A 53,934-nucleotide genomic window follows, 5' to 3' on the forward strand; every position below is an offset into this window, starting at 1 on the left:
CCGTGAGACCGCCCCCGCACGATCGAAGTCCCGCTACACTCCCGCCACCCGGCGAAAAGACCAGGTCAGACAGCGAAATCCTGCTGGAGTACTAGCAGCGGGCCCCGGGCACGCCGAAGCCCTCCACGGTGATCATCGTGGAGGGCTTCGGTCAGACCTGTTCTACGAAGTCAGGCTTCTTCCCGCATCAGGCTTCTTCCCGTATCCGCAGTAACGCCTCCTGCGCCACGGAGGCCACGAGCTGTCCGTCCCGGTTCCGGAACTCGCCGTACGCCAGGGTCACGTCCGTCCGCACCGGCCGACTCACCGACCACGATCTCGCTCACCTGCCCATCACTCCCAAAGCTCGCAGGGCTCGCACGTGGACGGGCCGGTCCACCGTCATCCCGTCCACGGTGACGGCTCCGGTCCCGGCCTCCTCGAAGGCCTCGCACACGCGTGCCGCCCAGGCCCGTTCCGCCTCCCCGGGTGCGAACACCCGGTGGGCCGCCTCCACCTGCCCGGGGTGGATGCAGAACTTCCCGCCGAAGCCGACGCCGCGCGCCAACTCCGCCTGCCGCTCGAAGAGTTCCACGTCGAGGAAGTCCGACTCGGGGCCGTCCAGGGCGCCGATGTCTGCCGCTGCCGCGGCGTTGGCGATGCGGGCCCGGGCGTAGGCCAGCTCGGTGCCCTCGCGGGTCCGGGCCACGCCCAGCGACGCGGTGTAGTCCTCGGATCCGAGCGAGACGGCGTCCAGGCGAGCCGAGGCCCGGCAGATGGCTTCCACCGCCGCGAGGCCCGCCGCCGACTCGATCCGCCCCATCAGGCGCACGGACCCGGGCCGCAGATCCCGTACGGCCTCCAGATAATCGAGATAGTGATCAACGTGTACGAGGGTGTCGACATCGTCCACCTTCGGCAGATGCAGTCCGTGCAGCCCCGGGACGACGACGGCGTCGAGGTCGGCCTCCAGGAGATCGGAGTCCAGGGCGTTGGGACACACCCACAACTCCCGCTCCTCCGCCGGGAAATCGGCAAGAGCTGCGGCTACGAGGCGACGGGCCGTGACCTTCTCCCTGGCCGCGACCGAGTCCTCCAGGTCAAAGGCGATGGCGTCCGCCCGCACGTCACGGGCCTTGCCTATGAAACGCTCGCTGCTCCCGGGGACGGAAAGCATCGAACGCAGTGCGAGTACGGGCGTCCGGGTCACGATCGTTCACTCTTCGCAGCGTCGAGACGGAAGACAGGGATACCGTCACGGGCGACCTCGACGACCGATACCGCTGCCCCGAACGGGGTGACGCCGCTGCCCGTGACTCCCTCCACGAGACAGCGCATACGCACGCCGTCCCGTAGCTCGACGACCGCGACCATCCGCGGGCGCTGGCCCTTGCGGCGCACCTCGACGGCGCTGCACACCTTGCCGCTGCCCGGGCTGCGCTCCCAGCGCAGTTCGGTGGAGGAGCAGGCAGGACAGAGCAGACAGGTGCGGAAGACCACCGTGGCGCACCAGGTGCAGCGCTGGAAGCGCAGTTCCTTGACGAGGGACGGAGGTCCGATCACCTGCTCCCGCTGGATGGTTCGCACATACATGAGTGGTGCTGTTCCTCTCTCAGTCCTGCTGCGGCGGGGCGGTGTGCCGCTGCCGCAGCTCGGTCTTGAGGATCTTTCCGGCCGCTGAGACCGGGAGGGCCTCAATGAAGTGGATCTCGCGGATCCGCTGGTAGGGAGCGACACGCGCGGCTACGAACTCCGTGAGCTCGCGGGCAAGTTCGGCTCCGGCCACCCATCCGGGGCGTGCGACGACGTATGCGACCGGAATCTCCCCGGCCTCCGCGTGCGGCGCGCCGATGACGCTGGCGCTCGCGACCGCGGGGTGGTGATGGAGCAGGTCCTCCAAGGGTCCCGGATAGACGTTGTAGCCCTTGTAGATGAGCATGTCCTTGGCCCGGCCGACCAGATACAGCCAGCCGTCCTCGTCGAACCGGCCGATGTCGCCGGTGCGCAGCCAGCCGTCCTGGAACTGCTCGGCGGTCAGATCCGGATGCCCCTGGTAGCCGTCGGTGATCTGCGGACCGCGGGCCCACACCTCGCCGGTCTCGCCGGTCGGTACGACCGGGCCGCAGCCCAGCTCCCTGATCTCCAGGTCGGTGTCGAAGAGCGGGGCGCCGACGCTGCCCAGAGGGACCGGATTGTCCCGCAGGAGCGGGTGGGTCGTGAGCGCCATGGTGGCCTCTGTCAGGCCGTAGCCCTCGACGATGCACGCGTTCGGGAACAGGCCGTGCAGTTGCTTCAAGGTGTTCGTGTCGATGGGCGCGGCACCGGAGTTGACGAGCTTCACCGACCTCAGGTCCGCGTGCTCGATGCCGGGCAGGGCGAGGAGGCTGTGGAACAGGGCGGGCGAGCCGGGCAAGGCGTTGACTCCGTGGTCCTCGATGAGCCGCACGAACTTCCGCGGGTCGAAGCGCCCGGCGATCACGACAGTGAGGCCGGTGGCCACGCTGACGGACTGGCTGACCAGACCCATCGCGTGGAACATCGGCGCCAGTGCGACGGACGTCGACTCCCCGATGGCAAGTGTGTGCGGCGTCTGCGCCTCGGAGACGTGCTCGAGGTGGATGTACCCCGGCTCGTCGCAGACGGGCCGGGCGGCGCCGCGCCAGGAGCCCATCTGCAGAGTGTTCGCGACGACGTTGCGGTGCAGGACGCGTACGGCCTTGGACCGTCCGGTGGTGCCTCCGGTGAACGACAGATGCGCGACGTCGCCGCCGGACACGCCCTCGGGCGTGCCCGGATCCGTCTTGAGGAGCTCCTCGAGCGGTGTCCCGCTCAGGTCGGCGTCCGCGGGCGCGGGGGCCGCGTCCGATGCCGGAACCAGCACGATCAGCCTCAGCCCCGCAACCTCGGCCTGGTCCAGGGTGGTCCGTGTGGACGGGTGGGTGAACACCGCTACGGCGGCTGCCTCTTCGAGCTGGTCGCGCAGGGCCAGGGGCGGAAGGGCCGGATTGACCGGGGTGACGACGGCGCCCGCGAGCAGGATGCCGAAGTACGTGACCGTGAACCAGGCAGAGTTGGGCTGGTGCAGGGCGACGGTCTCGCCACGGCGCACTCCGCGCTCCCGCAACGCCTGGGCGATACGCAGCGCGCTGTCGTACAACTCATCGTAGGTGAAGGTGAGTTCACCGTCGTGCAGGGCGATCCGGTCCGGGTATCGGCGGGCGGAGCCCGCGAGGACAGCGCCGAGCGGCCCCTCGGGATAGGTCAGGCTCTCGGGCATGCCCTCAGGCACATACCGCTTCATCCCACGATCCCCTTCTCACGCAGCGTGTCGATGTCCTCGAGGGTGAGCCCGGTCGCCGTGGCCAGGACCTCGGTGGTGTGCGCTCCGATGAGGGGCGCAGGCAGGGGCTCGCCGACCGGGGTCGCGCCGAACCGCGGGGCGGGTGCGGGCTCGTGGCCTCCGTGGGAGCCCCGGCGGAAGGTGCCGCGGGCGGTGTTGTGCGGGTGCTCCGCCGCTTCCCTGAGGGACAGGACGGGGGTGACGCAGGCGCCCTGCCCCGCGAACGCGGACGCCCACTCGTCGCGCGTGCGGGTGGCGAAGATCCGAGTGAGCCGGTCCTTCATGGCGGGCCAGTTCTTTCGGTCGCGCTGGCGCGCGAACTCCGGTTCCTCGGCGAGGCCGAGGACCCTCAGCAGGGCGGCGTAGAACTGCGGCTCGATCGCACCGAGGGCCACATGCTTGTCGTCGGCGCAGCGGTACACGGCGTAGAAGGGAGCACCACCGTCGAGGAGATTGACGCCGGGCCTGTCCTCCCAGCTCCCCCGCGAGAGGAAGCCGTACGTCATCGAGAGCAGCAGCGCGGTGCCGTCGGTCATGGCCGCGTCGACGACCTGCCCCTCGCCGGTGGTGCGCGCGTGGAGGAGCGCGCTGACCAGGCCGAGGGCGAGCAGCATGCCGCCGCCGCCGAAGTCACCGACGAGGTTGACCGGCGGTACGGGGTCGCCGCCCGCGGGGGCGATGGCGTGCAACGCGCCCGCAAGAGCGATGTAGTTGATGTCGTGCCCGGGGTCCTGCGCGAGCGGCCCGTCCTGCCCCCAGCCCGTCATCCGGCCGTATACGAGCTTCGGGTTCGCGGCGAGGCACACGTCGGGGCCGAGTCCGAGCCGTTCCACGGCTCCCGGCCGGAATCCCTCGATCACGGCGTCCGAGGCGGCGATCAACTGCCGTACGGCATCCGCGCCTTCGGGGTGCTTCAGGTCGACGGCGATGGAGGTCCGACCACGGTGGATCACCGGGTGCCTGGTCTCCTGCCCCGCCTCGACGGGCCGGTCCACACGGATCACTTCGGCGCCGAGGTCGGCGAGCATCATGCCGCAGAACGGGCCGGGGCCGAGACCTCCCAGCTCAACGACGCGTACGCCGGCGAGCGGGCCCTTGGCCCCGCTCACGGGACTCACTTTCCGGTCCAGCGCGGGGCGCGCTTCTCGGCGAAGGCCCGCGGGCCCTCTTTGGCGTCGTCGGAGGCGAAGACAGGGGCGACGATCTCTCGCATCCGCGGCCAGGCCTCGTCGGCGGACCAGGCCGGGGCCTCCGCGACGATCTGCTTGGTGGCGCGCACGGCGAGCGGCCCGTTGGCGGCGATGGAGCGCGCGAGCTCCAGGGCGCCCTCCAGAGCCCCGCCCTTCTCGGCGACGCGGTTCACGAGGCCGTAGGTGTGGGCACGCTCGGCGTCGAGGAAGTCGCCGGTCAGGGCGATCTCCATGGCCACGGCGTACGGGATGCGCTGCGGCAGGCGCAGCAGCCCGCCCGCGGCGGCGACGAGACCGCGCTTGACCTCGGGGATCCCGAACCGGGCGTCACGCGCGGCCACGACCATGTCGCAGGCGAGGACGATCTCGCAGCCGCCGGCCAGGGCATAGCCCTCCACGGCGGCGATCACGGGCTTGCGCGGCGGCGCCTCGGTGATCCCCGCGAGGCCACGTCCCTCGACCACGGGCCGCTCCCCCGCGAGGAACGCCTTGAGGTCCATGCCCGAGCAGAACGTGCCGCCCGCGCCGGTGATGACGCCCACGACCTGGTCGTCGCGGCGGTCCAGCTCATCGAGCGCGGCGGCCACACCCTCGGCCACCGCGCGGTTCACCGCGTTGCGGGCCTCGGGACGGTTGATCGTGATGACGGTGGTGCCGTCTTCGCGGAAATCGGCAATTACTGCGTCGGTCATGCAGGGCTCCCGGCTCTGGATCACGGACTGCGCTGTGCGGTGGACGAACGGCTCCCGACCGCAGCAACCAAGCACCAAATTTGTGTCGAACATTCGTTAAGTTACGAGGCCACGCGCACGCCTGTCCACCCTGTGTGATCCACCTGGCACCTCGAGCGCCACGCCGGCACAGAGCGACCACTGCGAGTACAGGGCTCTGCCTGCGCGAGTGGGCCTGTCTTCACCGGTCCGGTGAAGACGCCCACGTCTCCACCCTCAGTCACCACCCCGGAGACGACCGCGTGCCAGACCTTCCGCAGGTCACCCTCGCACAACACGGCCGCACACCACCCCGAAGCCGACCAGGGCTACGACCAGAGCCCCGAGCGCGATCAGCCACATCTCCCCGCGGACCAGGAAATCCGGATCATGTACACGGTATGAGCCGATGTCGAAGACCGAGCTGCCCACCCACGCACCGATCGGGACGGTGACCAGGATCGGTGGAAGGGGTGCCCGTACGGTCCGGCCGGCGCGGCACTCACCGGCCGCTTGGCCTGCACATGCGACGGATCCACCAGTCCAGTTTCACCAACAAAACTTGGTCCTATTACTGGGGGCGTCAAAATGCGCAGCCCTGCGATGAGCCGCACGAGGATTCGTCAGTTGCACCTACCGGTGTACGCGTTACTGTGGAGGTGTGGCCTCTGACGTAGCGCCGCAGACACCCGCAGGTGACGCGGCGATCGAGTCCGTCAGCGTCCTCGGCGAGGACTCCCGGCGGCAGATGTTCGCGTTCATCCGACGTCAGCGCCGCCCCGTGACCCGGGACGAGGCCGCCGCCAGCGTCGGCATCTCGCGCAAGCTCGCCGCCTTCCACCTCGACAAGCTCGTGGACGCCGGCCTGCTGCGCGCCAGGTACGGATCACCCGGCGGGATCCGGAAGGTCGGCCGCCAGCCCAAGGTCTACGAACCCACCGGCAGCCACATCCACGTCAGCATCCCCGACCGCCGTCACGAACTGCTGGCCGACCTCCTGCTGGAGGCCGTCCTGACCGAAGACGGCGAATCCGCGGCCCGCGCCGCCGTGCGCACAGCCGGCCGGCGCGGCCGGTCACTGGGCGAGAGGGAGCGCAAGCAGACGCGTCCCGGCCGGCTCGGCGCAGAACGTGGACTGAGCGCCTGCGAGCGGATGCTCGACCAGCACGGCTTCGAGCCGTTCCGCGAAACCCCCACCCAACTCCGACTGCAGAACTGCCCGTTCGACCCTCTGGCAGCCAAGGCTCCCGAGCTGGTGTGCGGCATGAACCACGCCTTCATCGCCGGTTACCTGCAGGGCCTGGAAGTAACCGGCGTAGAGGCGATCCTCGCCCCGCGTCCCGGGGAATGCTGCGTCCAGCTGGGCCCCACCAGGGGGTGATGCGCGGCTCTGTTCACCACAGCGACGTCGTCGGGCTGCCGACCGAGGGCGTCACCGACGCCACCTGGCGCTACCTGAGCGCGGCCGGCAGAACCAGGGCCGCGGCGCCGAGATGACGGTGGGCGACGACCACGGGGATCGGCCCGGCGTTCCTAGACCGGAGCATTCCCATGGTTACCAAACTCAATATGCACCGCTCTTCGGCGACGACGGAATCGGCAGGGCAAGGCACCATCACAGCGAAATCGTCCGCCTCAGACTGGGGACTTCTTCTGATCAGGCTGACCATCGGGCTACTGATGGCTGGGCACGGCGCTCAGAAATTGTTCGGCATCTTCGGGGGCAAGGGTCTGACGGAGACCGAGAAGGGATTCACGGCCCTCGGCTACCACCCCGGAAAACTCTTCGCCTTGATCGGCGGTCTGTCCGAATTCCTCGGCGGCCTCGGCCTGGCTCTCGGACTGCTCACACCGCTCGCGGCCGCCGCCATCATCGGCGTAATGATCAACGCCATGGCAACCGTCACCGGGCCCCACGGCCTGTGGGAGACAGACGGCGGAGTGGAGTACAACGTCTGCATCGCCGTAGTTGCCCTGGCTGTCGCCGCGATCGGTCCAGGGCGCCTGGCCGTAGACCGGTTCTTCCGTTGGGGAACGGGCGGCTGGCCCGAGGCTGCCTTCGCCCTCGGCCTGGGCGGAATCGCCGCCGCGATCACCCTGGGTATCTGAACCTTCGCCCCCACACCCGCCGCGGCACAGCCGACGCCCTTCGCAAGCAAGGCGGGCACCACCGGTCCAGCCTTCGGTGGGTGCAGCCGTGCCACCCGCGCCGCTCCGGCGATCCGCCGCACAAAGGCGCGCGGCTCCCCGGCCTGTGTGCGGCGGGTTGAAGGAAGCTGCCGCTAAAGAATGGCGAGCAGAATGACGGCGCCGAAGGTACGCTCCGTTCTCACTCTCCTTTCCGATGAAGACTACGGAACAGTTGCTGACACCTCGCTCGCTCCTCAAGTAGTTCTGCTGAGCCCAGGACTGGAGAGACATGGGAACTCAGCTCAGCCCCGAAAGCACTCGATCACCCCTACAAGTGGGCCACAGAGTTCAGGTCAACAGCTCGGCGATGGCGTCGGTGAACTGGATGAGCCATGCCGGGTCGCCATGCTCGCGGCCCCAGTGGGCGTCCATCACAGCGCGGGCTTGGGCCCAGAGGCGGACGCGTTCGCGGTCGAGCTCGGCGGCGTCGGCGAAGACGGCCAGCCGACGCAGAAGCGCGGCCTTCAGGTCTTCAGCGGCGAGCAGATCCTCGCAACAACTGCGGAGAAGCCTGATCGCGTCGTATGACGGGTCCCCGACATATCCCTTGGGGTCGATGGCCAGCCAGGGCTCTCGCTCGGCCCGCAGCACGTTCCCGAAGTGCAGGTCCCCGTGGACGAGGGTTTCCGGCTGGTCGTGGCCGAGGTCTCGGAAGGTTGTGACAGCGGCCTGCACAACACGCTGCGGCAAGGGACGTGGCAGCCGTTCTGCGTCCTTTCTCAGGTCTTCCTGCCAGCCCTCGACTTGATCCCGGAGGCGTGGCAGACCTGTTGGGGCTTCGACGGAGAGCCTCCGAAGGAGCTTCCCGGCGACAGCCATGGCCTCATCGACGTCATCGAGGTCGGCCAGAGTGCCGTCTCCGGCTCGCTCCAGCAACATGGCGAAGTGCGTGTCGTCTCGTTCTCGCAGCAGCACGGCACCCCGTCCGCCCCATGCCACGAAGGCATCTGGTTCGTGAACGTTGCCGGGATGCGGGAACGAGATCTTCAAGACCGCGGACGCACCGTCAGCCGACTGAACAGGCACGATGATCCCCACCCCACCATGCCCGACTTGCCCGACGACCCCGCAGTTCCAACGCTCCAGAAACTCATCGATCAGACGCGGCAGAGACGCGACCCACACCCGTCCGCGCTGCCCCTCTCGTCCGATGGTGCTCCGCGCGAACCCTTCTGGGATCTCGATCATCACAGCACACTAGCCCCGGCCGCCCGAGCGCAGCCGGGCTCCCGGGGAATTACGTGACGCAAGCCGCGGGGAATTGCGCAATCGTCCACAGACCGTGCCTGTGCGTGCCGAGTACTGCGCTTTGACCGCGAGTTCCACGAGTCCGGCAACCAACTCGCGGAGGTCATGCAGGATTCAGGAAGTCGCCGCCGTCCGGCGTTGCTCACCGGCCCGTGACGTCAGGTGCGTTCCGTTCCGACTCGTTTGTCTCCTCGGCTGCTACGGCCCTGTCGCGACGGCGGCCCAGCAAGGTGCATCCCGCGATCACCAAGCCGATGGTGATGACCCTCGCGGCCTGGTAGTAGCCCGACGCCAGTTCCTGCGGGGCGCCTGGCAGCCGGAAGAAGACCCACGCGGCCGCGAGAGCCCCGAAGGCGATCAGCGCGACAGCCCCCCACGTCCCGAGGCCGGCCCACCAGGGCCCCGGGTCGTACCCCCGCTCCTCGGTCTGCTGAACGTCCTTATCGGTCACGGTCTGTTCTCCTGAGCGCGCGGGCGTGGTCGCGCGGGAAGACGTGGGCCAGGCCCGGAAGGTTCACCGGAGCACCCGCATTCTTCGGTTTCACCCCCGACAGGCGCCACGGACACGCATCCACCGCTCCTCGCCATAAAGTCGCCCCCTACCACCAGCGGGTTGGCCACCCGCCACTCGGTGCCGGTACCGCTCATCGGACGAAGGGTGCGGGACGACGCGTGGTGGGAAGCGGTCCGCAAGGCCCATGGCGATGCTGAAGGCACCCGCGCGTTGATCGAAGTCTTGCTGGTGCACCGGCACATGAGTCACGAACACGTCGTGACCGGCACCGCCGCCGCTCTCAAGGCCGCTGCCCTGACCGCGGACGCGGTCGCGCTGGAGGCCAGAACCGTGCCAGGCCCGACGACCGGGTCACATTGAAGCAGATCGAGAACAGTTGACTGCTCATACCTCGTGCATCTCCGATCCACTGACGCTCGACACGGCGCCTCGCCGGCCCGCCCAGCCCAGGGGCGTTCGGTCGCCCCTTCTTTCCGGCCATGCGCCGAAGGAATCCGCAAAGCTTCCGGACTATGCTCACGCGGGTGCGGATTACCAAGTACACCCATTCCTGCGTCCGGTTGGAGCATGAGGGCGGTGGCACGCTGGTCATCGATCCCGGCGTCTGGAGCGAGCCCGAGGCACTCGCCGGCGCGGACGCGGTCCTGGTGACCCATGAGCACAACGATCACGTCGACCTGCTGCGGCTCAAGGGGTTGGGCGTACCCGTCTACGCCCCCAAGTCGGCGCGGCTCCCCGGCCTGGACTTCGCCGGCATGGTCCCCGGCGAGGAGGTCACCGTGGCCGGCTTCCGGGTGACTGCTCAGGGCGGGCGGCACGCGCGCATCTACGGAGACCTCCCGGACTGCGCCAACCTCGGCTACCTCCTCGAGAGCCGCGAAGGCCGCCTCTATCACCCCGGGGACTCCCTGTTCCGTCCCGATCGACCGGTGCAGACTCTGCTGGTCCCCTTGCAGGGGACATGGATGAAGACGGACGAGGCCATCGACTTCGTCCGCACCATCCAGCCGGAACGGGCCTACGGCATCCACGACGGGCAGGTCAACGAGCGAGGCCTGAGCAGCCTCAACGGCTGGCTCACCGCAGAGTGCGGCGGCTGCTACCGCTGGCTCCCGCCGGGCTCGACCGCCCAATAGGTCGAGCCGCCCGCCCCGTCCCGTTCACTGTCACCGCCATGCGCGGGCCGGGGTGCCCGAGCACCATGGCCCTGTCGGCGGCCACGGGCTCCTGGCCGCCGACAGGGCGGCACTACGCGATGTCGGCGACATCGTCGTCTCCGCCCTGCCCGACACCAAGCGTGCGAACTCGGGCTCACCGACGAACCCCTCCTCGCCCAGGTAGACGGGCTGCGGTTCATCGCCCTGCCCATCCCCGACTTCACAGTCCCGTCGATCCCCACCCTGCTGCCGGCACCTCGGGCACTCACCGAAGAGCTACGGGCTGGCGCCCGCATCGTGACGCACTGCCGCTGCGCCATCGGACGGTCCTGGCCACTCACGGTCTCCCTGATGATCCTGGAGGGCATCGCGCCGGAGGCCTCCTGGGCCTCCATGCGAGCAGGCCAGAAGTACGCGAGTGCCGGACACCGAGCAGCAGCACGCGTGGACGCTGGAGTTCTTCCACCACGTCTCCCCCGGCAGGCACCACACCGACCTGCACGGTGCAGCCGGCGTGCACAGTCGTGCGTCCCCGGCGGGCCCTCAGCCTCCACCGGCCCGGTGATCCCCCGCCGTCTCGTGACCTCCGCCGACCGGGGCACGGCCCACCCGGGAGCCCACGGAGATCTCGTTGCTGGTGCGGTCGGTGGAATCCGGCGCGGTGGGCGTGGGAGCGGACGGAGGACCGCACGTGGACCTGGATTGGGGCCTGTGTGATCCCACCGAGTTATCGCCCTTGCCCCCGAGAGCCGCGGAACGAGAAGCGCCCCTTGAGGTTCACGTTCTCGCTCGAATCAATCGCGGTCAGCCAGTCGCGCAGTTCCGCGGCGAAGTCCGGATCGCTCGTGATGTACCGCGCCAGCGCCGTGGCAAGAGCGGTGGGATCCGCGGCGGCGTGGTCGATGGTCGCCATGGCTTCGGAGTCGCGCCGGAAGCGGTGCCGGATCATCTCCAGTGCGTCGTCCACGGCGCGAGTGCCGACGCTGTTCAGCGCGCCCTGTCCGACAGCCGTGGCGACCGCCACCGCAAGTGCTGATGCATCCATGTACCCCTCCGACAACTGGCCTGCGCGCAAGAGCTGGCAGCCGGGCGCACTCACTCGCCCCCCGCGCCGGCGCGGAGCTAGATGATGCCAGAGGGGCCTGTGGGTAGCGAATCAACTCCCCTCTTGCACAGAGTTGTTGAGGTGTTGGGGAGGTTGTGTGCATATACCGTCGAGTCCTCAGCGCGCCAGCCCTCGCGGGCCCGCCGACTCGGCCACAGGGTGTCGATCGGTGCCGCCCTGGGAACCGTGAAGTGTCGGCGGCGATTGTCCTCGTGGCCACGACCGGGTGCACGTGGTCGCAGGTCCCGCCTGCGTTCGGGCCATCCGGGGCCGCGGCTCACCGCCGGTTCATGCAGTGGAGCCGACAACCGATCAGATCCTGGCTCGGTCCACGCCGCCAGCACCCCGTCAAGTTTCATGCCCACCAGACCTACGACAATCATCACCTTCGGCAATGGCTCCGCCTACGCCACATCACACCGCGCCTCGCTCGCGAGGGAGTTGAGACGTCACAGAAGCTGGGGCGCCACCGGTGGACCATCGAAAGCACCGTGGTCTGGCTCGCCGACTGTCGACGTCTCCACCGTCCACCGTCGCTACGCGCGGCAGGCATCCACTTCCTGGCCTTCAGCAGCATCACCTGCTCCCTCATCCGCCACCGCAGAATCACCAATTGAGATGATCTCCGAGGGCTTGCCTTCAAATGATCTCGACTGGTGGATCAATGGATCAATCGGTGGATCACGTCCTGGCATCACACGGTCGAGCGGTGCGGCATGTATCGATCGGCCGCCAAGTGCCGCGTCCACTACTCGTTCTTCTGCGGATGCGCGGCACGCCACGCTGCCATCGACGCGTCCCACTCATCGCCGGTCAGCGCGGTCAGTGACGCCGGGAAGAGGCCGTCCTCCTCCTTGGCGATGTGGCGGTGCAGCTCCTCGACCGCCGCCTTGAACCGGCCTGCGTCGGCCGAATCCGCTAGATCGAGGGTGGGCATCAGGGCTGCGAGCTCACGGTGCTCGGCCACCAGGGCGTCAATGTAGTCCGTGTACTCCGGGTCGTGCCGCATCACCGCGAACAGGCCGTTCTCCTCACCCTGCCAGTGCGTGACCAGCTCCTGTGACATCACCTCGGTGAGCCCTCGCGCAGCCGCCGTGTCACCACGTTCCAGTGCCCGCACCGCATCCCCCGCGGCGTCGGTGACCTTCGCGTGCTCGGCAATGAACTCCTTGATCAGCGGGATCTCACGGCAACCGCAGTAATGGCACATGGGCCCATCACAGACGCTCCCGCCCGGCTCCGGGGCCCGTCAGCGCGGACGCCGCTCCCGTGCTCACCCGAGTGCGCCAGCCAACGGCGACGGCGGTCGCTCGGGGCGAACAGACCAGTCGCCTCGGAGGTCACCCCCGTAGCGGAGCCGGCACGTTGCGATAGCGGCCACTCCATTGACACGCAGTCAGTCCTGGAGGGGAGTCGCGCCGACCCAGCGGTGGTAGGCGTCTACGTCGACGTTGCTGCCGCAGACGATGGTGACGACGTGTCGGCCGGCGAAGCGGTCACGGTCTTCGAGGATCGCCGCGATGCCGAGTGCTGCCGACGGTTCGACGACGAGGCCGGCGTGGTCAAGGAGCATCCGCATACCGGCGGTGATCGACGCCTCCCGGACCAGGACACCGTCGTCAGCGACTAGGAGCAGGTCGTCCAGGACAGCCGGGATGGGACGCCGTCCGGCGACGCCGTCAGCGATGGTGTTGGTCGACTCGGTGGTGACGACACGTCGTTGACGCCACGAGCGTGTCAGGGCCGGTGCGCCCAGCGGCTGGACGCAGATCACCTCGACTTCGGGCGCCCATGCCTTCACCACATGACCCACGCCCGTGGCCAGCGCCCCACCGCCGAGCGCAATCAGGACGGCGTCGAACGACGGCATGGTGTCCACCAGTTCCAGGCCGATGGTCGCCGCACCCTCGCAGGTCTCGATGTCCAGGCTGTCTTCGACCAGCCGGATGCCGTCGTACCGCGCGATGACAGCCGCCCGCTCGCGAGCCATCTCGTGGTCGCCGTCCACCAGCTCCAACCCGGCGCCCAATGCGCGGATACGATCAAGCTTGGCCCGAGTCGCAGAGCGGGATGCCACAACTGTCACGTCGAGCCCCCGGCCGCGACCGGACCAGGCGAGGGCTTGGCCAAGGTTGCCCGCGCTCGCGCACACCACGGCTCGCGGTCCATGGCCGGCCAGCAGACTCGCGACCACCTCGGTGCCGCGGGCCTTGAAGCTTCGGACCGGATTCGCCGTTTCGAGCTTGATGCTCACGGAGCACCCGAGGGCAGGTTCCAGCGCCTCGCAGCGGTACAGCGGAGTGTCGAGAAAGACCGGGTCGATCACCCGGCGGGCCGCCCGGATCCGAGCAGTGTCGAGACGCGTCTCCAGCACGACACAGCAGCGTAGCGCCACCGGCGCTGGTTCCATAAGCAACTTTTGGTCGATCCTGGTGCACGTCGACGGCAGCCACGACGAGTTCGATGTCGCCGGCCTGCGTATGCAGGGTAGGCAGATCGCTTCCGGCGACGATACTCCCGGTGTGGACGACGGCGGCGCGGATGCGAGGTGGGGCGCTCCGAGATGGGACTGCTGACTGCTCCTCGGCCCTTCGTTCAAGAGCTGATTGCCGAAATCGAAGAAAGCGCTTTCGCACACTCTCCCTCGCGACCCCAGAATGTTGTACCTTGCCGAAATGACCCCAGGTCGAAGGGAAGTTGACCTTGCCCACACCCCATCTCACGACGCGAGACAGGGTGTTCGGGCGGTCGGTCAACAGCGAGGCGAAGCGCCAAGACCCACGGGACCGGTTCCGGCCAGGTGCGCCTGCCGGTCACGTATGGAAGGCGCTGCGGCCGCAGGCCCTTCCCAGCCGTAGACCCCCGTTCCACACCAGCCCACCGTGCAGGCCGGCCTGCTGAACGGCCCACTAGGAGACACATGAACTCGTTGGCGTCGCACTGCGACAGCGATCGAAGCCCGCGCACCCGGACGGCGTTCGTCCGCCGCACCGCACGGTGACGGCGCAGCCCGTCGCCGTCGTCCTCGTCGGCGGTCGCGGCTTCGGCCGTGTCCACCGTGCGAACCTGCGACGGCTCACCGGACAAGGGCAGGTTCAGGTCGTCGGGGTCTGCGACCAAAGCCCTCTCGACGCGGAGGAGTTGGATGGGCTCGGGCCCTTCGCGTCCATCTCGCAGTCCACGGACCTCGGGGTGCTTCTGGAGCGCACCCGCCCCTCGGTGACCATCATCAGCACACCCCTCCATACGCACGTCCCGCTCGCGCTGACTGCTGTACGGGCGGGATCGCACGTAATGCTCGAGAAGCCGCCCGCGTCCTCGCTGGCCGGTTTTCAGCAGCTCGCCGACGAACTGCACCGGTCGGGTCGCGTGTGTCAGGTCGGATTCCAGTCCTTCGGCTCCGCGGCGGTGGCATCCGTACGGCAATTGGTGGCGGACGGGGCAATCGGGCGGCCCATGGGTATCGGTGCCGCCGGAGCGTGGGTGCGTGAAGCCCGGTACTACGCCCGCTCCCCGTGGGCCGGCCGCCGCCGCGTCGCCGCCGGGCCCGGGGCCAAGGACACCGTGGACGTCGTGGACGGCGTACTGACCAATCCTCTCGCCCACGCTCTGGCCACCGCGCTGCGTGTGGACGGCAGCGATCGCCAGGACGACGTGGCCGCCGTGGAGTTGGAGCTCTTCCGGGCCCATGACATCGAGGCCGACGACACCTCATGTGTCCGTGTGACGAGTACGCACGGCACGACCATCACGCTCGCCGCGACCCTGTGCGCCGAGCAGAACGCCGCACCCTACATCGTCGTGCACGGCGAACAGGGCCGCATCACTCTGCACTACACCGAGGACCGTGTACTTCTGGAACGGCGGGGTCAGGAGCCCCAGGAGTACGAGCACCCACGTACCGACCTTCTGGAGAACCTGATCGCCCATCTCCGGGAGAACGACGAGCTGTTGAGCCCTCTGGAGCGCAGCGGCGCCTTCAGCCGGGTGGTGGAGGCCGTGCGCACCGCGCCCGAGCCCGTGCGCCTGCCCCCGGGCGTCTGGCACCCGCTCGGCGAGGGTGCCGAGCAGCGTCGGTTGATCCCTGGTATCGACGCCCTGACCGCAGCGAGTGCCGGTCGCCTCGCGCTGTTCTCCGAACTCGACGCGCCCTGGGCGAAGGCGACGAAGGGCTGACCTCCGGCCGCCTCCGCCCCGCGGCTGCAGCTTGCCGTCAGCGTTTCGTCGCGTGGTGCTCCCCGAACAGGTCTGTCGTGTCCACGGGACGCCCCGTCACGAGGGACTCGTTGCCGGCGATGCCCACCGCCAGTGCGAACGCGCCGTCGCGGGCCGTGGCACCCTTGCCCGCTGCCGGGGCCGCCCCCTCGTCGGAGCCGTCGCCGAGCGGGCCGAAGAGTTCCTTGAGCATCCGCAGGTCTCCGCCGCCGTGCGAGCCCGCCGCCACCTCGAAGGTCACCTCGCGCGGCTCCTCCCACAGGGGGCGCAGCAGGATTCGGGTGCGGCCCGGGTTGGCCATCGGCACTCCTCCATGCGCGGCCTCTCCCCCGGGGGCCGCGGTACGCGGGGGCTGCCACGTGTTCTCCTCCACCTCGAGTTCCAGGCGGCCCGCGGTGCCGTTGAACATGACGCGGTAACCCTCCCAGGGAGAGTAGGCCGTCAGGTGGTACGTCATGGTGGCGCCGGTGTCGTAGCGGACAAGGACCGCCAGGTCGTCCTCGATGTCGATGCCGTCACCGAAGACATTGCGGTCGCGCACGTAGGTGTCGCCTGCGGCCTCTGCGTCGAGGTACAGAGCGGTGAGACCGGGGTCGTCCGCCAGGTGGATCGCGTACGGGTCGTCGGCCGCCGCCGCGTCGCCGTGGGCGCGCTCGTAGTCGCGGCGCAGTCCGGTCGCCTCGCCGTTGCCATGGCCGTAGAAGACGAGCCCGCCCTCGGCGTGGACGCGTGAAGGGGTCGCGTTCAACCACCAGTTGACGAGGTCGAAGTGGTGGCCCGACTTGTGCACGAGGAGGCCGCCGCTGTGCCGCTTCTCGCGGTGCCAGCGGCGGAAGTAGTCGGCGCCGTGACGTACGTCGAGGAGCCACTCGAAGTGCACCGACCGCACCTCGCCTATCGCGCCGTCGGCAAGCAGCTTCCAGACCTTTTCGTGGGCCGGGTTGTAGCGGTAGTTGAAGCCGACCGTCAGGTCGCCTCCGGTGCGCTCCAACGCGTCGAGGATCGCGCGGCACTTGGCGGCGTCGGTCGTCAGGGGCTTCTCCGTGACGACGCGGCAGCCCGCCTCCAGGGCGGTGATGATGTAGTGATCGTGGGTGGCGTCGATGGTGGTGACGACGACCTCGTCGATCCGTTCGCGCCGCAGCAGGTCCGCGAAGTCGTCGGGCGCGGTGGCGGTCGCCTCCGGGCGGCCGAGGCCGGTGAGCAGCCGGTTGTGGTGGGCGATTCGGGTGGGGCTGGGGTCGGCGAGCGCCACGACGTCGTAGTGGGCGCGGGCGCCGAGGGCCCTGGTGTACATCTGGGCACGGTGTCCGGTGCCGACGATGGCGGCGCGCCGGGTGGGGAGGGCGGTCATGGTCAGGGTTCCTTCCGTGAGGCGGGGCCGGTGGAGCGGCGGACGATCAACTCGCTGTCGAGGACAAGCTGCTGGGGATCGGTCTGCTGCGGTTCGCCGCCCTCGATGCGGCGCAGTAGCAGATTCACGGACTGCTCACCCAGCGCGTCGAGCGGCAGACGCACCGAGGTGAGCGCCGGGGTGGAGGTCGCGGCGAGGAGTATGTCGTCCACGCCGACGAGGCTGATGTCCTCGGGCACACGCACACCGCGCTCGCTCAGCCGGGACAGGATCCCCACAGCCAGCAGATCGTTGTGCGCCACTACGGCAGTGGCACCGGAGGCGAGGGCGAGGTCGGCGACCTGCGCCCCGGTATGGAACTTCGGTTCGTGCGGGCCGAACTCGCTGATCTTCAGGCCCAGTTCCTCGCACGCCGCGCGCACGGCGTGGCCGCGCTGCTCGCTCGACCAGGAGTCGCGGGCGCCCAGGACGAGGGCGAGGTGACGGTGTCCGAGGGCATGCAGATGGGCCACTGCCTGACGCATCCCGTCGGCTGTGGGCATGACGACCGTCGGGACTCCCGGCACGGGCCGGTTGGCAATGACGCTGGGCACCTGCTGGATGATCTCGTAGAGGCGCTCGGTGTCCATGCGCGGCGCGACGAGGAGCAGCCCGTCGACCTGGCGGGCGAGGGTGAGGGCCAACTCGTATTCGTCGTCGGGGTCTTCGTCTGTGTCGGCCAGGAACACCGCATAGTCCTTGCGGCGGGCGCGGGCCTGTACCGCCTTGGCGACCACCGCGAAGAAGGGGTTGGCGATGTCGGGCACGATCAGGCCGAGGGTCCGGGTACGGCCGAGGGCGAGCGAGCGGGCGACGCGGCTGGGCGTGTAGCCGAGCCGGGCCGCCACTGCGAGCACCCGCTCACGGGTCTCGGGTCTCACCTGCTCGGGCGAGGCGAAACAGCGGGAGACGGTGGAGGGAGACACCCCCGCCTCCGCTGCCACGTCCTCGGCACTTGCGGTCATGAACCCGCCCCGTCGCAGGAGCACGACTGTCCTGTGCGCTCGACCGTCCCACAGTGACGGCTGTGCTCTGTTCGCACGGACCTCTCACCACGGCCGCGTCGCTCCACCGCCACCGTCGCGAGAGCGAGGACTCCCGACACCAGCGGGAGGAGGAGCAGCAACTGCCAGGCGCACACTGCCGTCGCGCACACCGCGGCGGCGAGTATCACCGAGCCCACCAGATCGTCGCGGGAGCGCGCCAGGGCTACGCGACGCCACCCGACGAAGCCGATGTCGGCGCCCGCAGGGCCGTCGTCGCCCGGCTCGCTCCAGGCGGCGGCCGCGCGCAGCTGCACGACGACGACAGCGACGGCGGCCGCAGCACACACCACGACGAGCAGGTCGTGGCCGGGCAGGTCTCCGGCCACGGCGGCGATCCGCAGGTCGGCCGCGAGGAAGGCGAGGGCCGCGAGCCCCGCCGCACCGCGCAGGGTTCCACCGCGCAGGGCACGGCGCCAGTCAGCGGCGAAGCGGCGCGCCGTACCCACGCTCGGCCCGTCGGGTACGCAACGGCGCACCGCCGCGCAGCCCGCTGCCATCGCTGCGGGCCAGGTCACCAGGGGCAGAGAGGCCAGCGTCACGAGCACGCCGATCCACAGGACTTCGGCGAAGAGGGTGAAGCGTTCACCGTAGGGGGTTTCGCGCACTCGGTTGTCTCGGTGCAGGGAATCGCGCCGGGTCGCCATCGCGTACGTCATGATCGTGACCGCCCTTCAGCCCTTGAGTCCGGAGGTGGCTGCGCCCTCGATGAGCAGGCGCTGGAACGCGGTGAAGAAGGCGATCACCGGAAGCAGGGAGAGGACCGACATGCCCAGCATCGCGCCGTAGTCGGTGGCGCTGGAGGAGTCGACGAACAGGCGCAGGGCCAGCGGCAGCGGGTAGTTCTCCGGCGACTGGAGGTAGATCAGCGGGGCGAAGAAGTCGTTCCACGACCAGATGAACGTGAAGATCGCCGTGGTGATCAGTGCGGGCCGGAGCAGCGGCAGCACGATGTGCCAGAAGATCCGGAAGTGGCCGCAGCCGTCGATCAGGGCGGCCTCGTCGAGGCTCTGCGGAAGATTGCGGATGAACTGCACCATCAGGAACACGAAGAACGCGTCGGTGGCGAGGAACTTGCCGAGCAGCAGAGGCACGAAGGTGTCGACCAGGCCGGCCTGCTGGAACATCGTGTACTGCGGGATGAGCAGCAGATGGTGCGGCAGCAGAATGGTGCCGATCATCGCGGTGAACATGGCGCCGCGGCCACGGAAGCGCAGCCGTGCGAACGCATACGCCGCGATCGAGCACGACAGCACGTTGCCGATCACCGAACCCACCGCGAGAATCAGCGAGTTGGAGAAGAAGCGCCAGGTCGGCACCTCCGCGATACCTTCGAGAGCGGTACGGAACCCCTCCCACGTGGGCCGAGAGGGAAGCAGGTTGAAACTGGAGAGGATCTCCTGGGGCGGCTTGACCGATGAGGTGAACACCCACACCACGGGGTAGAGAAGCGCGAGCAGCAGCACGGCGGCGCCACCGTGCCAGAGCAGGGCGCCCCGGTCGAAGGGCCTGCGGCGGAGCCCTCGGGCTCGGGGGATGATCGGGGTCGTCATGGTCACTTCTCCTCGCCCGCGTAGTGGACCCAGCGGCCCGACGTCTTGAACAGGACCGCGGTCACGGCGCCGATGACGATCAGCAGCACCCAGGTCAGGGCGGCCGCGTAGCCCATCCGGAAGTCGTTGAAGCCGAGCTCGTACAGGTACATCGAGTAGACATACGTGGAGCCCGCCGGGCCGCCGGTGCCGTTGGAGAGCACGAAGGCCGAATTGAACATCTGGAAGGCGTGCACCATCTCCAGGACCAGATTGAAGAAGATCACCGGAGAGAGCATCGGCACGGTCACGGAGACGAAGCGGCGGATCGGTCCGGCCCCGTCCACCTCGGCCGCCTCGTACAGGTCCCGCGGGATCTGTTGCAGGGCGGCCAGGAAGATGACCATGGGCGCGCCGAACTGCCAGACGGACAGGGCGACCAGGGACATCATCGACCAGTCGGGGTTGGACACCCAGCCGCCGGTGTCCAGGCCGAAGATGCCGACGGCTCGGTCGACGACGCTGCCGGTGGAGAAGAGCAACCGCCAGACGATGGCCGCGCCGACACTCGCGCCGATGAGCGAGGGCAGGTAGAAGGCGGCCCGGTAGAAGTTCCGGCCTCTGCGTTTGGTGTGCAGGAGCAGCGCCACGCCGAGGGCCACGGCGAGCTTGAGCGGGGTGGCGATCAGTACGTACTGGATCGTGACGAGGACCGAGTCGCGCATCTGCGGATCGTCGAAGAGGATGCGCCGGTAGTTGTCGAGGCCGATCCAGTTCGGGGTGTCGAAGAGGTTGTAGTCCGTGAAGGACATGAACAGCGAGTAGAACATCGGAGCGAGGGTCAGCAGACCCGCGCCGATCATCCAGGGGGTCAGGAAGACATACGCCGCACGGTCGTTGCCGCGGCGGCGCTCGCCCGGGGCGACGCCGCGGGTGTGGGGGTCTCGGCGGGCCGCCGGTATGGCGGCCTCGGTCGTCGTCGTACCGGCCATGGGTTCTCCATAGGTCGTGGGGGTTCGCGGGCCGGCAGTCGTCAGGAGAGGACGACCTTCGCCTGGTCGAAGTAGAGGTCGACGGCCTCGTCCACGGAGATGACGCCGTAGCCGAGCTTCTCGGCGATGCGCTCCAGGCGGACGTTCAGGGTGGAGCCGCCGACTCCGGGGGCGGGCGGTGTTGCCGCTGCCACGCCGGCGATCCGCTTCTCGTAGCCCTGGGTCAGGCGCACGAACGGGTCGTCGGTACTGGCCGCGCCCTCCTGGCGGGTGGTGGGCGCCATGCCGATGTTGGTGCCGAGGATCTTCGCTACGCGCCGGTCGTTGATCATGAAGTTGATGAACTGCGCGGCCTCGCTGCGGTACGGCGTCGCGCCCGAAGCGCTCAGCAGCATGCCCGGCTTGGCGTAAAGGCCGCTCGTGCCCGTGTCGGTGGGCGGTGTCGTCAGCTTCAGGCGGGTCCCGCGCGCCTCGCTGCGGCTGCCGACCTGGTTGTCCCACTCGAACATCGAGGCCGCACGGCGTGCGGTGACCGGAGCGCCCGGCTTCGCCTCCAGAATGACCCGGGCACCCGTGATGCCGCCGGCGTCCCGCCAGCGCTCGATGAACGACAGGTAGCCGTGCAAGTCGTCGGGTGTGAAGCCCAGTTGACCGGCCTCGGTCCACGCCGTCTTGCCATGCTGCATCATCCACATCTCGACGCCCATGTAGTTCTGACCGGGATTGTCGACACCGACCTGTGCGCCCTTGGTGAACTTGGAGATCCTGGCGGTCTGTTCGACGAACGTCTCCCAACCCGTCTTCAGATCCGGCGGAGTGGCCCCCGCCTCGGCATAGAGTCCGGCGTCGTACATGAGCGCGATGCTGTTGCGTGACAGCGGAAGGCCGACGCGGCGCCCCTCGATCAGTCCGGCGGTCCGCAGCGCGGGCACGACCGTGCTCGCGTCGATCTCTTTGCCGGTGCCGGTGTGTTCGGCGAGATCGGCGAGGAGGTCGTGACTGGCGAAGGTGCGCAGCCAGGCATAGTCGACGTGCAACAGGTCGGGCGGATTGCCGCCGGCGAGGGCGGTGGTCACCTTCTGCCAGTACGCGTCGAAGCCTACGAAGCTGGTCTTGATCCGGATACGGCGGTGATCGCGTTCGAATACCGCGATGCACTGATTGATGAGTTCGGCCCGGCCGGCATCTCCCCAGAAGAAATAGCGCAGCGTGGCCGTGCCGCCAGAGGCGACCGAACGCGCGCCACTGCTGCAGCCCGTAGCGAGTCCCGCGGACAGCAGGGCTGCCAGGGCGGTACGGCGGGAGAGGGCGTCATTGCCCATGCGGCTCCTCCGCGAGGTAGGTCAACTGTGTTGCGTCAACTTCTTGTTGAGGCGCGACTCTTGCAGGCGCTCGCAGAGCCGTCAATGCTTTCAGCAAGCGCTTTCTCAATAAGAGATGCAACGGGATGGGCAGCGGGCACGCAGCCGCATCCGCTCCACGGATCGGCACTCTTGGCAATTCCTGCGAGCGCTCGCAGAGCAGGGTCGCCGCAAGGGCGCAGGCATGACGTCGCGGCTACCCCGGCGCCCGCCCCGACGCCCGCCTCGGGGACAAGAACGGGGTCAAGGTGCCAGGTCGCCCCGGCAGGGAAGCGCTCTCCAGAACATGCAGCGTGCCGGAGCGGGTGGTCTCAAACGCGGACGCAGGGCTGCCGGGCCGGTCACACAAGGGCATACCGCCCACACATGTGCAGAGCGGCCAGCTCCCTCCTCTGCCCGTCGCCCTAGCGATGGAACGGAGCTCCAGGGCTTCTCACAGCTGTGCCTCACGCTGCGGCCCATGCATTTCCTGGTGACTACCCGTGCACCCAGCGGCACGCCACGGCCGGCGGAACGGGCGAAGGTCGAGGAACGTCCCGTAACCGAATCCGGAGCGGGCGCCGGACCGCCAGGAGAGTACTGATGGACCATCGCTACGAACACCTCTACATCGGCGGGGAGTGGGTACGGCCCTCCAGCAGCCGTTTCATCACCCCCGTCAACCCGAGCACGGAGGACGCGCTCGGCAGTGTGCCCGAGGCGTTGGAGGCGGACGTCGACACCGCGGTCGACGCCGCCCGCCGGGCCTTCGACGAGCCGGGCGGCTGGGCGAGTTGGGAACCGGAGCGCCGCGCCGACGTCATGGAGCGCTTCGCCACGGAGCTCGAAGCGCGAGCGGACTCCATCGCGAAGCTGGTCAGCAGCCAGAACGGCCTTCCGATCAGCATGGCCCGGCAATTGGAGGCCGGCTATCCGATCGCCGTGCTGCGCTATTACGCCGGGCTGGCCCGTACCACCGCCTTCTCCGAAATACGTGCCGGGCTGCTCGGTGGCTCGGTGGAGGTGCGCAGGGTTCCGGTCGGGGTCGTCGCGGCGATCGTGCCCTGGAACTACCCACAGGTTCTGTCCATGTTCAAGATCGCACCAGCGATGGCCACCGGATGCACGGTGGTTCTCAAGCCCTCCCCCGAGGCCGTGCTCGATTCGTTCCTCGTGGCCGAGGCGGCCGAGGCGGCCGGTGTACCGGCCGGAGTGCTGAATGTCGTGCCGGGCGGCCGAGAGGCGGGCTCCCGTCTCGTGTCCCACCCCGGGGTGGACAAGGTGGCGTTCACCGGTTCCACGGCGGCCGGCCGGGCCATCGCCGAGACCTGCGGCCGGCTGCTGCGCCCGGTGACGCTGGAGCTCGGAGGCAAGTCGGCCGGCATCGTCCTGGACGACGCCGTACTGGACCCGGCACAGATCGCGCAGGATCTCGTCGCCGCGACGCTGACGAACAACGGCCAGACCTGCTTCCTCAGCACCCGTATCCTGGCCCCGCGCAGCCATTACACCGAGGCCGTCGACCTGCTCACCGACGTGGTCCGCACCTTGCCCGTGGGAGACGCGCTGGACGAGGGCACTCTCATCGGTCCGATGGCTACCCCGCAGCAACGCGAGCGCGTCGAGGGGTACATCGCGAAGGGGCGCAGCGAAGGCGCCCGCCTCACCACCGGCGGTGGACGCCCGGCCGGCCTGGACAAGGGCTGGTTCGTGGAACCCACGGTCTTCGCCGACGTCGACAACAGCTTCGTCGTCGCGCAGGAGGAGATCTTCGGACCCGTGCTCTGTGTGATCCCGTACGAAGACGTCGACGACGCCGTCCGGATCGCCAACGACTCCGACTACGGTCTCGGCGGCACCGTATGGACCTCGGATCCCGAGCGGGGAGTGGCCGTCGCCCGGCGCGTGCGGACCGGCACGATCGGTGTGAACCGCTATCTCCCCGACCCTGTCGCTCCCTTCGGCGGCGTCAAGGCAAGCGGGCTGGGCAGTGAACTCGGTCCCGAGGGCCTGGAGTCGTACCTGCAGTTCCAGTCGGTCTACTGCTGAGACGGCGAAGACGGCTGAATCGGCTGAATCGACTGAATACGGCGAGCAGGCAGGGCCCCGACCGCGATGGCGGTCGGGGCCCCTGCCCGTGTGGCGTCTGTCCTGTGGGGTCTGCCTTGTGGGTTCTGTCTCGTGGGTTCTGTCTCGTGGAGTGGCTGCTCAGTGGATGGCCGACGGATGCCGCGCAAGCGGCGTGACCGTGATGGCCATGTAGGGGAAGAGCGGGAGCCCCCACAGGACGTCGTTCAGACGGTCGTTGTCGGCGACGTCGAAGACACTGAGGTTGGAGTACTGCCCCGCGCAGCGCCACAGGTGCAGCATCTCACCGGAATGCTGCAGCTTCTGCGCGTACTCCTTCTCGGCGGCGACCGTCGACGACCTGGTCTCGGGATCCAGGTCCGGCGGCAGGTTCACGGTCATCTGTACGGCGACGAGCATGACGGGTCCCGTCAGAGAGCCGGGTCGAGGACGAAGTCGTACGTGACCTCGTTGACGCCTTCGGCGGTCGGCCGGGGGTCGAGGACGAGTTCGGGCTTCACGGCGGAGGCCACGTCGTCCTGGATGTGCTCGCCGCCCTTGAAGTACAGCTGGGTCGTGAGGTCCTCGTGTCCCTTGGCGGACACCTTCAGGTGGAGGTGGGCGGGGCGCCACGCGTGCCAGCCCGCCGCCTCGATGAGACGGCCGCAGGACCCGTCGGTGGGAATCTGGTACGGCGCGGGCTGGATGGTGGTCACCGCGAACCGGCCCTCGGCGTCGGCCACGACGCTGCCGCGCAGGTTCCACTGCGGGATGCCGGGGGCGAACTGTGCGTAGAGGCCGTCGTCGTCGGCCTGCCACATCTCCAGCAGGGCGCCCGCGAGCGGCTGTCCGGAGACGTCGGTGACCTGCCCCTGGAACAGGAGCGCAGTGCCGGCCTCGTTCTCGCGCATCGGCAGGGTGGCGACACCGGGCAGTTCGGGGGCGCCGGGGACGTAGTACGGGCCCTCGATGGTGCCCTTGGTGCCCTTGCGGGCGACGCCGGCGACCTCCTCGACGACGTGTTCGACCCACACGTCCAGGAACAACGGCCACTCGCCGTCCTGCCCTACGGAGATCAGCCAGGACTTCAAGGCGTTGTACTCCTCGTACGTGACCTGGTGACGGCGAATCACATCGTGGACGGCGGTGATGACCTCCGTGGCGAGGGTACCGACGCGGGCCGTGTCGGCGCCGGGGCCGGACGTGCCGGTTTTGTCGGTGAGGAAGCGATCCGTGGCGGAGGCGCCGGAGGCGGCGGCCGTGGCCTTCAGGGTGGTCTCGGACATGAGGTGCGGCTCCTTCGAGAACGGGTCTTTCAACGGTCCTGGCGGTAGTGGCTGAGCTTGTCCTCGTCGATGGCGACCCCCACTCCGGGCCGGTCACGGACGGCGAGAGTGCCGCCCTTGATCACGAGTGGCTCGGTGAGCAGGTCGTCGCTCATGTCGAGGAAGTTGAAGAGTTCGCCGGCGCGGCGGGAAGGTGCGGCGTAGGCGGCGCCGAAGGCCACCGTTTACACCGTGCCCAGGTGGGAGTCGATCTGATCGCCCATCACCACTTCGGGGGCCCAGGCCCTCGCACTGGAAGAGCACGCGCTGGGAGTGGGTGAATCCGGTGCGGGCGGTCTTGATGCTGATGGCGGTGGCGGCGCCGTCCAGGAGGGAGCGCGTGACCTCGGCGGGCGTGGTGGCGGACTCGTCCGCGACGAGGGGGATGCGGCACTGCCGGACGAGTCATCGCCGGCCCAGAACGTCGCCGGCCGGGCACAGCTCCTCGGCGAGCGTCATGCCGAGTTCATCGAACTCACGCAGGGCGGCAGCGGCCTCCGAGGCGGTCCAGCCGCGGTTGCCGTCGACGTACAGCTCGGTCTCGTCACCGAGTGTTTCGTTCAGGGCTCGGCACACGTCGATGTCCAGACGGGCGGGCCGACGGCCGACCTTCTTGCGTCTCGCCATAGGCGCAGGGGCGGGGCGGCGCGTCGGCGATCCCGACCAGCCCCTCGTCGGTGTGCACACGGACCAGGACGTGTTCGGCGGTGTGCACCTCGCCGCTCGCGAACTTCAGCGCTTTTGTGTAAGGGATCGCGTAGGGAACCGCCTCGATGGCGGTGATCTTCATCTGGCGTCCTCGGCGCTCTCCCGGACGAGGGTCTCCGTGCGTTGGGCGATGCCGAGCAGACGGCCCACGCGGTCGGGGTGACCGATGAGTTGGATGCCCAGTGGCATGCCGTGCGGGTCGCGGTGACCGGGGACAGTGACCACGGGCAGGCCGAGCAGTTGCCAGGGGCGGCTGAGGATGGGTGTGCCGGTGGCGTCGAGTCCGTGCGGGGCGGGGCCGGGGGCGGCGGGCGCGAGGATCACGTCGGCGTCGTCAAGGAGTTCGAGGATCGCGGTGCGGGCCGTGTGCCGGGTGCGCAGCGCTGCCTCGTACTCGCCGGTCGGGGTGGTGTGTCCCCGCTCCAAGAGTTCGTTGAGGTGTTTGCTCAGGGACTCGGGGTGCCGCGCCTCGGCTTGCAGCGAACGCGCGGCCTCGTACGCCATCACGATGGCGTGTGTCTCGGCGAGTTCAGTCATGGGGACCACTTCGCCGGGTACGCCGAGTGCACCGAGTGCGTCGGCGCCGTCCGCCGCGAGGGTCGAGAGAGTGCGCTCCAGCGCGGCGCGCATCGTCGGTTCGATGTCTGCCAGTTCGGCGCCGTCCCACACCAACGCCCTTATGTTCTCCGGGTCTTCGGTCCGTGTCCCGTCGACGGCCTCGACCGCCTCGGCCAGATCGCCCACCTGTGCGGCGAGAAGGCCTGGTGCGTCCAGAGTCGGGCTGAGTCCCGTGATGCCCTTCGTCGGCCAGGCGCCGACGGGTGCGACGTATCCGGCGACACCGCAGAAGGAGGCCGGCCGGGTCAGTGAGCCCGCTGTCTGGGAGCCCAGGGCGAGGGGTACCACGCCGGCGGCGACCGCGGCCGCCGAGCCGCTGGAGGAGCCGCCGGGTGTGTGGGCGAGGCCATGGGGGTTACGGGTGGGGCCGGGCTGGAAGTACGCGAACTCCGTGGTCACGGTCTTGCCGAGCGGGACGGCGCCCGCGCCTTTGAGGCGCTCGACCAGCCAGGCGTCGGCGTCGGCGATCCGGCCCGCACGAAGCGGGGACCCGCATTCCGTAGGCAGGCCGGCGACGTCGATGATGTCCTTCACGCCGAACGGCACGCCCTGCAGTGGGCCGTTCGGCGCCCGCTCGGCCGCCGCGCGGGCGCCGTCGGCGTCCACGCGCACCCAGGCGCGGATGTCGGGCTCGGTCTTCTCCAGACGGCGCAGCGCGTCCTCGACCGTGGCGGTGTGTCGGAGGATCATGATCAGGTTCCCTTCGCGCAGTCAGCGCATGAACAGGCCGCCGTTGGCGTCCCAGCAGGCTCCGGTGACCGTGTCCGCGTGTTCGGCGGCGAGAAGGGCGGCCATGTCGGCGATGAACTCGGGGCGGCCCAGTCGGCCGACGGGGATCATCGCCTCGGTCTGGGCGAGCTTCTCGGGGTCGACCGTTTCGCGGACGACGGGAAGGTCCTGCGGTCCCGGTGCGATGGAGTTGACCGTCACTCCGTGCGGGCCGAGTTCGCGGGCGAACACCTTGGTGAGCGTGGCCACCGCCCCCTTGGCCGCCGCATAGTGCGCGCCGGTCGCCGTGCCGCCGTTCTGGCCGGCGAGCGAGCCGATGTTGATGATGCGCCCGTAGCCGCGTTCGGTGAAGTAGGCCCCGAAGACCTGGCAGCCGAAGAACGTGCCGTTGAGGTTGGTGGCCACGACCGACTCGAAGCTCTCCGGGGTGATCGCCATCAGCGACTCGACCTTGGAGTGGCCGGCGTTGTTGACCAGGACGTGCACAGCGCCCCAGCGCGCGACCAGTTGGTCGCGCACGCGCTCGAAGGCGTCCTTGTCCCGTACGTCCAGGGCGAGGCCGACCGCGTTCTGTCCCGTCGGGTCGAGTTCCGCGGCCTTCTTCGCGGCGGCGTCCGCGTCCAGGTCGGTCAGCGCGACCCGGTAGCCCCGGTCGTACAGCCGCCCGGCGATGCAGGCGCCGAGGCCGCGGGCCGCGCCCGTCACCAGGGCGACGCGGTGAGCGTCGTCCTCCCAGGCCGCACCGGTTCCCTGGGGGCTCATCGGGCCGGCTCCGGGTCCGGCAGCGGGCGGCCGATACGTGCCTCGATCTTCATGTAGCGCCACAGGCCGTGCTCGCCGACCTGCACGGTGCGGAAGAGGTTGCAGGCGGCGGCCACCGTGGGCTCGTCGACGACGTCGGCGAGGACGTAGCTGGTCCAGGGCCAGGAGCCGGAGGGGCCGACCATGTGCCGGTCGTCGTCGATGGTGCCGAGGACGGTGACACCGGGCAGGTCGTGGAGCTGGGAGAGCATGCTCGTGAAGCCGTCCCAGACGGACTTGCCCTGGCCGGTGGGCAGGTCGAAGAAGTTCTGGTTGACGCCGATGCAGAAGAGCACCCGCAGAGGGGAATCGGACATGGCTGATCTACCTTTCGGGGGTGACACGGGGTGAGCGGGATGGAGGGCGAAGGTCCGTCTACGGGTAGCCGGGGAAGGGCTGTACGCCGGTGAGGACCGCGCCGGCGCCGTCGTAGACGGCCTCCTGGAGGAAGGCGTGCTGGGGGACGACCGAGGCGTCCCGCAGGTAGCGCTGCAGCGGGCTGCTGTTCGCGATGGCGGGGATCCCGGCGAGTTGGTACGCGGCCCGTACGACCTCGAAGGAGGTCTTGGCGAGGTGTGCGGAGGCGAGCCGCAGCAGGCTGGCCTGGTGCGCCGAGGCGGGATCCCCCCGTTCCACCGTCGCCCACACCTCCTCCGTGGTCTCGTAGAAGAGGGCGCGTGCGGACCGGAGCTGAGCCTCGGCCTGGCCGACGCCGATACGGAACGTGGCACGGTCGGCCGCCTTCGGACCGCCGGTGAAGCTGGCCCGGCCGCCCTGGGTGACGACGTGGTCCAGTGCGGCTCGGGCCACGCCGAGGCCGACGACCGCCAGCACCTGCGCGGCGTACGCGACGGCGGGATAGCGGTAGAGAGGTTCGTCGACCGTGGGCTCGCCACCGCGTACGAAGGTCCACTCCTGCGGTACGACGACGCCGTCGACGACCAGGTCGTGGCTGCCGGTGCCGCGCAGGCCGACGACGTCCCAGTTCTCGACGATCTCCACGTGCTCGGGCCGCAGTACGGCGGTCAGCGGCCGCCCGCCCCGGTCCTCGCCGGCCTTGATGCCGACGCCGAGGATGTCGGCGCCCTTGCAGCCGCTGGCGAACTTCCAGCGGCCGGAGATCCGGTAGCCGTCTGCGACCCGTTCGGCCGCCTGGACGGGGAACAGGCCCCCGGCGAAGGTGACATCGGGGCCCTCCGCGTACAGCTCGGCCTGCGTTTCGAGGGGCAGCGCGGCGAGGTAGACGAGCGACGAGCCGAAGCTGGCGACCCAGCCGGCCGATCCGTCGACCTCGGATATCCGCTCGATGCGCCGGAGGAAGTCCGCCGGCGCCAGTGGCTCCCCGCCGAAACACCGCGGCGTACTCGCCCTGTAGAGGCCCGCCTTCTTGAATTCGGCGATCACGTCCCGCGGCACGTGTCGCTTTTCCTCGAATTCATCCTGCCGGTCGGCGACAAGGGCCAGTACCCGCTCAAGAGATGAATCCAGCGTCTGCGTCATGAGATTGTCCTCTGGCATGCGCCGGCCGATTGGTTTCTTATGTCTCGCTCATACGCTAGGCGGGCCGGCCAGGCGCGGACAATTGGGAATCGGAGGGGCCGCGTAGGGGATTTCCCTTAGGCAGGAGCGGCAGCCGGATCCGGAACACCGTCCCGCGAGGGGTGTTCGCCTCGGCCTGGATGTCACCGCCGTGACGCGTGATGATGCGGTGGCTGAGGGCGAGGCCGATGCCGTGGCCGTTCCCCTTGGTGCTGAAGGCTCCGTCGAATATCTGGTCGGACGGGAGATCCGGCAGCCCTTGTCCCGTGTCCCGTACCTCCAGCTCGGCATACGCGCCGTGCCGGCGGGTGGCCACGGTCACTGTGCGCTGTTCCAGGGGCCAACGGGACATTTCTTCGACGGCGTTGAAGGCGAGATTCAGCACGACCTGCCCGACGAGGACCTTCTCGCAGTGCACGGGTAGCTCCTCGTCCGCGTATTCCCAACGCAGGGTGACCGAATGCTGTTTGGCGCGTACATCGACGAAGTAGGCGCAGTCGGCCACGATGTCATTCAGGTCGGCGAGTTGCTTGGACTGTTCGAGGCGTACGACGTACTGCCGCAGACTGGAAAGGATCAGTGCCGCCCGGTCCAGTTGTTTCGCCGCGTTCTCAAGCCCCCAACCGAGATCCCCGCCACTGCCGTCCATGCGGCCCCGTACCCCCGCCACGAAGTTGTGCGCCGCCGAGATCGGCTGGCTCACCTCGTGAGCGATGGCCATGGCCATGTCGCCCATGGCGTTGTAACGGGCCAGGTAGTTGAGGTATTGCGCGTCGTGGCGGTGCTCTTCCTCCGCGCGGACCGTGTCGGTGATGTCATGGAAGAGGAGGAGCAGGCCGTTCAGGTCGTTCTCGATGTCGATGTACTGGCAGCGGGCCGCGAACCAGCGGGGCTGCCCGTGTGCTCCTCCCGGGGTCGCAAGGCGGTAGCGGGCGTTCCTGGGTGTTCCGCCGCGGGAGGTGGTGGCGAGTGCCTCGTGCAGGAGTGCGGCGGATTCCGGAGCCAGGAAGGCGGTGAAATCGGCGCCGACGAGATCGTCCGGATCGGTGTCGAGCAACGCCCCCGCCGACTCGCTCGCGAACAGCATGCGGGCGTCGCCGTCGAGGACCGCGATCCCCTCGTCGAGGTTGCGCAGGAACGTGTGGAGCCGGCCCTCGGTGCGGAACAGGTCGCGCCGGGTGGCCTTCTCCTGCGCGATGTCGCGGAACTGCACCATCACCACGGGCCCGGTGGCGAGGTCCACTCGCACGGCGACGGCCTCGGTCATGATGTCCACGCCTGTTCTCGACCGGTAGCACCATTCGATGGTGCTGGTGCCCTCGTCGACGGCCCGCTGCAGCCACGAGACTCCTATGTCCCGGGCGTACTGGCGGGCGTTGGAGCTCATGTCGGGAGCCTTGAGCGGTTTCAGCTCGTCGACGGTGAAGCCCAGGACGGCGCAGGCGGCGGGATTGGCCCACAGGATGTCCTTCGTCGCGGCGTCGTGCACGAGGACGCAGTGCTGCAGCGCGGCGAAGAGGAGCCCGATGTCGGACGACGTGATCTCAGCTGCCTTGCGCACGGGCGCCTGGGACGTGGACGACTCGGCCATACGGGCTCACACCTCCGACTGGCCGAGACCGCAGCGCAGCATGTCGCCGATCAGGGCGCCCAGGCTCTCGGCCTCCGTCTTCTCCCGGATCCTCGCCCGGTGGGCGTCGACCGTCTTCAGGCTGATGTCCAGCACCCTGGCGATCGTCTTGCTCGGCCGCCCCGCGATCACGAGCCGCAGGATCTCCCGTTCGCGCGGGCTCAGCCCAGCGAGCCGGGCCCTCACCGCTCGCCGCTCGGCCTGCTCGGCGTACCGCTCCCGGGCCTGGGCCAGCGCCTTCTGGACGACCTCCAGCATGTGCTGGGGGTCGTACGGCTTCTCCAGGAAGTCCACCGCGCCTTGCTGCAGGGCACGTACCGACATCCGGATGTCCCCGTGGGCCGAGACGAACACGACCGGGAGCACGGAGCCTGCGCTGTTGAGGAGTTCCTGGACCTGGAACCCGCCCTTGTGCGGCATCCGCACGTCCAGGACCAGGCAGGCGGGGCGGCCGTGATCGAAGGCTGCCAGGAAGGTGTCCGCGTCGGTGAAGCACTCCGTCCGGATGTGGACAGAGTCCAGCAGCCAGGCCAGGGACTGACACAACTGCTCGTCGTCGTCCAGGACATAGACGAGGTCGGGCGGCGGATCAGCGGGTGCGGTGGGCGCGGAGGGCGCGGAATGGAGAGAGTTGACAGTCATCGCTCTTCCCTTTCGAAAGACGTCATGACGGCAAGGACGGGCGAGGGCGGGCGCACCCACGGCTCAGGAATAGGACACCAAGAGCCCTTCGAGCACCGCGAGTTGACGCTCGGGGGTGGTGATTGCCGGCATGAGTACGGCGTTGGCCTGGAAGCCCACGACGACGGCGGTCAGCGTCTCGACGATGGCCTCGTCACTGGTGCGAGTCGTGAGGTCACCGGCCGTCCTGGCCTGGGCGAGGCAGCGGTGCATGAGCGTCCGCCACCGGTCCGTCGTGGCTTCGTAAGCGGCCGACATGCGCGGGTCGTACAGCGCTCGGTCCCAGAACGCGACGACGACCCGCGCCTCCAGCAGCCGGGTGCTGTCCAGCGGCATCAGCTCGTGGCAGAGGCCGCGCAGCGCCGCGAGTCCGGCTGTCTCCGCGACGGCCGGCTCCAGACGGGCCTCGGTCGCGTCGCACGCGTACTGGAAGGCACCGAGCAGGATCTCGTCCTTGTCACGGAAGTACGGGGCGAGCCCTCCGTTGGCGAATCCCGCCTCGGCCGCCAGTTCCCTCATGGTCACGGCGGCGAGGCCGCGGCGGCCGATGAGCGACCAGACCGACCGGATGATCAGACGCCTCCGGGCATCGTGATCGACGATCTTCGGCATGGGGTCGTTCTCCGTTCCGTATCGACTGTCCCGGCTGCATCAGCTGTTACAGCTGTATCACTGCCTCAGACGAGCATGGCTGCCATGCTGATGATCATCAGTGCCGCACCGGACTCCCGGTACGCCCATGCCTTACGGACGTACGGCCCGGTGGACCTGGCCGACAGCCTCGCGAACATGACCCCGGCTGCCCGGGCTGTCACCCAGACGACGACCGTCAGGACGGCCGGCCCGGCCGCCATGTCCTTATGGTGGCCGCCCGAGTGACGTGTCATCAGCGCCATCAACCCCATGAGCAGCGCCATCGTGGCCAGGTCGGTCACCGGGCCCCAGCCCCGCCGCTCGACGCACGCGCGCCCGCCGCTCCACACACAGGCGGCCCCGACGACGCACGCTCCCGGAGACACCCGGTCGCCGGCCATGAGCGCCATGCCACCCAGCGCGAGGGCCTGCGGCCCCCAGCGGTGCACCGGCCCGGGAAGGTGGCCGGCCAGGCAGAGCAGGGCTCCCACCAGACCTGCCGCGAGCAGCACGTCACTCATGGCCGTCGGCGGCGCAACAGCCGTGCGCACCGGACGTGTTCGGGGGCACGTCGAGCGTGGGGTTGCGGTCGAAGAAGCCGACCGGCTTGAGCTTGAAGCCGGTGTAGTCGACCGGCATGATCGGCCAGTCCTCCGGGCGGGGCGCGTGGGTGAGGCCGAAGGTGTGCCAGACGACCAGCGACTGCCCGTCGATGTCCCGGTCCGCCGCGGCATAGGCGGGCAGTCCGGCGCCACCGGGGTGCTGGTTGACGAAGTCTCCGGCCGGGTAGCGCTCGGCGGGGTCGTAGGCGGTGACCCACAGGTGCTTGGTGGCGAAGGCGGCCCGGGCGGCGATGGAGGAGTGCGGGTCGGCGAGCAGGGTCGGCTTGCCCTCGGGGTGGAGCGCGTAACCGACCGGCCTGCCGAGAGAGTTGAGGGATTCGGGGTTGTTGATGTGCCAGACCCGGTCGACGCTCATGTCGGCGTCGCGCCCGGCCTCGCTCTCCCGTGTCAGCGGCGTGCTGCGGTAGGTGAAGGCGTTGCCGCGCGGATTGTCGGGCAGGCCCATGGGGACCCGTACGACGTCGACCTCTTCGACCCGGTTCGCTGTTCCGTCGAGTGCCATGTCCAGACGGGCGCAGAACAGGTGCTGGTGGTAGGGGGCGCCGAGACCGGGGGCGATCTCGGCGGCATACGGGTAGTCGCCGCCCGGATAGGCGGAGGTGAAGACGACTCCGGTGGCCTTGGCCTCGAACTCGATGGTGCCGTCGAGGTAGAGGTACCAGTAGAAGCCGTAGTCGTAGTTGCCGATCGTGGTGAAGAAGGAGAGAACCATACGGCGCTGGCGGCGTGTTTCGTTCGAGTTGGCCCACAGGTCGGTGTGCTTCCAGAGGATTCCGTAGTCCTCCTCGTGGAGACAGACCGCGTTGGGCAGGGTGCGCGGGTGGCCCGACTCGTCGGCGATGACGGCGTCGAGGTAGGTGATGTCGCCCAGGCAGTCGCAGCCGAGCTGGAGGGCGTTGGCGGCCCGGCCGATCAGGTACTCGCCGGTGTCGAAGTAGTTCTGCCAGGAGCGGACCGGCGAGGGGTCGGCGTAGGGCACGACCATCTCGGCGATGGAGGCCCGGTGGATGATCGGGCGTTCGCGACCCTTGTCCCGGTCCTGGAAGGCCAGCTGGTGCAGGATCAGGCCCTCGCGGGCGTCGAACCCGACGCGCAGCGACCAGTTCTCCCAGGTCAGGAGATTGCCGTCGAGGGTGAAACTCGACCCTTCGGGCTGAGTGATCTCGATGGGTTTCTGCGTGGTGCGGGCCGGACCGGTGACCGCCGGGTCGTCGAAGTTCCCGGATCCGGCGGGGATCGGAACGGGGCCGAGGTCGACGACGCGGTGGACCGTGCGGCTGAGCACGTCCACGTAGCCGACCAGGCCGTCGACGGGGTGGGCCCAGGCGTGGTCCTTCTCGTGTTCCTGGACGAACGCCAGGCCGCGCAGGATCCGGCGGCCGGACTCGTCCGGATACTCGTCGGCGTAGACACCGGCGGAGAGCGGGGCGACGCGCACCCGGGCCACGTCCAGGCCGCGGTCCTTGAGCGCGGCGAGCCACCGCTCGTCCTGGGCGAGCACCTCTTCGACGATGCCGAATTCCTCTTCCAGTACGGGAAGTTGGCCGTCGGCTACGGTGTCCAGCGTCCGGTCGGCTATCACTGCGCCCCCGCTCAGAGACACGATGATGTCTCGCCCGGGAGCGCCGGCGATGTCGTGGAGCAGTACGCGCGCCCGGCGGTCGGCCGGGGCCCCCTCGGGGTGGGCGAACAGGCCGCTCTTGGTGGGCTCTTCGAGACCCACGTAGACGAAGCGCGTCGTGTCCTGAAGGAAGTCGGCTCGGGCCAGCACCGAGCGGATCTCCTCGATCTCGTCGGCGGTCAGCTGGTCGAGCGGGTGGGCTTGGGCGGTCATGGTGCTCCTCCAGGGGGTGCACTCGGTGAGGCTTTTTTCTACGTCAGTAGAGGAAAAAGGACGGGAGTGTTCCGGGTCCAGACGTCGGCGGGAACTTCGTGCCGGACGGCCGCATCCCGTGCACGCAGGGGCAATAGCGCGTGCACGGGATGGCGGACGGTCCTGCCGGGAAGAAGGCCGTCAGGCGGAGACGGGCACGTCGTCGGTGGCGCCGCCCGGGACCCGCCGCCCGGGACCCGTCCCGTCCGCGCCACGCCTCACGTAACCGAGTACGACGCCCGCGGCGAACACGGCCACCACGGCCAGTTCGAGGGCCAGGGCGGTGGCGCCGGAGGCGGAGATCAGCGTGGTGAAGTTGTCCAGCGCGAGCTCGGTCGCGCCCAGCAGCAGGACGACGGATGCCAGCGGCGCGACGAGCGTGTTCCACCGCCGTCGGTCCAGACCGGTCCTGCGGAAGAACACGATGACGGACGCCGCCGTGAGCAGGCAAAGGAGCATCAGCGCGAGGACACCGACACCCCCGCCCCAGGTCAGCAGGGTGAGCACCGGGTCCGCTCCCGCCAGGGCGAAGGGGATCACCAGCGCGATCGCGACGACGGTCTGCAGGAGGCTCGCGGCGTACGGGGCGCCCTGCCGGTTCGTGCGCGACAGCCGACGCGGCAGGACACCGGCCGAACCGAGGGAGTGGAAGTAGCGGTTGATGCCGTTGTGGAAAGCCAGCACTCCCGCGAGCAGAGAGGTGGCCAGCAACACCTGCATGGCGTCGGCGGCCCAGGCCCCCAGCGTGTGCGCGACCGGGCCGAGGACCACCGTTGTGGCGTCGCCGTTCTGCAGCGCCTTCATGGCCACGCCCTGCACGTGGTCCGGACCGTAGTAGCTCACGAACATCCAGGACACGAACGCGAAGAAGACCGAGATCAGCGTGACGGAGAGATAGGTGGCGCGCGGCACGGTGCGGGCCGGGTCCTTGGCCTCCGCGGCGTAGATGGCCGTGGACTCGAAGCCGAAGAGGCAGGCGATCGCGAAGGTCACGGCCACTCCCGGTGCTCCGGTGAAGAAGGCCGAGGGCGCGAAGGATCCGCTGATGTCGAGCCCCTGCGGCCCGCCGCCCGTCACGAGTTCGTGGACGGCGAACGCCACGAGCAGGGAGGTCTCGGCGATCACCAGGACGGCGAGGAGCTTCGCCCCGAGTTCGATGTTCAGCGATCCGAGGAGGTGGACGACGAGGATGGTCGCCACCGTCCACACCCACCAGGGCAGGTCGACCGAGGCATACCGCTGGAACAGGCCCTGGACGACGGTCCCGTACAGGCCGTACATCCCTGCCTGTACGGCGCTGTAACACAGCAGCGCGACCTGGGAGGCACCGACGCCGAGCGGTGTGCCGAGGCCGCGGGAGACGTACGTGTAGAAGGCTCCCGCGTCGGTGACATGGCGGCTCATGGCGATGAAACCGACCGAGAACAGACCGATCATGGCCCCGACCAACAGGTAAGTGGCGGGCACACCACCACCGTTGCCGAGACCGAGGGGAACGGGGAGGGTTCCCGCGACACCGGTCAGCGGCGCCTGTGCCGAGAGGACGAAGAACAGGATGCCGGCCACGCCCACGGCGCCTTGCCGGAGATGGGTGCGGTGATCCGGGCCTGATGACTGCTGGGTCACGGAAACTCCCTGGGAGGTACGGCAGAAGCCGGGGCACGACGCTGCGGGCGGAGAAGGCCGGAGGGCAGCCGAACCCGGGGTGCGGGCGCGGGGAACGGGCCCAACCTGGTGTGGAGTACTGTGCGCCTGCACCACGCCACCGAAGTGCGGTGGCGTGCACTCGTTCCCGCCATTGCATGCACCGGGGTCCCGCGTCGAGCGGACCACCGGCTGCCTCTTCGCGGGCGAACACCTTCCCATCAGGTGTTACGTAGTGAAACATTCAGGTATCCCGCGATGAATCCGCGCAAGCTGACGTGACTGAAAGCCTCTACCAGGTGGAGCACACCATGCGAACGATCGTGACCACCGACACCGTCGCCCGGGCAGACCGCTTCGATCACTGGGCCCATGAGATGTCCAGGATGTTCACCGGTCTCGACACCCGGCCGGTCGCCCAGGCCCCCTTCCACGGACAGGCGGCCAGCGACGAACTCGGGCTGCTGCACCTGAGTTCCATCAGCGCGGGACCACTGCAGGTCCGTCGCACCGCACGCCAGGTCGCCCAGCACGAGGAGGACTTCTACAAGGTCGCCCTCCAGGTCTCGGGGACCTGCCAGATCGAACAGGACGACGTGCGCGGCACGCTGCGTCCCGGAGACATCGCGATATGCGACACCTCACGGCCCTACTCCTTCACGTACGAGGCCGACTTCCGCACCGTGCTGATGCTGTTCCCGCGACCGATGCTGCCCGTGCGCCCCGATGCCCTCCGGGGTCTCACCGCCCGCCGGATGACCACCGACAGCGGCGTCGGAGCGATCGTGGGGCCGTTCCTGCGCTCGCTCGGCGAGCAGGGCCGGGAGTGCAAGGGCCCGGCCGCGGGAAGCCTCATGGACGGGGCGGTGTCGCTGGTCACGGCCCTGGTCACGGAGAAGCTGGCCCGGTCGGCGCCGACCGCTCCGCAGGACGCGATGATGCTCCGTCTCCGCACCCACATCGAGAACCGGCTGTCCGATCCCGGTCTCACGCCGGACTCGATCGCCGAGGCACACGGCATCTCGCGCCGCTATTTGTTCAAGCTGTTCGCCGCCCAGGACCTGACCGTGGCCGGCTGGATCCGCACCCGGCGCCTGGAGCGCTGCGCCCGCGACCTGGCCAACCGGTCCTCGGCGGAACAGTCGATCAGCATGATCGCGGCCCGCTGGGGCCTGCTCGACTGCCGTCACTTCAGCCGGGTGTTCAAGGCGGAGTACGGCGAGACGCCCCGCGACTTCCGGCGCCGGGCGCTGGACGACGGGGGGCGTTCCTGACGTGCGCGAACCTGGCTCTCGTACGAACGGGACGTTGACCCGGTGGTACGGCAGCCGGATTGGGATCGGGGCGGCACCGCCGCGTTCGGCGGACGTCACCTCGAGGCCCTGGAACTCCTGACCGACCGGGTTGCTCGTGTCCGGGCCCCGGTCACAGGACGACGCGGTGGACCAGAACGTCCCGCACCAGCATTCCCAGGCTCTCGGATCCGGTCTTGGCCCGGATCCGGGCCCGGTGCACGTCGACGGTCTTGACGCTCGCGCCCAGGCGACGCGCGATCACCTGGCTCGGCAGGCCGTCGATCACCAGCCGAAGCACCTCCCGCTCGCGTGGCGTGAGCGTCCGCACGCGTTCCTGGACGCGTCTGCGGCTGCCGTGCGCGATGAAGGCACGTTCGGCCTCGCCCAGTTGCGCCTGCACGACCTCCAGGATGCGCTGCGGCTCGTAGGGCTTCTCCAGGAAGTCCACGGCGCCACCGCGCAGGGCACGTACCGACATGGGGATGTCGCCGTGAGCCGAGCAGAAGACGACAGGGGCCGGGTACTCACGCCGCGCCAGCTCCTCCTGGAGCTCAAAACCGCTGAGCCCCGGCATACGGACGTCCACGATGACGACGGCGGGTTCGTCCGGGTCGAACTCCGCCAGGAAGTCCGTGGCCGTGGAGTGGGTGAGCGCCGTGATCTCGACACTCCGCAGGAGGAAGGCCAGGGAGTGCCGCACGTCCTCGTCGTCATCGACGATGTGGACCACGGGCGGGGTACCGGGTCCCATCGCTACGGCCGCATCAGGACCGACGCCGACGGGTAACTCTCGGCGAAGTCGTTCCTCAGCGGAGTGATGAAGACGTTCTCCGTGCGGGTCCGGGTGATCCTCCATACGTCGCCGGTCCGGCGGAAGGCATTGTTGAGGCGGCTCGACCGCAGCAGTGACCTGCCGTCCGAGAAGAGCCACGGCTGCATGTGGATCCATTGGCCGGTGGCTTCGTCACCGTCCACGTGGATCTGCTCCGAGGTGAGGTAGTGCGCGTTGAGGAGCAGCGCGGGATCCTGCTTCTGCCCCCAGAACCCTTCGAAGTGGCGCCGGATCGCGTCGGCGCCCTCGGCACGGCCGAACTGGTTGTCGTAGTACTCTCCGACGCCCTCCCATATCGCGTCGTCGCTGTACAGATCCATGATCAGGTCGATGCGGTGCGCGTCGTCCCGGACGCCGAACTCCGGGCAAGGGGTGTCGCACAGGAACATGTAGCGCGCCTGAAGCCGTCGGATGTCGGCCTCGGCTTCCAGGACCTCGATGCGCTTGATGAGTGTGGCGATGGCGGACTCGTCGGTCATCGGATTCCCTGCTTCTCTCGTAAGGGCTTACCTTGTCGGCGCTTCTCCTGTCGGGGCGGCACTACTGCGCCGCCGCACGGGCCCGGTCGGGCAGCGCGACCGGCACGTGCGTCACGACGTCGTCGTGGACGTGAGCGGCGGGCACCCTCTTCGCCGCGGGGCGCTTTCGAAGGGGTTTCAGCCTGAACCCGGCACAGGGCCGGGGGTCTTGGGCCCGAGCCCGGTCACGGTTCGTCCCAGGCCGCGTCGGCCTCCCAGTAGTCCATTCCTGCGGCGCTGACGCGGTGCCGCCACTCGGAGGTGCGCCGGAGCAGGGGCTCGATCTTCTGGGTGACGTGATCGGCCACGTCCGGGCCGTCGGCGGGGACCTGCCAGTGGACCCAGTTCAGCTCGCGCCCGTCGGCGTCACGCGTGAACAGGTCGACGTGGCGCCAGCCGTAGCCGAAGGTGTCCTCGTAGCAGGTCAGGGTCATCCTGGAGCCGTCGTCCGGCATACGCTGCTGGGACATCACGCGCTCAGCGGCCTGTTGATCGGGTGGAACCCGCGCTGGAAGTAGACCAGGCCGCCGCTGTCCTCGCCCACGATCACGCGGTCCGCCTCGACGAACAGCACCGAGTGGGAGCCCCGCGTGGCGCTGCCGGTGATCCGGCCGACGACCGACGCGGCCGAGCCCTTGAGCACCGGCACGCCGGCCACGGAGTGGTCCCACACGTCACTGTGGACGGAGAACCGCTCCTCGGCCGGCACTCCCCCGGCAAACGCCAAGGCCACATCCTGGTGTTCGGGGCCGAGCACGTTGATGCACACCCGCTCGTTGCCCAGCAGGATGTCGTGGCTGCGGCTGGACCGGTTGACGCAGACCAGCATGGTCGGCGGTGCGTCGGTGACGGAGCACACCGCGCTCACCGTGATGCCCGCGCGGCCACGGGGACCGTCCGTCGTGACGATGTTGACGCCCGCGGAGAGGTTCGCCATCGCCGCGCGGAACTCTCTCTGTGACGGGATCAGTTGCGTGATGTTCGTGGCCACTGTTCCTCCTGCCAGGACCTCGGGCTCTGGAGTGAACCCCGGACCCGACCGACGGTAGGGCCGCAGCCACCGGCAGGGGTATCGAGACTTCCTCCGGCGCCCCTGAGGATTTCCCCTACGCCGGCGGGTGGACCGGGCACGCAGCCGCGGGCCGGGCCGACAACTCAAGAAATCCCCTATGCCGGCCGAGGTCATTCCCCATTGGCCCGCCGCCGTCGGCTGCCTAGCGTCGAAGGCACCCACCGACATCACCCCGGGCTTCCGCCGGGCCGACCTCCCAACCGACCCTGGAGGCACCTTCCATGACCGCTGAGTTCACCGCGGAGAACATCTACGACGTCGCACCACCCGATCTCGTGCTCCCCGACCGCGTGGCCGGTCGTATGTACACCGATCCGAACATCTTCGACGTCGAGATGACGAAGATCTTCGAGCGCACCTGGGTGTGGGTCGCGCACGAGAGCGAGCTGCCGAAGGCCGGCAGCTTCAAGTCGACGTACGTCGGCCGCCAGCCGGTCATCGTCACCAAGGACCGCAAAGGCAACATCAACACCCTGATCAACCGCTGCCGCCACCGCGGCGCAAGCCTCTGCGAGCAGAAGAAGGGCCAGGCCAACGGCTTCACCTGCCCCTACCACGCCTGGTCCTACGGCCTCGACGGCACGCTGCGCGGCATCCCCTACCCGGACGGCTACGAGGGCGTCATGGAGAAGGGGGACATGGGGCTGAAGAAGCTCCGCACCGAGTCCTACGGCGGGATGGTCTTCGCGACCCTGGATCACGACTGCGAACCTCTCGAGGACTTCCTCGGAGACGTGAAGCTGTGGATCGACCGCTTCATGAAGCAGGGCGGCGGCTACCCGGTCAAGGTCCTCGGCACGCACCAGTTCAAGTTCAAGGGCAACTGGAAGATCCAGCTGGAGAACACCACCGACGGCTACCACTTCCCGATCGTGCACCGCTCCTGGATGGCCTCGGTCGACGCCGAGACCGCCGACATGATGTCCTTCATGACCGACCCGACTGCGGTCACCCATGACCTCGGCAACGGCCACAGCGTCATGCAGATGGTCCCCGAGCACTCGGACCTCGACGCCGACGACGGCACCGAGCCGCTGCAGCCCCGATTCGACTCCCTGGTAGCGGAGTTGAGGTCCACCGGTCTCGGTGACGCGGAGATCCGCAAGCTGGTCCGCGCCATGCACGGCACCGGCTTCAACCTGAACCTGTTCCCGAACGTGTCGATGTCGATCTCGTTCCTCCGGGTGCTGCGCCCGGTCTCGGTCGACGAGACCCTGATCGAGCACGTGGCCCTCGGCCCGGACGGACCGGCCGACATCGTGGACCCGGTCAACCGGGAGCGGCTGCGCGTCCACGAGCACTTCCAGGGCCCGTTCGGATTCGGCACCCCGGACGACGCCGAGGGCTGGGACCGGGTCCAGCGCGGTGCCCAGGCCGCACCGGAGATGCCGATCATGGTCAACCGCGGCCTGGCCCGCGAAACCCCGAGCCCTCAGGGGTGGGCGACCTCCCACGTCACCGACGAGACCGGCATGCGCGCGGCGTACGACAAGTGGAAGCAGATGATGAGCGATGACTGAGACCCTCCAGCCCACCGCCAGGCCCGCGAACCCGCTGCTGGCCGACCCCCGCGTGACCCGGGCCATCGAGCTCATCTGGCACGAGGCCGACCTGCTCGACCGCAAGGAGTACGAGACCTGGCAGGAGCTCTACACCGACGACGGCCGTTACGTCATCCCGATCGACCCGCAGACCGAGGACTTCGAGAACACCCTCAACATGGTCTACGACGACACCCGGATGCGGCAGATGCGCGTGACCCGGATGACCGAGGGCTACGCCATCGCCGCGGTCGACGCCGCCCGGACCGTCCGCACCGTCTCGCGGTTCGTGCCGGCCCAGGTCTGCGAGGACGAGGTGACCGTGCGTTCCGCCCAGGTCGTCGTCGCCTACAAGCGCGGCAACCACGACCTCTGGGCCGCCGAGGTCACCCACCGGATCCGTCTCTCGGACCACGGCGACAGGATCGCCCTCAAGGTCGTACGGCTCATCGACAGCGAAGACGCCGTCCCCGCAGCGGGATTCCTGCTGTGAGCCTCGTCGTCCGGGTCGCCGAGGTCGCCGAGGAGACGCCTCTGATCCGTGCCCTGCGGCTGGTCCGGGAGGACGGCACGCCGTTCACCCCGTACGAGGCCGGAGCCCACATCGATGTGACGGGACCGACCGGCGTGCGGCGGCAGTACTCGCTGTGCGGCCCGCCGGAGGAACTGTCGTCCGTGCTCATCGCGGTGAAGCGCGAGCCGCAGTCGCGAGGCGGCTCGGTCGCACTGCACGAGGTGAGCCCCGGAGACCGCCTCGAGATCGGCCGGCCTCGCAACCTGCTGTCGCTGGCCGAGGACGCGGACCGGCACGTCCTCGTGGCCGGCGGCATCGGCATCACCCCGCTGCTGAACATGGCGTACCGGCTGCACGCCCGGAACGCGGAGTTCGAGCTGCACTACTTCGCCCGCTCACGGGAGGAGGCGGCGTTCGTCGAGCTGCTGGAGAGGCGAGCTGAGTTCCGCGACAGAGTCCGCCTCCACTTCGGTGTCCCCCGCGGAGACCAGCCGGTCGTGCTCTCCGATGTGGCGGGCGGGCTGACTCCGGCCGGCCACGTCTACACCTGTGGCCCACAGGGCTTCATGGAGCAGGTCACGGCAGTCTTCGCACCGGTGGTCGGCGCAGACCACGTGCACATGGAGTGCTTCGTCGCCGCCGAGGTCGACACCAGCGGCGACGAGGCCTTCGCCGTCGAACTCGACACCGGAGAGGCCTTCGAGATCCCGGCCGACAAGTCGATACTCGCGGTCCTGGAGGAGAACGGGATCGACGTCTTCAAGTCCTGCGAGGAGGGCATCTGCGGCTCATGCGTTTCCGGGGTCCTCGACGGCACTCCGGACCACCGTGACAACTGCCTCTCCGCCGCCGACAAGGCGTCCGGCACCCAGATCGCCCTGTGTGTCTCACGAGCACGGTCCGACAAACTAGTCATCGAGCTCTACTGAGGCCCCACTGCTTGCCCACGGGCGATGAGGTACCGGGACAACGACCACCCCAAGCCGACCTCGAGGCACAACTCCACGGTTCTGGGGGTGAGTTCCAAGCCCTCACCTACGGGCGAGTGGCCGGGCTCAGGGCTCCTTCAGCTCGTCAAAGTGCCCTGATGGAAGTACATGCGCCAGCCCGTCTCCGTCTCGCGCCACAAGGAGCTCCGCCACGCCCGGCGCCCCTGATTGTCGGCAAAGTAGGTCAGATGCACGATCCCCGGTGCCAGGACGGTCCCTGACATCTTGCTCACCGTGACCGGCGCCTCCGGGGACACGGTTCCCGAACTCGTCACCGTGAGGATCGACTCTCTGTCCCACCAGCGGCCAGACGCTCCGATCTCGGTGAACTCCGGGTCCAGAAGCTCCAAGACCAGGGCCGGAGAAGCACGCACCTCAGGATCGAGGAGCCGCAACTCTCCATCCATGGCCGCTTGGACTGCCCGCTGACTCGCATCCGTCATGCACGCAGCCTACGAACACACGATGCCCGGGCACAGCGAATATCTGGCCGGAGCGATCACCAACACTCAGGGGCGAAGTCGGCAGGGTAGGGCGACGCGCCTGTACCCCGGTCGGGTCGTGACCGAGGTACAGATTCAGGGCCCCGCGCGCCCGACCGCCGCCCAGCTCGTGGGGGTGTGCGCCGCCCTCTCCTGAGCGCTAGAAAAGGCCGGTGGACGCGTGCTGCGTGAGGTTCGCAAGAATCTCGCGCATCCACGGGCTGCGAACTGCTGGTAGCCGGACCAGAGTGTGCTGGAACGTTCTCTGGTCGGCCCGGAACAGGTAGTTGGGACGGGGAGGAAGCGGGTCGTCGCGGAGGACGTCTTGGGGCAGGCCGCCCGACGCGGGAACCGGCAGGTTCGGCTGGGGAGCGGTCAACCACAGCCACACCCCGAGAGGCAGCGGGACCGGGTATGCCGATGCAGCCGGGCCGGCCGGCGGCCAGGTCTGACCCGTCTGCGGATGGACCGGCACCAGAAGGATGTCGACGCCTTCGTCGGGAGCGGGCCGTCCCGGTCCAGCCAGGACGGCGCGGCGCTGCGGCTGTCCCGCGGGCAGCAAGGCGTCGAGCGGGCGTTGGAACACGTCCGCAGTCAGACCGCCCGGGACCCTCACCGACTGCCCTTCGGAGGCCACCAGCAGGTGGGCGAGCGCCTGGCCGGCTGCCGCCTCCCACTGAGGACTCCACGACCAGTAGTGACTCGACCCGAGCCGTCCTCCCCACGTGGCAATCGGCTCGAACGGGGGCGTACTCTCCCCCGTCTCTGTCAACACCTCCCAGGACAGCGGCGCAGCGTCGGCACTGTCAAGGAGGACGCGGTACACGGCATCCGAACTGAGCCGCACTGCCTGCCAGAGCGAGCAGTCGTCGATCCTGGTCGCCACGGGCAGGCCGCACGTCAAGCAGGCCAAGTTGGGGCCGTCAGCCCCGTCGAGGCCACAGCAGGCACCACCGCGCTTCTCGGGCATCAGCCGGGTTCCTCGGATGTCACCGGGCGCGATGACGATCGCGCCTGGCGCACTGTCGGACAGGGCGTAGACCGGCGCGTAAATGCCGCGTGCCCGGGCCTCGTCCGGGTCGATCTCGTCCCACATCCGCCACGGTCCTCCCCAGGGGTCCGGGTCCACGGCGAACGTCCCCGACTCCATCAGCACGGGAAGCTGGGCCCCGTTCCCGTAGACCTGGCGGGCGTGGGACGGAAGGGAGACCTGGGACAACGGGACGGTCAGCTCGGTGTCGCAACTCGAACAGACGAAAACGAACAAAGACCCTCCGCAATGAGAAGCAGCCGCATCATCGCACCCAGGCGGCAGCCGACCAACATGTTTTGGCGTCCATCACGGGGCCAGGTCCGCCAACATCCAGCCGCTCTCGCCGACGCCGATCGTGCACACGCCGTACTCACCGCGGACGCCGACGACGAGGTGCCATCCTGGGTGCTGGTGTGGGACCGTACGCAGCTACGCGATCGCGACCGCCGGCCAACCGAGCATCCCGTACGCGTGGATCATCACCATCACCCTCAGCCTGGACGTCGCCAAAGGCGAACACCAAACACCATGCCACCGCCGTCACCCCGACCGGGAACAATGCGTTCGGCAGCCACCTGCCCAACACCGAACCCAAACTCCAGGAATCGAAGCCGACGATCACTCACCCGTGCTCACCAGCGCCGGCACATGCGCCGCCACGTCGTAGTTGTCGATCAGATCGGCCAGACCGCGCGGGCTCACGCCCTTCACGTTTCCTGCTCCGGGTCCGCTCCGGCCACCAGAAGCACCTGGGTCGTCGCTGGACCCCCTCGGTAGTTGAACACGGCGCGTCACACAAGGACTTGTAGCCGTTCCCATCGCCAACGTCCGCAGTTGCGCCCGCGGCCAAGAGGGCTTCGGCAGCCGAGGCACCCTGGGACTGCTCAGCGAAATTCAACAGCGTCAGGGAATCTCGGCCGCATCGAGGTGGTAACAGTCAAGACCTGCGGATCAAGCCCGTGACGATCCCTCGGCCCAACCGGTTGGCGATCTCGTTCGTTGGCCATGTTTCAGTCTTCGGTCATGGGCCAGGTCTCCCAGACCAAGTCCAGGCGTCGGTACGCGTCGTCGAACCAGGCGTCGGCCAGTGGGACGGTCACTGTCACCGTCGTCAGAGAAGTCGAGTGGTCCTTGATCGTGACCTGGCACCGGTCATCATTCTCGTCGAGTTCGATGAACAGCCATGGGATGCGTTTTCCCTCGCACCAGGCGATGTCCTGTCCCGCGTCGAGCGAGTCCAGGGCTTGCTGCCACTGCCGCAGGTCCTCGGAGAAGAGCCAGGTCTTCAAGGTGCCACGGACGAAGGGCGTATCGACCAGGAACTCTCCGATCAGCGCATCGGCCTCAGCGGGAGGTTTCCGCTCTTCCTTCCCCGCGATCCGGAGAATGACGCTGTTGCCATCCCCTTCCAGCCGGATCAGATCGATCGGATCCTCAGCCATGACCACCCCTCCCGATTCGCGCATGTTGCCGAAGACTAATCGTCGGCACGGACACAGGATCGATTGCGGTGTGTCAGGCCGCGTGAGCTTTGGGGCGTTCGACGAGGTGTCCGCATTCGAACCGGGATCCGGCGAGGACGAGGGCGACGAAGTGGGGCGCATTCATGGCCCGCCCCCGCTGCTGGGCGAACTCGACGAGCGTGAAGACCATGGTCAGGGCGGCAGGGCGGGAGGCGGCGCCGCCGGTGACCTTGGTCCGCAGCTGGACGGTGGAGAAGGTCGGCCCAAGCGGGTTCGTGGTGGGCAGGTGGGGCCAGTGCTCGGCAAGCAAGTCGTAGAACGCCAGCCGTCGGTCGCCCTCAGGAACCACATCCCGTCGCGGTACGGCAGGTCCCGCCACCGGGGAGACAGGTCACGGCGCGTAAGAGCACGCTGAATGCCTCTGCCGATCAAGACCTGCGATCCCGCTCGGGGAGGTAGGGGCCGAAGTGATCGGCAACGATCTCCGCCATCGCCGTGGCGTCGCGGGAACCATCGATTGCGGTCACGCGGATACCGAGCTGGTGGGCCTTGCGGACGGCGTCCTCGGCGACGAGTTGATCGCGGGCCAGTCGGTTGGCCTGCGCTCGGGCGGGGTCGCTGACGCGGTGCCCGAGCGAGGTGGCTCGGGGAAGTTGGCGGACCTGGTGTTCGCGGAACTCGGGCGTGGGCACCATCACGATCATCCTGCGTGGTGAGTCGATGATGGGTGCGACGAGTTCGGGTCGAAGTCCCCACCCTTCGGCGATGATCGGGTGGCCTGACACGAGCGCGCGCAGGTCGTCGAGAGCCCATTGGAACCGCTCCGGGAAGCCGGTCAGGGTATCGGTGGCCATCTCTTCCGGGGTGGTGTGGACCCAGGCCTTGTCCGGGTCGGGCTCGGTGGCGGGCTCGCCGAGACTGACGCGGCGGGCGATCCTGCGATCGTTGTGACCGCGGGCGTCGTGGTAGTCGTAGTGGTAGACGGTGACGCCGTATCGAACGGCCAGCAGTCGGGCGACGGTCGATTTGCCGGCCCATTGGCCACCTCCGATCCACAACATGCGGTGCAATGTGCCGAAGGGATCCCAGACCTCACCGTCCGCGAGGGAGTTATGGCTGGTCATCTGCTGTCCTCCTTTGTTGAGGTGCGATGGCCTACTTCGGCGGCGCAGGCGGCCCAGTCTCCGCCATCGTGCGCGCTCGCCAACACGCGGCGGGGGCCCGCAAGAAGGGGCCCCGGCAGGCGAACCGGCCGACCGCGCGATCGGCCGGCCATGGTGGGCTGACCACCAAGAACCACCTTGTGTCCGACTCCCGTTGGGTAGGTCACCAGTCGAATCTACGCAATCTCCTCGCTGCTCGGCGACGGCATTGACTCAGCCGCCAGGATCGACTCGCTCGTGGTGGTCCAAACGAGACCGGCCAAGGGTCGGACGTAAGACCGGATACCGGTGGCGGTTGGAGAGCGGGGGCCAGCAAGCGAGGTATCAGCCGGCGCCGAAAGCGTCGATCGTGAACGCGGTCGTCCGCATCTCCGCTCACTGCTCGCGCAGGAGGCGGAGATGCGGACGACGGTGATCGCCGAGCGGATCGGGCTGGGACCGGGGCCTGACCATAGCCGAGGACCGGATCCGGGATGTGCGGCCGGCTTATCGGTCTGCGGATCCGGCGTCGCGAACGGTCGGTCTGTGAACCGGGCGAGATCGGCCAGTGCGACCCGTTGTTCCCGCCCGCCGACGTCCCGCGCGGCTTCGTGAGACAGGAACAAGCGATATTCCGCCCCACATGTCACTCGTCCGACCCGCAGGGTTCAAAGCGCACCTGCTACCTCACGATCACCATGACCTCACGCTCCAGGAATCCGCCCACATCAAGCCGATGCGGATGAAAGCGATCTCTCGGACTTTCAGGGACTCCTGTGTCGGTCAGTGCCCCAGAATCACGTCCGCGTCCTTCTCGCCCTCGCCGCTCACCACCAGCGGCACGGCCTTGGGCGCGTACCCGCTGGCGATCACGGTGTAGTGGCCGGTGTCCAGGTCGTTGAAGGCGTAGGCGCCGTGCTCGTCGGTGACCGTGGTGCCGACCGTGTTGCCCGCCGCGTCGAGGAGTGTGACCTGGGCGTCGTCGACCGGGTGGCCCGCGCGGTTGCGGACGGTGCCGTGGACGTGGGCTCCAGGGGCGAGGCGGATCTCGTAGCGGTTGGCTGCGCCGCCCACCACCTCGGCCGGCAGGGCCGCCGGGCGGTGTCCGGGGGCGCTGACCACGAGGGTGTAGTCGCCGGTGGCCAGGTCGGCGATGCCGAAATCGCCGGTGTGGTCGGCTGCCGCGGAGGCGACGACCTCGCCGCGCACGTCGGTCGCGGTGACCAGGGCGCCGGGCAGCGGCCGGTCGTCGGGGGTGGCCAGGACCGTGCCGGTCAGGCCGGCCGCGCCGGAGAGCACCAGGTCGAAGTCGACCGGACCGTCGGCCACCGTGATGGTGGTGGCCTGCGGCTGCCGGGCGCCACCGGAGGCGATCAGGACGTACGTCCCCTCGGCGGGCGCGGCGACCGCGTAACGGCCGTCCGCCTGCGTCGTCGCTCGCCCGAGCTGGCTGCCGCGCAGGTCGATCAGCGTGACCACGGCGCCCGCAACGGGCGATCCCATGACGTCGCGGATGTGGCCGCGGACACCCGAGGCAGCTTCGTCCGCGAGAGCGGTGGCGAGCGTGGCGACCGGGGCCGCCTCCACTGCCTCCGCCGTGTCCACCATCGCCGTCACCGGCGTCTCGGCGGCGGCATCCGAAGCGGTGCCGTTCTCCTCCGCCGCCCGCGCCTCCAGGCCCGACATCTGGCGCAGCGGGACCTCCTTGGTCCACAGGACCATGAGGAACGCGACCGCGATCACGCCCGCCGCAATCAGGAACACCACGTGCATGGAGTCGGCGAATCCCTGCTTGAAGGGCTCCGACAGGCGCGGGTCCAGGTGCTGGATGAACGACGAGTCACTCAGTACGTCGGAGCCGCCGCCGCCCGCGCCGGGGTGCTTCAGCATGTCGAGGACCGGCTTGTTGGCCGGGTCGGACAGGACCGCCGGGTCGTGCAGCGCGGCCTGGAACTGGGGCGTCCCGGCGGCCGACTTGAACGCCGAGGAGATCTTGTCGCCGACGTTCGAGAACAGCACCGACAGGAAGATGGCCGTACCGGCGGTGGCGCCCATCTGCCGGAAGAACGTGGACGACGCGGTAGCCACGCCCATGTCCTGCGGGGGAACGGCGTTCTGCACGGCGAGCACCAGGGTCTGCATGCAGCCGCCGAGGCCGAGGCCGAAGACGAGCATGTAGATCATGCTCTCCCACAGCGGGGTGTCCCACTGGACCTTGAAGTGGAAGAGCAGCAGCGCGGCGACCATGAGGACGGTGCCGATGGTCGGGAAGATCTTGTAGCGGCCGGTCTTCGCGGTGATCTGGCCGGAGACGATGGACGCGATGATCATGCCGAGCATCAGCGGCAGCATCTCGAGACCGGACTTGGTGGGGCTCGCGCCCTTCACGATCTGCAGGTACTGCGGGATCATCAGCATCCCGCCGAACATGCCCGCGCCGATGAAGACGGACAGCAGGCTGGTCTTGCTGAAGATCGCGTTGCGGAACAGGCGCATCGGGATCAGCGCGTCGTCGCCCATCCGGCGCTCGACGAGGATCCAGGAGATGATGCCGACGACGCCGATGCCGTAGCAGGAAAGGGACTTGGACGAGTCCCAGCCCCACTCGCGGCCCTGCTCGGCCACCAGGAGCAGCGGCACGACGCCGAGCGCGATGGTGAACGCGCCCCACCAGTCGATCCGCCGGTCGCGGCGGGTGTGCGGGATGTTGAGGACCTTGGCGACGACGAACAGCGCGATGATGCCGATCGGCACGTTCACCAGGAACACCCAGCGCCAGCCGACGACGCCCAGGATGCTGTCCTGCCCGGCGAGGAAGCCGCCGATGAGCGGCCCCGCGACGCTGGAGGTGGCGAAGGTGGCGAGCATGTAGCCCTGGTAGCGGGCCCGTTCGCGGGGCGGCACGATGTCGCCGATGATCGCGAGGGCGAGGGACATCAGGCCGCCGGCGCCGATGCCCTGCACGGCGCGGAACGCGGCGAGTTCGGTCATCGACGTCGAGAACGTGCAGGCCGCCGAGCCGAGGATGAAGATGCTGATCGCGCCCAGGAAGTAGGGCTTGCGGCCGTGCAGGTCGGACAGCTTGCCGTAGAGCGGCGTCGCGATCGTCGAGGTGATCAGGTACGCCGTCGTCGCCCACGCCTGCTGGCTGAGGCCGTGCAGGTCGTCCGCGATGGTGCGGATCGAGGTGGAGACGATGGTCTGGTCGAGCGCGGCCAGGAACATGCCCAGCATCAGACCGCTCAGAATGGTCAGGATCTGGCGGTGGCTGAGGCCACTGCCGGAGGAGGCGGGTGTCGCCTCCGTGTGCTTAGCGGTGTCTCGGCTCTGTGCCGACACGGCCTCACTCATGCTTGCTTGCTCCCTGCTGCGCCCCGGCTTCGGGCTGAGTCCCGTCGCCGTGGCGTTTCTGTTGATGTACTACCAGGTCGTCGTTGAGGCGTGTCATCAGCCGGATCAGCTGATACCGGTCCTCGGGGGGCCAGGGGCCGAGGAGCTCCGCCAGCTGCGCGTCGCGCTGCTCCCGGTACTTCTCGTACACCGCCCTGCCGGATTCGGTCGCGTGCAGCAACGTGCCGCGCCCGTCCTCCGGGTCAGGCCGCCGCTCGATCAGCCCGCGCTCCACCATGGAGCGGACCTGACGGCTGACCGTCGACAGGTCGAGGAAGGTCTCGGCGGCCAGATCAGTGGCCCGCTGCTCCCCGTCCCGTACGAGCCGGGCCAGCAGGACGCGCTCGCCGGCGCCCTGCTCCAGTTTGGTCTGGTGCCTGCGTGCCGCGACCAGCCGGGTGAAGCGCACGATCTGGCTCCCCAGTCCTGCCCCGGCTTCCTCGGCACTCGCGACCCCGGTGTCCCCGGTTGTCCTGTACTCCCCCGCTTCGCGGTCATGGACCGTCCCCTTGCCCATTGCCCGCCCCCTCTTCCGCTCAGATTTTATTGCTTGTAGCTACCAAGTGAGTGTAGAGGGCCCAGAACCGTGTCCGGTACGGGGCCTCGGATGCACGACCCGGCGCATGCGCCGGCCTGATGCGCCGGTAGTGAAGGGGCCGACGCGAGAAGCTCTCCATTCGAGGCGATCATGGTCTGACGCTGACCGCGCTCGTACCGGCCTCCCCCGATCAGTGTCGGTGGCGTCACCGACACGGGTGCCGTACTGGCCTCCCCCGACCAGGCTCCCGCGCTCATCGCCCAGGTCGACAGCGTGGCGGAGGCCCGCGTGGTCTCGCACACGCACGACAGCGCGCTCGCGCTCGACAGGGCCAGGGTTCCGCCGCCTGATGCCCTTGTCGCCTCGTCGCCTCGTCGACGATCTGAGCGCCCAGCTCACGCCCGACTCGGCCACCGGTGCGCACCGTGTGCGGCAGCCGTCGACACCATGCCGGTCGTCGTACACAGCTACGCCGCGGTCATCGGCACCATCGCTTGCGGAGGGCTCCGTCGCCCCCGCACCCGACTCCGCCCCGGGCACGAGGGGGGCTCGGCATCCGGCCGACTGGTGGCGGCTATTCACACACCTGCCCGATGGAGATCACCTAGGCTACGCGGCATGACGCTGCAACTTGTTCAGGTGAACTTCAAGGCCCGGGACGACTCGGCGCTCGGCCAGTTCTGGGCGGAGGCACTCGGCTGGGGTCTCTCCAGCGAAGGGCCCGGCGTCACCAACTTGGAACCCGTGGGCTTCAACTGGCCGGACCCGTCCGCCGTCTGCATCGATCTCGTCCGTGTCCCGGACCCGGAGACGGTGAAGTACCGCGTGCGTCTCGAGCTGGCCACGACCTCAGACGCCCATCATGCGGAGTTGGTCGCCCGTCTGAAGGAACTCGGGGCGACGCCCGCCGATGTGGGCCAGGGCGACGTGCCGTGGACGGTGATGGCCGACCCCGAAGGCAACGTGTTCAGCGTCCTGGAGCCCCGGGAGCTCTACCGGGACACCGGCCCGATTGCGGCCGTGGTCGTCGACTGCGCCGACCCACGGGCCATGGTCCGGTTCTGGGGCGAGGCGATCGACTGGACCGTCCACGAGCTGACCGACGACCACGCCCTACTGCGCTCCGTCAAGGGCGTCGGGCCGTACCTGGAGTTCCGCCGCGCGCCGGACGACGAGGTCGTACGGACCCGCATCCATCTCGACGTGATGTCCGACCCCGTCGAGGATCAGACGAGGGAGGTCGCCCGGCTCGAAGGCCTCGGCGCGACACGGGCCGACGTGGGTCAGGGTGACGTCTCCTGGGTCGTCCTGGCCGACCCGGCGGGCAACGAGTTCTGCGTCCTCGGCCGGGGCTGACGCGGAACTCCGTCCGCTCCCAGTGTTTTTTGTACCTTCTCAGCGGAACTGGTCTTGGGCCGCGTCCGTTCGGCGGCCTCTGCCATCTCGGCGGTGATGGCCCAACGTTCGTGGTCTCTCCACTCGCCGTTGATGAACTGGAAGGCGGCCGAGTAGCCCTCGCGCCGGAACCCCAACCGTTTGACCACGTTCAAGGAAGGGGTGTTGTCGGGCTGGATGTTGGCCTCCAGCCGGTGCAGCTCCAGTTCCCCGAAGGCATGCTTGATGATGAGCCCAAGTCCTTCGGTCATGTAGCCGTGGCCATTCGTGGAGGCGTATCCGGCGTAGCCCAGGGTCCCGTGCTGAAGGGCGCCTCGGACGATGTTGTTGATGTTGATGCCGCCGACAATCGCGCCAGTGTCGAGCAGGCAGATCACGAAGGCTTCATGTGTGGGCTGCTCGGACCGCTTGAGGTAGCTGTCGAACGCATCCTCCGTGTGCTCGCGGGCGCCCAACCAGCGTCGGAGCATGTCAGCACTGTCTTGAGCCAGCGCAGTCAGCTCGCCGTAGTCCTGGCGACAGACGTGGCGAACCGCCACTCGCGGGCCTTGCAGGAAGTAGCTGGTGACTGGCATCCGGGGATCCTATACAGCCGACTTCCATGCGGTGTTGGTGGTGAAGGCGAGGCGTTCGGTGCTTTCGACAGGGTGAACGGGAGCCACTGCGGCAAGGGGAACGGGAGCCGCGTTGCTCCATCCGTGAAGAGGGTGGGCAGGGCACAGGTTCGTGATCGGCCACGAGATGGGGCCATCGCCATCGGGTGACTTCCGATGCGGTGACGACAAGGCGCCGGGGGTCTGAGTGCGTTGTGGCAAAGGTCACGTCCGCTGGAGTGGTGTATCGACGGCCACTCGGTGATCTCGTTTTGAGGCTAGGCGGTGAGTTCGGTGGGCAGGTCGGTCTCGTCGGTT

Annotated in this window: 56 protein-coding genes and 1 pseudogene; 12 read left to right on the top strand and 45 right to left on the bottom strand. The window is 68.8% G+C overall.

Going from position 1 to position 53,934, the window contains the following annotated elements; translation table 11 throughout:
* Positions 1-322: 322 nt before the first annotated feature.
* The 6 genes from ACZ67T_RS40085 to ACZ67T_RS40110 form a co-directional block, all read right to left on the bottom strand.
* Positions 323-1,189 carry an HpcH/HpaI aldolase/citrate lyase family protein gene (locus ACZ67T_RS40085; RefSeq protein ID WP_469991159.1) on the bottom strand — a complete coding sequence of 289 codons (867 nt, stop codon included), beginning with the start codon at positions 1,187-1,189 and terminating at the stop codon, positions 323-325.
* Positions 1,186-1,572 carry a Zn-ribbon domain-containing OB-fold protein gene (locus ACZ67T_RS40090; RefSeq protein WP_469991161.1) on the bottom strand — a complete coding sequence of 129 codons (387 nt, stop codon included), beginning with the start codon at positions 1,570-1,572 and terminating at the stop codon, positions 1,186-1,188. The genes ACZ67T_RS40085 and ACZ67T_RS40090 overlap by 4 nt, the downstream gene beginning before the upstream one ends.
* A gap of 19 nt (positions 1,573-1,591) precedes the next feature.
* Positions 1,592-3,280 (bottom strand): class I adenylate-forming enzyme family protein, encoded by a 1,689-nt coding sequence (locus ACZ67T_RS40095; protein ID WP_469991163.1) that lies wholly within the window; start codon positions 3,278-3,280, stop codon positions 1,592-1,594.
* Complete coding sequence (locus tag ACZ67T_RS40100) at positions 3,277-4,428, bottom strand: CaiB/BaiF CoA transferase family protein (protein ID WP_469991165.1); 1,152 nt, start codon at positions 4,426-4,428, stop codon at positions 3,277-3,279. Before ACZ67T_RS40100 ends, ACZ67T_RS40095 begins: the two co-directional genes overlap by 4 nt.
* A 5-nt stretch (positions 4,429-4,433) precedes the next feature.
* The gene (locus ACZ67T_RS40105; protein WP_469991167.1) at positions 4,434-5,201 is read right to left on the bottom strand and encodes a crotonase/enoyl-CoA hydratase family protein; all 768 of its coding nucleotides are present in this window, start codon (positions 5,199-5,201) and stop codon (positions 4,434-4,436) included.
* A gap of 300 nt (positions 5,202-5,501) precedes the next feature.
* Positions 5,502-5,651, bottom strand: a complete 150-nt coding sequence (locus ACZ67T_RS40110) for a hypothetical protein (RefSeq protein WP_469991169.1) — start codon at positions 5,649-5,651, stop codon at positions 5,502-5,504.
* Between the two features lie 229 nt (positions 5,652-5,880).
* Here ACZ67T_RS40110 and ACZ67T_RS40115 point away from each other — a divergent pair, with 229 nt between their 5' ends.
* Both ACZ67T_RS40115 and ACZ67T_RS40120 read left to right on the top strand, forming a co-directional pair.
* The gene (locus tag ACZ67T_RS40115; protein WP_469991171.1) at positions 5,881-6,600 is read left to right on the top strand and encodes a helix-turn-helix transcriptional regulator; all 720 of its coding nucleotides are present in this window, start codon (positions 5,881-5,883) and stop codon (positions 6,598-6,600) included.
* 188 nt (positions 6,601-6,788) lie between these two features.
* Positions 6,789-7,328, top strand: coding sequence for a DoxX family protein (locus tag ACZ67T_RS40120; protein WP_469991256.1), 540 nt, complete (start codon positions 6,789-6,791; stop codon positions 7,326-7,328).
* A 369-nt stretch (positions 7,329-7,697) separates the two neighbouring features.
* Here the strand turns inward: ACZ67T_RS40120 and ACZ67T_RS40125 are convergent, their stop codons facing one another.
* Complete coding sequence (locus ACZ67T_RS40125) at positions 7,698-8,597, bottom strand: aminoglycoside phosphotransferase family protein (RefSeq protein ID WP_469991173.1); 900 nt, start codon at positions 8,595-8,597, stop codon at positions 7,698-7,700.
* Positions 8,598-8,799: 202 nt separating this feature from the next.
* Positions 8,800-9,108 carry a hypothetical protein gene (locus tag ACZ67T_RS40130; RefSeq protein WP_469991174.1) on the bottom strand — a complete coding sequence of 103 codons (309 nt, stop codon included), beginning with the start codon at positions 9,106-9,108 and terminating at the stop codon, positions 8,800-8,802.
* Positions 9,109-9,270: 162 nt separating this feature from the next.
* On the opposite strand from ACZ67T_RS40130, the gene ACZ67T_RS40135 reads away from it, so the two are divergent.
* Together ACZ67T_RS40135 and ACZ67T_RS40140 are read left to right on the top strand one after the other, a co-directional pair.
* Positions 9,271-9,531 carry a hypothetical protein gene (locus tag ACZ67T_RS40135; RefSeq protein WP_469991176.1) on the top strand — a complete coding sequence of 87 codons (261 nt, stop codon included), beginning with the start codon at positions 9,271-9,273 and terminating at the stop codon, positions 9,529-9,531.
* 152 nt (positions 9,532-9,683) lie between these two features.
* A complete protein-coding gene (locus ACZ67T_RS40140; protein ID WP_469991177.1) occupies positions 9,684-10,307 on the top strand; it encodes an MBL fold metallo-hydrolase in 624 nt (207 codons plus the stop codon).
* A 748-nt stretch (positions 10,308-11,055) separates the two neighbouring features.
* Here the strand turns inward: ACZ67T_RS40140 and ACZ67T_RS40145 are convergent.
* The gene (locus tag ACZ67T_RS40145) at positions 11,056-11,373 is read right to left on the bottom strand and encodes a hypothetical protein (RefSeq protein ID WP_469991179.1); all 318 of its coding nucleotides are present in this window, start codon (positions 11,371-11,373) and stop codon (positions 11,056-11,058) included.
* A gap of 155 nt (positions 11,374-11,528) precedes the next feature.
* Here ACZ67T_RS40145 and ACZ67T_RS40150 point away from each other — a divergent pair, with 155 nt between their 5' ends.
* The gene (locus ACZ67T_RS40150) at positions 11,529-12,050 is read left to right on the top strand and encodes a transposase (protein ID WP_469991181.1); all 522 of its coding nucleotides are present in this window, start codon (positions 11,529-11,531) and stop codon (positions 12,048-12,050) included.
* Here ACZ67T_RS40150 and ACZ67T_RS40155 read toward each other — a convergent pair.
* From ACZ67T_RS40155 to ACZ67T_RS40165, 3 genes are all read right to left on the bottom strand, one after another.
* Positions 11,970-12,182, bottom strand: a complete 213-nt coding sequence (locus ACZ67T_RS40155) for a hypothetical protein (protein ID WP_469991258.1) — start codon at positions 12,180-12,182, stop codon at positions 11,970-11,972. The genes ACZ67T_RS40150 and ACZ67T_RS40155 overlap by 81 nt on opposite strands.
* Complete coding sequence (locus ACZ67T_RS40160) at positions 12,182-12,643, bottom strand: hemerythrin domain-containing protein (protein WP_469991182.1); 462 nt, start codon at positions 12,641-12,643, stop codon at positions 12,182-12,184. Before ACZ67T_RS40160 ends, ACZ67T_RS40155 begins: the two co-directional genes overlap by 1 nt.
* Before the next feature lie 186 nt (positions 12,644-12,829).
* Positions 12,830-13,807 (bottom strand): threonine ammonia-lyase, encoded by a 978-nt coding sequence (locus ACZ67T_RS40165; RefSeq protein ID WP_469991183.1) that lies wholly within the window; start codon positions 13,805-13,807, stop codon positions 12,830-12,832.
* Between the two features lie 623 nt (positions 13,808-14,430).
* On the opposite strand from ACZ67T_RS40165, the gene ACZ67T_RS40170 reads away from it, so the two are divergent.
* The gene (locus tag ACZ67T_RS40170; protein WP_469991184.1) at positions 14,431-15,609 is read left to right on the top strand and encodes a Gfo/Idh/MocA family protein; all 1,179 of its coding nucleotides are present in this window, start codon (positions 14,431-14,433) and stop codon (positions 15,607-15,609) included.
* Between the two features lie 37 nt (positions 15,610-15,646).
* Here ACZ67T_RS40170 and ACZ67T_RS40175 read toward each other — a convergent pair whose 3' ends face one another.
* From ACZ67T_RS40175 to ACZ67T_RS40200, 6 genes are read right to left on the bottom strand one after another with little or no spacing between them, the layout of a single operon-like run.
* Positions 15,647-17,002, bottom strand: coding sequence for a Gfo/Idh/MocA family protein (locus tag ACZ67T_RS40175; protein ID WP_469991186.1), 1,356 nt, complete (start codon positions 17,000-17,002; stop codon positions 15,647-15,649).
* Between the two features lie 2 nt (positions 17,003-17,004).
* Positions 17,005-18,006 carry a LacI family DNA-binding transcriptional regulator gene (locus ACZ67T_RS40180; RefSeq protein ID WP_469991188.1) on the bottom strand — a complete coding sequence of 334 codons (1,002 nt, stop codon included), beginning with the start codon at positions 18,004-18,006 and terminating at the stop codon, positions 17,005-17,007.
* On the bottom strand, positions 18,003-18,743 hold the full coding sequence (locus tag ACZ67T_RS40185; protein WP_469991190.1) for a DUF624 domain-containing protein: 741 nt from the start codon (positions 18,741-18,743) through the stop codon (positions 18,003-18,005). Before ACZ67T_RS40185 ends, ACZ67T_RS40180 begins: the two co-directional genes overlap by 4 nt.
* A 15-nt stretch (positions 18,744-18,758) precedes the next feature.
* On the bottom strand, positions 18,759-19,637 hold the full coding sequence (locus ACZ67T_RS40190) for a carbohydrate ABC transporter permease (RefSeq protein ID WP_469991192.1): 879 nt from the start codon (positions 19,635-19,637) through the stop codon (positions 18,759-18,761).
* Positions 19,638-19,639: 2 nt separating this feature from the next.
* The gene (locus ACZ67T_RS40195; RefSeq protein ID WP_469991193.1) at positions 19,640-20,608 is read right to left on the bottom strand and encodes a carbohydrate ABC transporter permease; all 969 of its coding nucleotides are present in this window, start codon (positions 20,606-20,608) and stop codon (positions 19,640-19,642) included.
* Positions 20,609-20,649: 41 nt separating this feature from the next.
* Entirely contained in the window at positions 20,650-21,930 is a 1,281-nt protein-coding gene (locus ACZ67T_RS40200; RefSeq protein ID WP_469991195.1) for an ABC transporter substrate-binding protein, read from the bottom strand.
* Between the two features lie 621 nt (positions 21,931-22,551).
* On the opposite strand from ACZ67T_RS40200, the gene ACZ67T_RS40205 reads away from it, so the two are divergent.
* Positions 22,552-23,997 carry an aldehyde dehydrogenase gene (locus ACZ67T_RS40205; RefSeq protein ID WP_469991197.1) on the top strand — a complete coding sequence of 482 codons (1,446 nt, stop codon included), beginning with the start codon at positions 22,552-22,554 and terminating at the stop codon, positions 23,995-23,997.
* Between the two features lie 159 nt (positions 23,998-24,156).
* Here ACZ67T_RS40205 and ACZ67T_RS40210 read toward each other — a convergent pair whose 3' ends face one another.
* The 15 genes from ACZ67T_RS40210 to ACZ67T_RS40280 all read right to left on the bottom strand — a co-directional run bounded on the left by ACZ67T_RS40210 (position 24,157) and on the right by ACZ67T_RS40280 (position 36,801).
* Entirely contained in the window at positions 24,157-24,435 is a 279-nt protein-coding gene (locus ACZ67T_RS40210; protein WP_469991198.1) for a muconolactone Delta-isomerase, read from the bottom strand.
* Between the two features lie 11 nt (positions 24,436-24,446).
* Positions 24,447-25,301, bottom strand: a complete 855-nt coding sequence (gene catA / locus ACZ67T_RS40215; protein WP_469991200.1) for a catechol 1,2-dioxygenase — start codon at positions 25,299-25,301, stop codon at positions 24,447-24,449.
* 29 nt (positions 25,302-25,330) lie between these two features.
* A complete protein-coding gene (locus ACZ67T_RS40220) occupies positions 25,331-25,522 on the bottom strand; it encodes an enolase C-terminal domain-like protein (RefSeq protein ID WP_469991202.1) in 192 nt (63 codons plus the stop codon).
* A gap of 223 nt (positions 25,523-25,745) precedes the next feature.
* Entirely contained in the window at positions 25,746-25,967 is a 222-nt protein-coding gene (locus ACZ67T_RS40225; protein WP_469991204.1) for an enolase C-terminal domain-like protein, read from the bottom strand.
* Positions 25,885-26,130, bottom strand: coding sequence for a hypothetical protein (locus tag ACZ67T_RS40230; protein ID WP_469991206.1), 246 nt, complete (start codon positions 26,128-26,130; stop codon positions 25,885-25,887). Before ACZ67T_RS40230 ends, ACZ67T_RS40225 begins: the two co-directional genes overlap by 83 nt.
* Entirely contained in the window at positions 26,127-27,356 is a 1,230-nt protein-coding gene (locus tag ACZ67T_RS40235) for an amidase (protein WP_469991207.1), read from the bottom strand. Before ACZ67T_RS40235 ends, ACZ67T_RS40230 begins: the two co-directional genes overlap by 4 nt.
* Before the next feature lie 21 nt (positions 27,357-27,377).
* Complete coding sequence (locus ACZ67T_RS40240) at positions 27,378-28,157, bottom strand: SDR family NAD(P)-dependent oxidoreductase (RefSeq protein WP_469991209.1); 780 nt, start codon at positions 28,155-28,157, stop codon at positions 27,378-27,380.
* Positions 28,154-28,513 (bottom strand): hypothetical protein, encoded by a 360-nt coding sequence (locus tag ACZ67T_RS40245; RefSeq protein WP_469991211.1) that lies wholly within the window; start codon positions 28,511-28,513, stop codon positions 28,154-28,156. Before ACZ67T_RS40245 ends, ACZ67T_RS40240 begins: the two co-directional genes overlap by 4 nt.
* A 58-nt stretch (positions 28,514-28,571) precedes the next feature.
* Positions 28,572-29,696 carry an acyl-CoA dehydrogenase family protein gene (locus ACZ67T_RS40250; RefSeq protein ID WP_469991212.1) on the bottom strand — a complete coding sequence of 375 codons (1,125 nt, stop codon included), beginning with the start codon at positions 29,694-29,696 and terminating at the stop codon, positions 28,572-28,574.
* A gap of 55 nt (positions 29,697-29,751) precedes the next feature.
* Complete coding sequence (locus ACZ67T_RS40255; RefSeq protein WP_469991214.1) at positions 29,752-31,326, bottom strand: PAS domain-containing sensor histidine kinase; 1,575 nt, start codon at positions 31,324-31,326, stop codon at positions 29,752-29,754.
* A 6-nt stretch (positions 31,327-31,332) separates the two neighbouring features.
* On the bottom strand, positions 31,333-32,007 hold the full coding sequence (locus ACZ67T_RS40260) for a response regulator transcription factor (RefSeq protein WP_469991216.1): 675 nt from the start codon (positions 32,005-32,007) through the stop codon (positions 31,333-31,335).
* A 63-nt stretch (positions 32,008-32,070) separates the two neighbouring features.
* Entirely contained in the window at positions 32,071-32,658 is a 588-nt protein-coding gene (locus ACZ67T_RS40265; protein WP_469991218.1) for a TetR/AcrR family transcriptional regulator, read from the bottom strand.
* A gap of 65 nt (positions 32,659-32,723) precedes the next feature.
* Positions 32,724-33,200, bottom strand: a complete 477-nt coding sequence (locus tag ACZ67T_RS40270) for a hypothetical protein (RefSeq protein ID WP_469991220.1) — start codon at positions 33,198-33,200, stop codon at positions 32,724-32,726.
* Positions 33,193-35,136 carry a primary-amine oxidase gene (locus ACZ67T_RS40275; protein WP_469991222.1) on the bottom strand — a complete coding sequence of 648 codons (1,944 nt, stop codon included), beginning with the start codon at positions 35,134-35,136 and terminating at the stop codon, positions 33,193-33,195. Before ACZ67T_RS40275 ends, ACZ67T_RS40270 begins: the two co-directional genes overlap by 8 nt.
* Before the next feature lie 180 nt (positions 35,137-35,316).
* Positions 35,317-36,801 (bottom strand): APC family permease, encoded by a 1,485-nt coding sequence (locus ACZ67T_RS40280; RefSeq protein ID WP_469991224.1) that lies wholly within the window; start codon positions 36,799-36,801, stop codon positions 35,317-35,319.
* Between the two features lie 329 nt (positions 36,802-37,130).
* Here ACZ67T_RS40280 and ACZ67T_RS40285 point away from each other — a divergent pair, with 329 nt between their 5' ends.
* On the top strand, positions 37,131-38,093 hold the full coding sequence (locus ACZ67T_RS40285) for an AraC-like ligand-binding domain-containing protein (protein WP_469991226.1): 963 nt from the start codon (positions 37,131-37,133) through the stop codon (positions 38,091-38,093).
* A 151-nt stretch (positions 38,094-38,244) separates the two neighbouring features.
* On the opposite strand, the gene ACZ67T_RS40290 is transcribed toward ACZ67T_RS40285, so the two are convergent.
* The 4 genes from ACZ67T_RS40290 to ACZ67T_RS40305 all read right to left on the bottom strand — a co-directional run bounded on the left by ACZ67T_RS40290 (position 38,245) and on the right by ACZ67T_RS40305 (position 40,455).
* Positions 38,245-38,865, bottom strand: a complete 621-nt coding sequence (locus ACZ67T_RS40290) for a response regulator transcription factor (RefSeq protein ID WP_469991228.1) — start codon at positions 38,863-38,865, stop codon at positions 38,245-38,247.
* 2 nt (positions 38,866-38,867) lie between these two features.
* On the bottom strand, positions 38,868-39,425 hold the full coding sequence (locus ACZ67T_RS40295) for a nuclear transport factor 2 family protein (RefSeq protein ID WP_469991229.1): 558 nt from the start codon (positions 39,423-39,425) through the stop codon (positions 38,868-38,870).
* A 224-nt stretch (positions 39,426-39,649) separates the two neighbouring features.
* Positions 39,650-39,934 carry a hypothetical protein gene (locus ACZ67T_RS40300; RefSeq protein WP_469991231.1) on the bottom strand — a complete coding sequence of 95 codons (285 nt, stop codon included), beginning with the start codon at positions 39,932-39,934 and terminating at the stop codon, positions 39,650-39,652.
* On the bottom strand, positions 39,934-40,455 hold the full coding sequence (locus tag ACZ67T_RS40305) for a flavin reductase (RefSeq protein ID WP_469991233.1): 522 nt from the start codon (positions 40,453-40,455) through the stop codon (positions 39,934-39,936). Before ACZ67T_RS40305 ends, ACZ67T_RS40300 begins: the two co-directional genes overlap by 1 nt.
* A gap of 302 nt (positions 40,456-40,757) precedes the next feature.
* On the opposite strand from ACZ67T_RS40305, the gene ACZ67T_RS40310 reads away from it, so the two are divergent.
* From ACZ67T_RS40310 to ACZ67T_RS40320, 3 genes are read left to right on the top strand one after another with little or no spacing between them, the layout of a single operon-like run.
* The gene (locus ACZ67T_RS40310; protein ID WP_469991235.1) at positions 40,758-42,056 is read left to right on the top strand and encodes an aromatic ring-hydroxylating oxygenase subunit alpha; all 1,299 of its coding nucleotides are present in this window, start codon (positions 40,758-40,760) and stop codon (positions 42,054-42,056) included.
* Positions 42,049-42,570: an aromatic-ring-hydroxylating dioxygenase subunit beta gene (locus ACZ67T_RS40315; RefSeq protein WP_469991237.1), complete on the top strand. Its 522-nt coding sequence runs from the start codon at positions 42,049-42,051 to the stop codon at positions 42,568-42,570. Before ACZ67T_RS40310 ends, ACZ67T_RS40315 begins: the two co-directional genes overlap by 8 nt.
* The gene (locus tag ACZ67T_RS40320) at positions 42,567-43,520 is read left to right on the top strand and encodes a PDR/VanB family oxidoreductase (RefSeq protein WP_469991239.1); all 954 of its coding nucleotides are present in this window, start codon (positions 42,567-42,569) and stop codon (positions 43,518-43,520) included. Before ACZ67T_RS40315 ends, ACZ67T_RS40320 begins: the two co-directional genes overlap by 4 nt.
* A 137-nt stretch (positions 43,521-43,657) precedes the next feature.
* Here ACZ67T_RS40320 and ACZ67T_RS40325 read toward each other — a convergent pair whose 3' ends face one another.
* The 7 genes and pseudogenes from ACZ67T_RS40325 to ACZ67T_RS40355 all read right to left on the bottom strand — a co-directional run bounded on the left by ACZ67T_RS40325 (position 43,658) and on the right by ACZ67T_RS40355 (position 51,499).
* Complete coding sequence (locus tag ACZ67T_RS40325) at positions 43,658-44,023, bottom strand: nuclear transport factor 2 family protein (RefSeq protein ID WP_469991241.1); 366 nt, start codon at positions 44,021-44,023, stop codon at positions 43,658-43,660.
* Positions 44,024-44,222: 199 nt separating this feature from the next.
* A complete protein-coding gene (locus ACZ67T_RS40330; protein WP_469991243.1) occupies positions 44,223-45,329 on the bottom strand; it encodes a hypothetical protein in 1,107 nt (368 codons plus the stop codon).
* A gap of 776 nt (positions 45,330-46,105) precedes the next feature.
* Positions 46,106-46,537, bottom strand: a complete 432-nt coding sequence (locus ACZ67T_RS40335; RefSeq protein WP_469991244.1) for a DUF5959 family protein — start codon at positions 46,535-46,537, stop codon at positions 46,106-46,108.
* Between the two features lie 73 nt (positions 46,538-46,610).
* Positions 46,611-46,892 (bottom strand): annotated as a pseudogene (locus ACZ67T_RS40340) (IS256 family transposase); the annotation flags it as partial.
* A gap of 94 nt (positions 46,893-46,986) precedes the next feature.
* Positions 46,987-47,682 carry a hypothetical protein gene (locus ACZ67T_RS40345; RefSeq protein ID WP_469991246.1) on the bottom strand — a complete coding sequence of 232 codons (696 nt, stop codon included), beginning with the start codon at positions 47,680-47,682 and terminating at the stop codon, positions 46,987-46,989.
* 801 nt (positions 47,683-48,483) lie between these two features.
* Complete coding sequence (locus tag ACZ67T_RS40350; RefSeq protein ID WP_469991248.1) at positions 48,484-51,051, bottom strand: MFS transporter; 2,568 nt, start codon at positions 51,049-51,051, stop codon at positions 48,484-48,486.
* Positions 51,044-51,499 (bottom strand): MarR family winged helix-turn-helix transcriptional regulator, encoded by a 456-nt coding sequence (locus tag ACZ67T_RS40355; protein ID WP_469991250.1) that lies wholly within the window; start codon positions 51,497-51,499, stop codon positions 51,044-51,046. The genes ACZ67T_RS40350 and ACZ67T_RS40355 overlap by 8 nt, the downstream gene beginning before the upstream one ends.
* A 747-nt stretch (positions 51,500-52,246) precedes the next feature.
* On the opposite strand from ACZ67T_RS40355, the gene ACZ67T_RS40360 reads away from it, so the two are divergent.
* Positions 52,247-52,984 (top strand): VOC family protein, encoded by a 738-nt coding sequence (locus ACZ67T_RS40360; RefSeq protein ID WP_469991252.1) that lies wholly within the window; start codon positions 52,247-52,249, stop codon positions 52,982-52,984.
* Here the strand turns inward: ACZ67T_RS40360 and ACZ67T_RS40365 are convergent.
* Entirely contained in the window at positions 52,912-53,598 is a 687-nt protein-coding gene (locus tag ACZ67T_RS40365; RefSeq protein WP_469991254.1) for a GNAT family N-acetyltransferase, read from the bottom strand. The two genes, ACZ67T_RS40360 and ACZ67T_RS40365, sit on opposite strands and share 73 nt — an antisense overlap.
* Positions 53,599-53,934: the final 336 nt, after the last annotated feature.

The organism is Streptomyces sp. NPDC107517, assembly GCF_055582645.1.

Excerpts from the sequence above, each read along its gene's own strand:
- ACZ67T_RS40090 (WP_469991161.1), bottom strand. The coding sequence starts at position 1,572 with ATGTATGTGCGAACCATCCAGCGGGAGCAGGTGATCGGACCTCCGTCC.
- ACZ67T_RS40095 (WP_469991163.1), bottom strand. The coding sequence starts at position 3,280 with ATGAAGCGGTATGTGCCTGAGGGCATGCCCGAGAGCCTGACCTATCCC.
- ACZ67T_RS40105 (WP_469991167.1), bottom strand. The coding sequence starts at position 5,201 with ATGACCGACGCAGTAATTGCCGATTTCCGCGAAGACGGCACCACCGTC.
- ACZ67T_RS40120 (WP_469991256.1), top strand. The coding sequence starts at position 6,789 with ATGCACCGCTCTTCGGCGACGACGGAATCGGCAGGGCAAGGCACCATC.
- ACZ67T_RS40125 (WP_469991173.1), bottom strand. The coding sequence starts at position 8,597 with ATGATCGAGATCCCAGAAGGGTTCGCGCGGAGCACCATCGGACGAGAG.
- ACZ67T_RS40140 (WP_469991177.1), top strand. The coding sequence starts at position 9,684 with ATGCTCACGCGGGTGCGGATTACCAAGTACACCCATTCCTGCGTCCGG.
- ACZ67T_RS40145 (WP_469991179.1), bottom strand. The coding sequence starts at position 11,373 with ATGGATGCATCAGCACTTGCGGTGGCGGTCGCCACGGCTGTCGGACAG.
- ACZ67T_RS40160 (WP_469991182.1), bottom strand. The coding sequence starts at position 12,643 with ATGTGCCATTACTGCGGTTGCCGTGAGATCCCGCTGATCAAGGAGTTC.
- ACZ67T_RS40175 (WP_469991186.1), bottom strand. The coding sequence starts at position 17,002 with ATGACCGCCCTCCCCACCCGGCGCGCCGCCATCGTCGGCACCGGACAC.
- ACZ67T_RS40180 (WP_469991188.1), bottom strand. The coding sequence starts at position 18,006 with ATGACCGCAAGTGCCGAGGACGTGGCAGCGGAGGCGGGGGTGTCTCCC.
- ACZ67T_RS40185 (WP_469991190.1), bottom strand. The coding sequence starts at position 18,743 with ATGACGTACGCGATGGCGACCCGGCGCGATTCCCTGCACCGAGACAAC.
- ACZ67T_RS40190 (WP_469991192.1), bottom strand. The coding sequence starts at position 19,637 with ATGACGACCCCGATCATCCCCCGAGCCCGAGGGCTCCGCCGCAGGCCC.
- ACZ67T_RS40195 (WP_469991193.1), bottom strand. The coding sequence starts at position 20,608 with ATGGCCGGTACGACGACGACCGAGGCCGCCATACCGGCGGCCCGCCGA.
- ACZ67T_RS40200 (WP_469991195.1), bottom strand. The coding sequence starts at position 21,930 with ATGGGCAATGACGCCCTCTCCCGCCGTACCGCCCTGGCAGCCCTGCTG.
- ACZ67T_RS40205 (WP_469991197.1), top strand. The coding sequence starts at position 22,552 with ATGGACCATCGCTACGAACACCTCTACATCGGCGGGGAGTGGGTACGG.
- ACZ67T_RS40210 (WP_469991198.1), bottom strand. The coding sequence starts at position 24,435 with ATGCTCGTCGCCGTACAGATGACCGTGAACCTGCCGCCGGACCTGGAT.
- catA (WP_469991200.1), bottom strand. The coding sequence starts at position 25,301 with ATGTCCGAGACCACCCTGAAGGCCACGGCCGCCGCCTCCGGCGCCTCC.
- ACZ67T_RS40225 (WP_469991204.1), bottom strand. The coding sequence starts at position 25,967 with ATGGCGAGACGCAAGAAGGTCGGCCGTCGGCCCGCCCGTCTGGACATC.
- ACZ67T_RS40230 (WP_469991206.1), bottom strand. The coding sequence starts at position 26,130 with ATGAAGATCACCGCCATCGAGGCGGTTCCCTACGCGATCCCTTACACA.
- ACZ67T_RS40235 (WP_469991207.1), bottom strand. The coding sequence starts at position 27,356 with ATGATCCTCCGACACACCGCCACGGTCGAGGACGCGCTGCGCCGTCTG.
- ACZ67T_RS40240 (WP_469991209.1), bottom strand. The coding sequence starts at position 28,157 with ATGAGCCCCCAGGGAACCGGTGCGGCCTGGGAGGACGACGCTCACCGC.
- ACZ67T_RS40245 (WP_469991211.1), bottom strand. The coding sequence starts at position 28,513 with ATGTCCGATTCCCCTCTGCGGGTGCTCTTCTGCATCGGCGTCAACCAG.
- ACZ67T_RS40250 (WP_469991212.1), bottom strand. The coding sequence starts at position 29,696 with ATGACGCAGACGCTGGATTCATCTCTTGAGCGGGTACTGGCCCTTGTC.
- ACZ67T_RS40255 (WP_469991214.1), bottom strand. The coding sequence starts at position 31,326 with ATGGCCGAGTCGTCCACGTCCCAGGCGCCCGTGCGCAAGGCAGCTGAG.
- ACZ67T_RS40260 (WP_469991216.1), bottom strand. The coding sequence starts at position 32,007 with ATGACTGTCAACTCTCTCCATTCCGCGCCCTCCGCGCCCACCGCACCC.
- ACZ67T_RS40265 (WP_469991218.1), bottom strand. The coding sequence starts at position 32,658 with ATGCCGAAGATCGTCGATCACGATGCCCGGAGGCGTCTGATCATCCGG.
- ACZ67T_RS40270 (WP_469991220.1), bottom strand. The coding sequence starts at position 33,200 with ATGAGTGACGTGCTGCTCGCGGCAGGTCTGGTGGGAGCCCTGCTCTGC.
- ACZ67T_RS40275 (WP_469991222.1), bottom strand. The coding sequence starts at position 35,136 with ATGACCGCCCAAGCCCACCCGCTCGACCAGCTGACCGCCGACGAGATC.
- ACZ67T_RS40285 (WP_469991226.1), top strand. The coding sequence starts at position 37,131 with ATGCGAACGATCGTGACCACCGACACCGTCGCCCGGGCAGACCGCTTC.
- ACZ67T_RS40290 (WP_469991228.1), bottom strand. The coding sequence starts at position 38,865 with ATGGGACCCGGTACCCCGCCCGTGGTCCACATCGTCGATGACGACGAG.
- ACZ67T_RS40295 (WP_469991229.1), bottom strand. The coding sequence starts at position 39,425 with ATGACCGACGAGTCCGCCATCGCCACACTCATCAAGCGCATCGAGGTC.
- ACZ67T_RS40300 (WP_469991231.1), bottom strand. The coding sequence starts at position 39,934 with ATGTCCCAGCAGCGTATGCCGGACGACGGCTCCAGGATGACCCTGACC.
- ACZ67T_RS40310 (WP_469991235.1), top strand. The coding sequence starts at position 40,758 with ATGACCGCTGAGTTCACCGCGGAGAACATCTACGACGTCGCACCACCC.
- ACZ67T_RS40315 (WP_469991237.1), top strand. The coding sequence starts at position 42,049 with ATGACTGAGACCCTCCAGCCCACCGCCAGGCCCGCGAACCCGCTGCTG.
- ACZ67T_RS40325 (WP_469991241.1), bottom strand. The coding sequence starts at position 44,023 with ATGACGGATGCGAGTCAGCGGGCAGTCCAAGCGGCCATGGATGGAGAG.
- ACZ67T_RS40335 (WP_469991244.1), bottom strand. The coding sequence starts at position 46,537 with ATGGCTGAGGATCCGATCGATCTGATCCGGCTGGAAGGGGATGGCAAC.
- ACZ67T_RS40345 (WP_469991246.1), bottom strand. The coding sequence starts at position 47,682 with ATGACCAGCCATAACTCCCTCGCGGACGGTGAGGTCTGGGATCCCTTC.
- ACZ67T_RS40350 (WP_469991248.1), bottom strand. The coding sequence starts at position 51,051 with ATGAGTGAGGCCGTGTCGGCACAGAGCCGAGACACCGCTAAGCACACG.
- ACZ67T_RS40360 (WP_469991252.1), top strand. The coding sequence starts at position 52,247 with ATGACGCTGCAACTTGTTCAGGTGAACTTCAAGGCCCGGGACGACTCG.
- ACZ67T_RS40365 (WP_469991254.1), bottom strand. The coding sequence starts at position 53,598 with ATGCCAGTCACCAGCTACTTCCTGCAAGGCCCGCGAGTGGCGGTTCGC.